The organism is Arthrobacter sp. Y3222053, assembly GCF_059092805.1.
Genome location: NZ_JBNHIA010000003.1, coordinates 617,604 through 673,847 on the forward strand (window position 1 = coordinate 617,604; position 56,244 = coordinate 673,847).

Consider the following 56,244-nt stretch of genomic DNA (forward strand, 5'->3'; position numbering starts at 1 on the left):
TGGCACCTTGACCATTTATATTGTGGATCGGTAAGGCAGATGACCCCGAAATTCCCCTCAGGTTAATCTGAATTAGGTAAGGTGCCACTAGATATCGAGTCACTAAACCGGCCCTTTCAATGTGAAAACTGCGTGGTAATGATACGGATGCTCACGCGGAGCTTTGGAAGCTTACACGTCTCTGGCAGGGGTCTCTTTCAACACGCCGACGGCTACCCCTGGGCTATCAGCAGAAGCTAACACTAAAGGGGCGGGATAGGCTCTGTTGCAAAAGACCAAGGTCGTAGCCGGTCTGCGCTCAGACGCTGTTCGCCTCGCAGCCGAGAGACACGGGTCTCGGCTTAGCGGGGGGAGCTTCTGGGGCCTTCACGGGCGCAGAGCGACCGGGCCCAGCATCTACCGAAGTGCAAGTTAGCGGCACTGTCACCGTGCGACAGCACTCGCCTCAACATAGATATCGGCAGGCATCGCCCGGTGCAGCTTCCACGTGATGGCAATCGGCCGAGACCCGGAATGCGACATGTAGTCCATCTCCCCCAGGCACGTGTACGGCATCGTCATTCCGTTCTCGTCCTTCTCCCGGGGACGGGTGAACAGCAGCACCCTCGTCCCGTTGCTGCGCTGGGTGAGGTACCGCCGGCCTGCGACGCTCTCGGGCGCCGTCGCGTTCTGTGATTCCCAATGAAAGACCTCAGGACTCATCGCGTAGTCCTTGTACATGATCGAGGCAGCCCGGTCCTTCGCATCCTTCTCCAGCGTCACGAAGAAGACATCAGTTTCAACCTCCGGACACCAGGCGACGCCCTCCCGGTGAGTCATCCGGCCGCCCAGCTCGAAGTACCCCAACGCAGCGAGCACTTCCTCACGGCGGTAGGTCGCATGGGAATATAGCGGGACCTGCTGCAGGCCGAGCCCGAGCCCGCGCGGCGCGTGCCGGGCGTTCTGAAGTCCCAGGGCAGCGAGCTGCCGGATCTCCGACGCGACCAACGAGTAGCCCCGCAAAACCTGCAGGCCGTCGTCGTAGGAGGCGTGTCCCCCACCATTGGGCCAGATGGCGAAAAACAGCATCCGGGCCATGATCTGCTCCCGCGGGCTGAGCTCTGCGTAGCGGCGCCCCTCAGGGGACACCAAGTCTGCATACGCTTCGGCCCGCTCCGGATCGTCGATGCACAGCATCGAGGTCATCCTGCGCAGCAGCGCCTCCTCGGTGTCACCGTGGGGCAGTGACGGTGAGAGCCCGACGTCGGGCCGGTAGCCGACGTCGATCAGCCCGGCTTCGCGGATCAGTGACGTCCACGAGTCCCCCGTCTTCCGGTACACGTGCGACAGGTCCCGGCCGGACTCACGAAGATAATCCTCCAGCGCCTGCTCGCCGTAGGAGCGAACCTCGGCGACCAATTGCTTCCTGTTCACCCTCAGCTGCTCGCGGATGTTGTCCAGAACAACCTTCTGCGCCACCCGGTCCAGCACGATCTGCGAGCCCGACGGCAGGAACGGGAAACCGTCCTCCACAGCCTTCTCCAGCGCTTTGCGGCGGAACCCGGTCAGGGCTCCGAGCTTGGCGTCGAACCGGAACTCTCGGCGCTGCTGGCCGATGTAGTCCAGCACCGTCAGAACCGCTTTGTCCTTCGCCCGACGGAGCCCTCGGCCCAGCTGCTGGATGAACACCGTCGCGCTCTGTGTGGGCCGGAGCAGCATGATTGTGTCGATCTCGGGCAGGTCCAGGCCTTCATTGAAGAGATCGACGGCGAAGAGGCAGTTCAGCTCCCGGCTGCGCAGCCGGCGCAGCGCTTCGGCCCGTTCGTCCTCGGGGGTATCACCGGAGACTGCCTGGGAAGCGATGCCCGCCCGGTTGAAGACCTCCGCCATGTATTCGGCGTGCTGGACCGACACGCAGAACCCCAGCGCACGCATGTCGCTGGTGGACGTGACCTTGTCTCTGAGTTCGGTGATGACCTTGGCTGCGCGGGCTTCGTTGCCGGTATACAGAGCGTCCAGCTGATTGATGTCGTAGGAGCCGCCGCGTTTCCATTCCACCTGGGTCAGGTCGACGTTGTCGGCCACGCCGAAGTAGTGGAAAGGTACCAGCAGGTCCGCGTCGAGGGCGTCCCAGAGCCGCAGTTCGCCGGCGACCCGGCCGTCGAAGAACTGGTCGGCGACGTTGACGCCGTCGCCGCGTTCCGGCGTCGCGGTCAGGCCGAGCAGTTCCGCCGGCTGCAACCGGTCGAGCAGGCGCCGGTAAATGGGCGCTTCGGCGTGGTGGAACTCGTCGATGACGACGACGTCGAAGTCGTGCGCGGCGAGCTGGTCGGCGTCGAGGGAGGACAGTGACTGGACGCTGGCGAAGACTTGCTTCCACTGTGCCGGTTTGTAGTGGCCGACCAGGAGCTCCCCAAAGGAGCCTCGCTGCATGACGTCGCGGTAGGTCTGCAGGGACTGTTTGAGGATCTCCTGCCGGTGGGCGACGAAGAGCAGGGACAGTTCCCGGCCCGCGGCTTCGCAGAGCCGCTTGTAGTCCAGGGCTGCGATGACAGTTTTGCCGGTGCCGGTAGCGGCGACCAGGAGGTTGCGATGCCGGTCATGGATGGTGCGTTCGGCTTCCAGGTTCTCCAGCATCTCCTGCTGGTGAAGGTACGGCCGGATTTCCAGGCCGGTGGCGCCGTCGGGCCTGGCCCTTTGCCGTCCGCCGTTGCGGAGCAAGGCGGCATCCAGCCGGTCGCCGTCGACGGCGGGGTCGTAGGGCTGGAAGGCCGGCTGCTGCCAATAGCTGTCGAAGGTGATGCCGAACTTTTGCAGCAGTTCCGGTGTGCCGACGGCGGAGAGTTTGACGTTCCACTCGAGGCCGTCCAGCATGGCCGGTGCGCTGAGGTTGGAGCTGCCGACGTAGGCGGTGTCGAACCCGGTGGCGCGATGGAACATCCAGGCTTTGGCGTGGAGCCGGGTGGCGTGGGTTTCGTAGTTGATCCGCACCTCGGCCCCGTACTTCACGACCAACTCGTCAATGGCGCGCCGTTCCGTGGCACCCATGTAGGTGCTCGTGATGACCCGGAGAGCAACGCCGCGCTCCCGCAGGTCCTCGAGAGCAGGTTCGAGGAGCCGGAGGCCGGTCCAGCGAATGAACGCACAGAGCAGGTCGACCCGGTCTGCTGACCCCATTTCTGCGCGGATCTCGGCTGCCAGGTTGGGGTCGTCCTTGCCGTTGGTCAGCAGTGCTGATTTGCGCAGCGGGGTGGTCGGCCGGCGCAGCTGACGCCGTTTGAGCGTGTCTGTGGGAAAAGCGGATAGGAGCTGGTGCGGACCGGGCTGAACGGTGTCCGCCGAGAGCTGTTGCAGGATGCTGTTGGTGAGAGAAACGCGGTCCTCGGGCTTCGCTTCGGCCAGTACTTCGCGGACTCGGTTTGCGACATGCTCCGCGAGCAGAGCCGGAGATTCGTCCTCGGAGACTGATTCGAACACTGTCTGCAGCGTCGGATGCAGGTCCAGCTGGTCCTGGAGTTGTTGAGTGTGCAGCGTTTCGTACAGGCCGTGGATCGGGCCGCCGTGTCCCCCAGGTTTGTTCACCCGTTCAGAGTACTGTTCCAGTGAAACCTTTTGACTAACTGTCCCTGACGCAGCCAATCGTGTCGAGTCTTGTCGAAACGCGTCCCTTTAGCTAGAACAGAACTGCAGCGCTGTGCGGGCTGGACTAGGAGATCGTGGTTCGCCTCGTGCGTGACCACTTTAGCCATGTTATTCCAGCCCAGCCTTGTTTCGCCACAGTCTATGTCCTTTTCCAGGGATAGGTTCCTGTCAAATGTCGACCGGCTTTGGGCTAACGTGGGCGCATGGGAAAAAGTGAACACAACCTCGGGGTTCTGCTACAGGAAATGGGATATCGGCCAACCCAAAAACCTGCCGCTGCCTCAGTGGCGCAGCTGAGTAGCGCTTCGAAAGCACTGTTCGACAGCCTCTTCGTGACTCTTGGTGGCGTCCGGGAACGAGTGCCCGCCCGTTGCGGTGCGTGGGACATTGCGCTTCAGGGGGGCTTGCTGATCGAGTTTGACGAGCAAGCGCACTTCAACCGATATCGTGCCGCGACTTTGGAGGGGCCTGCACCCGAGATGCCCTGGACGAAGGCATATCTCGGTTACTGTGCGGACTACGAATCCCGCTGCCAGAGCTACGGAGGTTTCTGGCAGAATCCTAGCTCGAGAGCAATGTTCGGCGGAGCGGACCCAAACGGGCTCCACGACCGGCACGGCTCGCCCCGCTGGAAGCAGCGCGCCCTCTACGATGCTCTTCGAGATTTGTGGGCTCAAGAGAGTCCCCACTGGCGCATGGTCCGCCTGTCGGTTTATGACGAAATCGAAGGAATCCTGCTGGGAGACATCGTGAGGAGTTTGCGGGCCCCGAACAAAGAGGCCCTTGGCGAACTCATCCAGTCCCGCACCGCTGATTAGCCGTTCTGGAGCGAGTCAAATCCGCAAGCAACCCGTCCGAACTCCCGCCCCTCCCTGGCTTGCCCTCCCTGGCTTGAAGGCATACTAAGGGGACGTGGCTGAACCCTCACCGCCGCCCGCATCAACCAATCCCTGGTCCGACCTAGCGACCCCGACACCAGGACGACGGCCGCCCTCTCTTCATTCAGGGATTACGGACGTTCTTCATCCCTCGAGAAGCAACATGGTCGACAACGACAAAGCGCTGCCGCAGGACGAAACTAAAGTCCGGGTCGTCCTCACCAAACTCGCCGGCCATGGGAAGGTCCTGGTCATCGTGGATCAGCCCGCGACGATAGGCGCGCTGCCCTTCGCGGTCGCTCAGGCCGCCCGAGCAGCGGTGGGGTATCTGCCCGGGTTGGCGATGCGCCGGATCGCGGACCTGCACCCGGGGCAGGCCAAACCGACGCCCGGGACGCGGCCATCATCGCCGAAGCCGCCCGGTCCATGCCGCATACGCTGCGGTCGGTGGAACTGGACGATAAAACCCTGGCCGAGCTCCGCACTCGAAGCGGATGGTGGTCCGGGAACGGAACGAGCCCTCCGCCAGGTCCGGGGCGGTGGACAGGTCCAGCTCGACGATCACCGCCACCTCCAACCGGATCCGCGGACTGCTCACCCAGATCCATCCCGCCCTGGATCGGGCACTGGGCCCGCACCTGGACTACCCGGCGGTGGCAGACCTGATCACCCGGTATCCAACCCCGCAGGCGTTGAAGACCGCCGGCCGCGGACACGTCAGAGCCCGGTTGAAGAAACACGCACCAAGGGCTGCCGATCGCCTCACCGAAGCTATTTTCAACGCACTCGGTGAACAGACGGTCGTGGTCGTGGGCACCGGCGCGGCCGGCATCGTGCTGCCCAAGCTTGCCGAGCAGCTCCTGGCGCTGCGCCGGCAACGAGACGAGATCGCCTCCCAGGTCGAAGCTCTCGTGGAGGCCCACCCTCTTCACGAGGTCCTGACCTCGATGCCCGGCATCGGCGTCAGGACCTGCGCACGAATCCTCACCGAAGTCACCGGCTAACACTTCGCCTCCGCCGCCCATTTGGCCTCCTACGCCGGAATCGCACCGCTCACCCGCCGCTCCGGAACCTCCATACGCGGCGAGCATCCGAGCTGGCGCGGCAACAACAAACTCAAACGAGCCCTGTTCCTCTCAGCCTTCACCGCCCTGCATCATCCACCGTCCAGGGCGTATTATGACCGCAAACGTGCGGAAGGTAAACGCCACAACCAAGCCATTATTGCCCTGGCCCGGCGCCGTTCTGATGTCCTGTTCGCCATGCTCCGCGATGGCACACTTTATGAAGACCCGGCACCTAAGAACCTGCCGTCGGCGGCTTGACGAAAACCATAGAGGCACCCCCTAATTCCTGGGGCTGCCCAAAGCTCGGACAGTTCCGTGACGCTGCGCCGCTCAGCCAGAGCAAGGACCACCAGTATGGACGCGCCAGGCATCTCGTCATCCAGCCCGGGCGCGGGCTGCACCATCCGCAGGTGCTTTCGCCGTATGGCAGAATCACGCTATGTCGTCAGTTCTTCGCTCGCCGTCCTATAAGTCAGCCAGTTTCAACTGCCCCCGCTGCTCCGCCCTTGCCGGCCAGGAATGGTTTGATCTGTATGGGAGAGGCGAGGGGGCGAGCTCGCAGCTCGAGGAATTGGCGGATGCTGTCAGTTTTTCTTGGGGATCTGGGCGACCTGGACAGCAGCCCACTTGGGCGGCCAGCCGGTGTTTCTCCTGTAATAATAATTCCATTTGGCTGGGTCAAAACCTCGTTTATCCGGACCCCACAGGAGAATCGAGCGGCCCCCTCACTGTCCCTCATGAGGACATGCCCGCTGACGCTGCGGAATTGTTCCGGGAAGCAGTGGCAGTGCTTCCTTTTTCACGTAGGGCCGCCGCTGCACTGTGCCGAGCATCCCTAGAGCGGCTTGTGAAATCCTTGGATCACGAGTGTCCCCCACGCACCCGGCTGGATGAGCGGCTGATTCGTCTGGAGACTCGAGTTTCGTCGCCCACCATGCAGCTGCTCAACGTTCTCCGGCACGTGGGTAACACTGCGCTTCATGGCAGTCAGGACGATGATGCGACGGCAACCATTTATGCGGACGAGGATAACGAAACGATCGCCGAGACCTTTTTTCTTGCGATCAACAACTTGGTTGATGAACTCATCACCCGTCCTCTCAGGACCGAAGCCCTGTATGGCACTCTGCCAGAGACTGTGCGGGAAGCCTATGAGGCGAAGCTGAAGAAGCAGGCGGGTGGAAACCGGTCGGCGCCCCACCTGCACCGCTCGTCATAGCTGCTCCCCAAAGAACGGGTTGGAAGGTTCTTACCGCCGGCAGAGTGGGCTGCCGTCTGTCTCGACGCCCGAAATAAGTCATAGATCCCTACGCGCAAACCTTCTTATGCGGACCGGTGGCTGAGGCCCAATTATCGATGTTTCGCATCCTCGGATGGAGGCCAGCACCGTTGCGCCAGTAGGCCAGCGCTCCAGCACGAACCTGAACACTTTCACAGGGCTGGGTCGCTTTAAGAACCTGAACGGGTCCGGCCAGGCATAGATGCCCTGGCCAGTGATGGGGTGTGATCGATGTTCTGCTTCCCCAGCTACGACTCGGCGGTCCTGGTCGCCGGTAGCCCTCGACGTGGAATTTGTCTGCCCGTCCTATTTCAGGGGGCCTGACCCTGAGAGGAATGGCCCGACCCTGTCCTCCCTCTTGTGGATGGGGCAGGACTGGAGGCTGGTTGCTCAGCAAGCCCAGGTTCCCTATCCTGAGAGCTCGATTCGTTCGGGGGATGGAAGACGTTGGCAGCTAATGCAGATTCTGACGTGGAGAAGTATGCCGAAATCTGCACTGTGGCCGTCACGCATGTAACCGCTGGCCGTGCCGGTAATGAAGCGGAGATTTCCGAGACGGTTCTACGCACCCTTAGGCGCATGGGTTATCAGGCTGACGTGGGCCCCATCAACGGCTTTGGGGCCGGGGCAGTTGGAGTGTCCGACGTACCGGTAGATGGCCTCATCACGCTAGTTCGTTGGGTGAGCCGATGGATCTCGGAACGTCTCGAGGCAAAGCGGCAGCGCGAACTCGACGCGCTGCTTCCCGAGTGCGTCGTCCAGTTAGTTCTGACTGCCAACGATGGCACCCCCTATGGGGAACCTAACCTCGCGGCAGGGCTCTTCGCCATACTGCCGACAGTTCTTGCCGACCTGCAGGCGGCGGACTACCGCCGACGGTACTCTTTCATGATCTACTCAAGCGCTCCTGAATACCTGCAAGTGACGATGAATCTAAGCGATGCCAACATGCGGAACAAGGACCTGCTCAAGATAACGAGGGCATGCATGAAGAAACCCAAGATGGCGCACGGCCCAACGGGAGCAACCCTGAACCTGTCGTTTGTTAAGAACCACTGGTGGCTGCCGAAGAAACTGAGAAGCGACGCCACTGCCGCCTATCCGGGCGAACCCTTGATCGGCCAGCGAAAGCATCGTCATCCCCAGGGCTAGTACAGCTTCGCCAGCCTACGCCCTCATGGCGTCCCGGCAGTGACTCCTCAACGCCTCTCGCTCCGGTCCATCTTCGGCCTCGCCTTGCTCTCCTTATTGAAGCGGTCCGTTCCTAGTGCGCCCGACTCCATGAGGACTGAGGATTTTTTGAATCCACCCACAAGTGAACTCGCCACCAGCCTTTCGCGTTTCCCCTTGTAGTGATACAGGATGGCTCCAACCAACGTGACCGTGTAGGAGCCTGCCAAGAGCGCGGCGGCTCCCATTAGTGTCGGGTCAGTGAGGAGTGCATCTCCCGCACCCCCGGGGATGAACCGCCTCACCACTGCAGCCAGGAAGACAATGGAAGCCCCGAAGATGAACCAATTTCTGCGTGCCCCAAGGCGGAGTACTCGAAGCGCAACGAGGTCCAATGTGAGAACTTTCTGCGCATACTTACGAATCGGGCTACCGGGGCTCGGCGGCGCGTGATCACCGACCTCCGTTCGGCTTAGTCCCAGCCAAGCGGACCGACGGCTCCGCTATGAACGCGCCACCCCGACTCCGCGCCCTCCAGCAACAACCGGCCGCCTACACCCGCGACCCATCGACCAGCACGTCCAGTGGAACCTCCACCGCCTCGCCGTTCAGCACCCGCGGATACGGCCGGCCGGTCAGTTCCGAGAGGGTGAGCCTGATCAGCGTGCCGTGAGCCACGGCGATGATCCGCTGGCCGGGATACTGCCCGGCCACAGTGCGCAGCGCGGCGAGCCCGCGCTGCGCCACGGCGTCCTCCGGCTCACCGATGCCAAGCGCGGCCGTCAGCTGCGGTTCCGTCGGGCCGTTCAGGTGCAGGCCTTCCGCCGTTCCATAATCCCGCTCCACCAACCCCGGGACGGTGCCTCCGGTCCTGAGTCCGGCCGTGTCCGCGATGATCTGGGCTGTCTGCACGGCACGCTGCAGCGGCGACGAGACCACCATGTCCCACGAAGCAGCCGCCAACAGCCGCCCTGCCGCACGTGCCTGGGCACGGCCCACGTCATTGAGCGGGTTGTCGGTGCGGCCCTGCAACCGCCGCTCCTGGTTCCAGTCCGTTTCGCCGTGCCGGACCAGGACCAGCCGTTCGGGCGGCCTCCCGTGCCCGATCATGCCGGCACCAGCTCGGGGTGGGAAGCAGCCGTGCCTGCGGTCTGTGACGCGAAGACGCGGGCGCGGAGCACCTCCGGCACCACGCGATCCCCCGGCCTGGGCGCCCATCCCGTGACATGTGCCCGCAGCGTCCTGCCCTCCCAGTGAACCGAAACATCAAACCCGTGCGGCCCGTAGAGCGAGGAGGTCACCACACCGGCCCGTGCCCGGCCTGAGCCGTCACCGATGTGCGGGTGCAGCACCAGGTCCAGCGGAGACACCGCGGCGGTCACGGCGAGCGCGGTGTGCCCCAGCCCATCGGGTCCCAGGCAGGGCCCGGCTTCGAGCCGCGCCACGGGGATGCTGAGTCCTTCCGCGATCTCAAAGCGCCCCTCTGCCCAGGTGCCCTCCAGCAGGACGGCATCGTTGACGAAGGACGCCACAAACGCCGACGCCGGGTGGCGCACCAGATCCTGTGGCGTGCCGACTTGTTCAATGCGCCCCGCGCGCAGGACAGCAACCCTGTCCGCCAGAGCCAGCGCCTCCGCCCGGTCATGGGTGACGTGCACCGAGGTCAGCCCCTGCTCGCTGGTCAGAGCTTTGAGGTCCAAACGCAGCCTCGCCCGCAGCGGCTCATCGAGCGAGGACAGTGCTTCGTCCAGCAGAAGGGCCTGCGGAGCGCCGGCAATCGCCCGGGCCAGGGCCACCCGCTGGCGCTGGCCTCCGGAAAGGGCCGCCGGTGCCCGGTCCCCCAGACCGTCCAGGCCGACCAGTCCCAGCACACTGCGCACCCGGACCTCCGCTTCTCTGCGGGCCACGCCCGCAAGCCGCAGCGGATATCCGACGTTCCGGGCCACGGACCAGTGCGGCCAGATCGCGTGGTCCTGGAAGACCATGCCCAGGTTCCGCTTCTCGGGCGGAATCCAGACCCCCGGTCCCGAGACCGGCTTGCCGCCGAGGCGAAGGGTGCCGGCCTCGGGTTGAACGAATCCGGCAATGCTGCGCAGCAGGGTGGTCTTCCCGGACCCCGAGGGGCCCAACAGGGCCAGGAACTCGCCGTCGTGCACGTCAAGGTCAACATCCGACAGGCCGACGTGGCCGTTGGCATAGACGTGGCGCAGGCCTTGCAGGCTGATTGAAGACATTACTTTCCCTTCTGGAGGCGGGTGCGCGCGGTGCGGCGGGCGCCCACGGCGGCGGTCGCGGAGAGGCCCGCGACGCCGACAATCGTGATCAGCAGCGCCAGGGCGGACGCCGAGTTGTAGTCTCCGGCCTGCTGGAGGTTGAAGATGACCACACCCAGGGTCTGGGATCCAGGCGCGACCAGGAGGATCGAGATGGTCAGTTCACGCACCGCGGTCAGCGCGACGACGACGGCGCCGCTCACCGCCGCGGGCACGCTCAGCCGCAGTGCCACGTCCCGCAATGTCCGCAGCGGACCGGCACCGGAGATGCGCGCTGCCTCGTCCAGGGACACCGGCACGGATTCCAGCGGCGCACGCACCGATTGGACCACCAGGGCCAGGAACGCCATCACGTACGCACCGAGGATCACCCACGGCGTGTTGAAGATCCCCAGCGCAGGAGCGACCAGCAGCCAGGCGACGGCCAGGACGAGTCCCGGCAGGGCCTGCGGCAGCATCGCAGTGACGTCCAGGGCGGCGTTGGAACGATGCCGGGTACGGGTCAGGAGCGCACCGACACACAGCCCCAGGACACCACAGGCTGCCGCTGCGCCGAGCGCGAGCATCACCGAGTTGGCGATCCCGGTGAGCGCTCCGCCGCTGGTCACGGCGCGGGTGATGTTCTCCAGCGTCAGGTTCTCCCAGGTCAGCGGAACACCGGGGGCGGGCAGCAGCGCCTGCTCGGTCAGTGCCATCAGCGGCAGGACACAGACGACGACGGCGGTCCACCACAGCAGCGCGGCCACGCCCCAGCGGGCGGCGCCCAGCTGCAGCGGCAGCGAAGGCGCTCCGGAGCCGCCGAGTTCGCTGCCGCCGGGCAGCCGACGCTGCAGCAGCACGGCGGCCAGACCCAGGACAAGCAGCACGACGCCGATCGCGGCCACGGCCGGCAGCGGATTGGTCACGGTGCCGGAGGCGAGGTAGCGGTACACCAGCGTGGTCAGCGTGGTGTACCGCTCCGGCAGCCCGATGAGCGCGGGAATCCCGAAGTCGGAAAGGTTGGCCACCAGCGTGAGCACGAACGCCGCGACCACGGCGGGACGCACCAGGGGCAGGGTCACCTGGCAGAAGGTGCGCAGGCCGCCCGCTCCGCTGATCCGGGCGGCTTCCTCCAGGCTGCCCGGGACCCGGCGCAGCGCTGCGCTGATCACCAGGTAGGCCAGCGGATAGGAGTGAACGGCGAGCAGGAAGACCACTCCCGTGCCGCCGAAAATGTCGAGCACCGGGTCCGCGGAGCCGGTCAGCGCCATCAGGGTCCGGTTCACGGTCCCGGCCGGAGCGAGCAGCGCCATCCAGGACATCGCGCCGATGAACGGCGGGATGAGGAACGGCAGCAGGAAGATCCAGCGCAGCACGGTCCGCCCCGGCAGATCGGTGCGGTCGAGAACCACGGCCAGCAGTGCACCGAAGGCGGTGGCCAGCACCGCTGATCCCGCCGCGGACGACAGCGAATTCCACGCTGCAGCCAGGACGTCGGGGTCCGTGAGCACCCCGGCGTTGGACGGCTGGGCACCACGGAACGCAATGACGCCGAGCGGGAGGAGCACCAGCAGGGCCAGCACCGCCCAGACCGCCAGCCGAAGCCAGTGCAGTCCGTCACCCCGGGGCCCCCTGCCGGCGGCGCCGAAGCGCGCCGCCGGCCGGACCCCAGCGCTGCCGGCGGCGCCGAAGCGCGCCGCCGGCCGGACCCCAGCGTTGCCGAGAGCGTTACTTGAGAAGCTCATTGAACTTCGCGACGGAACTGGCCTGCTTTTCGGCGATGGCCGCGAGGTCGGGATTCAGCAGTTCCAGATCGGCGAGGGCAGGGGCACCCGCGGGGACACCGGCGTCGTCGCGCACCGGAAGGTAGGACTGCGCCACCGCCAGTTCCTGGCCCTCCTTCGAGACCAGGAACTCCACGAACTCATGGGCGGCCTCCGGGTTCTTCGCATCGGTGAAGACGCCGGCGGGCTGGGAGACGTACGGCACGCCGTCGGTGGGGTAGGCAAGGCTGACGGGCGAGCCCTTATCCGCCAGTTCGCGGGCCACGTAGTCCACCACGATGCCGATGCCCGAGGTTCCTGCCGCGACGGCCTGGCCCACCGGGCCGTTGCTTTCCAGCACGGTCGGGTCATTGTTGACCAGGTCCGTCAGCCAAGTCTCGCCCAGGGCCGGGGTTTCGAGCCAGACGGCGGTATTGAAGGCAGCCGCACCGGACACGTCAGGGTTCGGCATGGCGATCATGCCCTTGTACTGCTCGTCGACCAGATCGGCCCAGGACTCGGGGGCGCTGTCCACCAGCGTGGTGTTGTAGGCGATGACCGTGGGAATGATGCGGGTGCCCACGTAGTAGCCCTCGGCGTCGACGACGTCAGGGTTCAGTTCACCGGTGTTGTCGATGTCCAGGACCTGCAGGTCCCCCTCAGCGGCGTACGCCTCGAAGGTGGGGACATCGGCAGCGAGGATCACGTCGGCCTGGATGCCTCCTGTCTCCTTCTCGGTGGCGATCCGGGTCTTCAGCTCCCCCGTGCCGGCGCGGAACACTTCCACGCTGACGTCCGGGTTAACTTCGTTGTAGGCGGCGACCAGCTCGTCGATCTTGGCCTGCGGCTCGGAGGTGTACACCGTGAGGCTGCCGCCGGCTCCTGCGGGGGTGCCGGAAGGTGAGGCGTCCGAAGCGCTGTCGGCGCCGTCGGCACCCCCGCCGCAGGCGGTCAGCAGAGCCACGGCAGCAAGGGCGAGGGCGGGGTACTTATAGCGGTGCAGCAATGGATTCTCCTTGGGAAACCGGCAGCAACGGCTGCGGCCGGCGGACATGACCCGGCACCCGTTCGGGAACCGGAAGGGGATGGGTGGAAGGGAGGGTGGCCGTGGCGGCGAGGTTCCCGCCGTGGACAACGGGCTTCGTGAACACCGGGGCCCCGGAGGTCTGCAGCGGCACGGGGACGGCGCTGAAGCCGTCTGCCTCCAGCCGGATCACCGAGAACCAGCTGCGGTCCAGGCCCTGGACGGTCTCCGGCGCGGCAAGGAGATCCTGGGCGTAGGACACCGCCGGGCCGGCCCAGACCGGCACCCCGCCCAACCGTCCCGAGACCACGTGATGGTAGTGCCCGCACAGGATGGCCCGGACGTCCGTGCCGGCCACCACCCCTGCGAGTTCCGCTGGCCGGGCGAGGCCCCGCCCGGCCAGCTGCGGAAGCAGCGAACTGACGGGAGGATGGTGCAGGGCCAGCAGCGTGCCGTCCGGGGCGGGCCGTCGGAGGACGGAACGGAGCCAATCCAGCTGCCCTTCGGTGAGCCGGCCCGCGGGGCGTCCGGGGTCGTCCGAATCCAGCGTGATCACGCGCAGCCCGCCGACGATGTGCACGTCGTTGCCGGGGCCGGGGCCGGTGGCGGTCCGCGATCCCGTGAAGGCTTTCGCCTCCCATGCCGGAGCGCCGGGGACGTCATGGTTGCCGGGCAGCACGATGACCGGGCAGGCCAGCGTCCGGGCTGCCCGGGCGAAGAGCCGGGCGGCGTCCGCGTAGATGTCCGTGCCGGAATCGGCGATGTCACCGGTGACCACGACGGCGTCGGGCCGGTAGCGGGCTGCGGCCTCCAGAGCCTGCGCTGTGCGTGCCCAGGTGTCCAGGGACCCGAAGAGCAGTTCACCGGGCGGGCGCAGATGGGTGTCCGTGAGGTGGATCAGGGTGTACCCGCGTGCGTTCATGCTGCGGGAGCCCCGGATCCACGCAGGGAGGTCCGGGCGTGGTCCAGCAGGTCCTGGCCCAACCCGTGCTTCCGCAGGTAGGCGGCGGCCCCCGTCTCGCCGCCGAAGGATTCCTCCGCCAGAACCGTCAGGACATGGTCCAGGACCGCGGGCGGGCTGGAGAGATGCAGCCGCACGGCAGCGGCCTTTTCCACCGGATCGGCGATGCGGGCGTCCAGACGCCGGAGCACAGCCTGGCGGAAGGACGCGGGGAGGGCTGCTTCCGTTCGGGAGTAGTCCTCCACAATGGCGCGGCGGGAGGCGCCGGCAGCGGCGAGCGTCAGCGCGATAACCAGCCCGGTGCGGTCTTTGCCGGCAGCGCAGTGCACCAGGACCCCGCCGTTAAGGCTCCGGATCGTCTCGCCGACGGCGTTGGTCACTTCCTGCGCGCAGTTCTGCAGCAGGTGCCGGTAGACGGCCTCGATGGGTTCGGAGACCGGGATCTCTCCCCGGTAGAGAGGCAGGTTCACCACCCGGGTGCCGGCCGGAACAACGTCGGGAGCAGCCGCACGCTCCACCGGTTCGCGCAGGTCAACCACCGTGGCGATCCGGGCCGCGGCGAGTTCCGCGAGATCGGCAGCTTTCAGCTCGTTCAGGGCCCCGGAGCGGAAAAGAACTCCCCTGCGCAGTCCCGGAGTTCCGGTTTCAACTGCCGCATCACGGAAATTGAACAATCCGCTGACGGAAGGTGGAACGTGTGCAGAGGACGGCAAGCTGGAAGTCGACGTGGTATTCAAGGGAACCTCGGGTTAGTGCTCGGTGGGGGCCCTCCGAGTTAATGCAGCCGAGGTGAATCAGCGGTAAACATTTCCTTGCACCCGGGCCAACCATTCGCAAACAGTTTGACCCGGCGGTTGCCTTTAGACCCCAGCACCCGCGGCCAGCATCCGGTCCACGCTCTCCACCGACAGTGCATGGTGGATCGCCAGCATGGACGCCCCCAGCATCCCGGCGTCCAGCCCGGACGCGGACTGCACGATCCGCAGGTGCTGGGTGGCCAGCGGCATGGTCCGCGAGTACACCACCTCCCGCACCCCGGCAATGAAGTGCTCACCGGTCAGCGCCATCGATCCGCCGATCACGATCACCGCCGGATTCATCATGCTCAGGCAGGCGGAGAGCACCTCACCGACGTCGCGGCCGGCCTGCCGCACCGCATGCACGGCCTGCTGGTCCCCGCTGTTCACCAATGCCACCACGTCCCGGCCGTCCCGGGCGTCCAAGCCCGACTCGCGCAGCTTCGCGGCCACCGCCGGGCCGGAGGCCAGCGCCTCCAGGCAGCCGTAGTTCCCGCACCGGCAGAGCATGTCCTCCCCGCGCGGCACCCGGATGTGCCCAATGTCCCCGGCCACCCCGTCCGCGCCGCGCAGCAGCTCCCCGTTGCAGATGATCCCGGCGCCGATGCCGGTGGCCACCTTCACGAAGATCAGGTTTTCCACGTCCGGCCACGCCGCCTCGCGCTCCCCCACCGACATCACGTTCACGTCGTTGTCCACCAGCACCGGCGCGCCCAGCTTCTCCCCCAGGTAGCCGGGTACGTCGAAGCCGTGCCAGCCGGGCATGATCGGCGGATTGATCGGCCGGCCGGTGCTGTGCTCCACCGGCCCCGGCACCCCGACGCCGACCGCCAGCAGGTCCCGCGTCGAGCGGCCTGCCTGCTCCAGCAGTTCGGCGGCGAGCTCGGCCACGGTGTCCAGCACCGCCTCGGGGCCGTTGCTCACCGGCAGGTCCCGCAGCGCATCGGCCAGGCAGCCGCCGGCCAGGTCGGTCAGCCCCACCCGCAGGTGCGAGGCGCCGATGTCCACGCCGAGCACCACCTGCGCCCCGGTGCTCATCGCGAACCGCGACGACGGCCGGCCGCCGGTGGACACGGCGTCCTCCACCGGCGCCACCAGGCCCAGGCCCATCAGCGCGTCCAGGCGCAGCGCGATCGTGGACCGCGCCACCCCCATCAGGTCCGCCAGCTCACTGCGGGTACGCGGCTGCCCGTCGCGCAGCAGCTGGAACAGTTCACTGGCGCCGGCGTAGGCAGGCGCCGTCTTCCTTATATCGACCACTGGGCAATTGAAGCACAGGAATCGGCGTTACTTCGCAGGTCAACGGCCAATTGGCCGGCACCGCCGGCCATCCCGGCCCGGCCCCCGAACGCCGCCCCGCCACCCAAATCGGCCCCCATCCCGACGCCGCCCGGGCGCCTCACAACGCGCCCTTGCGCCGGCCGGTGCCGCGCACCGCGAACCGCTGCTGCAGCAGCACCGCGACCACGATGATCGCGCCCTTGGCCACCTGCTGCACCGAGGTATCCAGGTTGTTCTGCGTGAACACGTTGGTGAGGATACTGAACAGCAGCACGCCCAGCACGGTGCCCACGATCGTGCCGCGCCCGCCGATCAGCAGCGTGCCGCCGACGACGACGGCGGCGATCGCGTCCAGCTCAAACAGCAGCCCGTGGGTGGAGGTCCCGGCGGTGGTGCGGCCCATCATCATCACCCCGGCGATGCCGACGGTGATGCCGGAGAGGATGTACAGCCAGACGATGTGCCGTTTGACCTTGATGCCGGCCAGCCGGGCCGCCTCCAGGTTCCCGCCGATCGCCACCGTGCGGCGGCCGAAGGTGGTGCGGTTGAGCAGGAACCAGCCGGCCGCGGCCACCAGCGCGAAGATCCAGATCAGCAGCGGCACGCCCAGGAAGTTCGAGCGCATCACCGACAAAAAGTCCCGCTCGATGACAATCTGCGTGCGCCGCCCGGAGATCAGCTCTGCGGCGCCGCGGGCGGCCACCAGCATGGCCAGGGTGGCGATGAACGCCACCACGTTGCCGTAGGCGATGATCACCCCGTTGATCAGCCCGGCGAAGATCCCGACGGCGAGCGCCACCGCCACCATCAGCAGCCAGCTGGTCTCCCCGGCGGTCCGCTGCACGGCGGTCAGCGACGCCACCACGGTGGTCAGGCCCATCACCGAGCCGACGGACAGGTCGATCCCGCCGGCGGTGATCACGAAGGTCATGCCCACGCAGATCACCCCGATGATCGAGGCGTAGCGCAGGATGGTCAGCGCGTTCTCCACGTTCAGGAACCGGTCCCCGCTGGTCAACGCGCCCACCACGCACAGCACCAGCAGGGCGATCACCAGCCCGAGGTTGCGCCCGGCGGAGCCGCTGAGCACGCTGCGCAGCGGGTTCGGGCGGGCGGGCGCGGCGGCGGCGCCGCCGGCCGGGGGCGGCTGGACCGCCGTCGTCTTGGACTCACTCACTGCGCGTTTCCTTTCAGCACCAGGTCAAGCACGGTGTGCTCATCCATGTCGGTTGCGTTGCCGGTGGCGAGCACCCGGCCGGCGTCGAGCACCAGCACCCGGTCCGCCAGCCCGAGCACCTCCTCCAGTTCGCTGGAGACCACCACCACGGCCACCCCGTTGGCGGCCAGCGCCCGGATCAGCCCGTAGATTTCGGTCTTGGCGCCGACGTCGACGCCGCGGGTCGGCTCATCGAGCAGCAGCACCCGGGTGCCGTGGATCAGCCAGCGGGCCAGCAGCACCTTCTGCTGATTGCCGCCGGAGAGGGTGCGGGCAGGCCGCTCCGGATCCGCCGGATGCAGCTGCACGGCCTCCGCCTGGGTCCGGGTGGCCTCCTTTTCGCGGCGTTCGTTGAGCAGGCCGCGGCGGGCGAAGCGTTCAAAGGTGGACAGCGTCGCGTTGCGGTAGATCGGCTCCTCCAGCAGCAGGCCCTGGCTCTTGCGCTCCTCCGGGGACAGGCCCAGGCCGACGTCGATCGCCGCGGGCACCGAGCCCGGGCGCAGCGTCTTGCCGAGCACCTTCACCGTGCCGGCGGTGGAGCGGCGCGCCCCGTAGATGGTCTCCAGGATCTCCGAGCGCCCGGAGCCCACCAGCCCGGCCAGCCCGAAGATCTCCCCCGGCCGCACGGAGAAGCTCACGTCGCGGAAGACCCCGGCCAGCGCCAGGCCCTCGACCTCCAGCGCCGGCTCCGCGTCCGCGTCCGCCGGCGCGCGGGGCGGAAACACGTTGACCGCGTCGCGGCCGGTCATCAGCCGGACCAGGTCCGCCCGGCTGGTGGCCGCCACCGGCAGCGAGGAGGCGGTGCTGTAGCCGTCCTTGATCACCGAGATGCGGCTGCCGATCTGCCGGATCTCCTCCAGCCGGTGCGAGATGTACACGATCGCGATGCCCTGCGCGGTGAGTTCGCGGATCACCCGGAACAGGTTCTCCACCTCCCCGGTGTCCAGGATGGCGCTCGGCTCGTCCATGATGATCAGCTTCGCGTTGCGGGACAGCGCCCGGGCCATGGACACGATCTGCTTGCCGGCCGCGGACAGCGAGCCGACCTCCGTGGCCGGGGACAGATCGGTGTGGCCCAGCCGGGCCAGCAGCTCCCGGGCCCGACGGCGGGTATCGCGCACCCGCAGCACCCCGGCCCGGGCGTCCTCGTGGCCGAGGAAGATGTTCTCCGCGACGGTCAGCCCGTCCACCACGTCCAGCTCCTGGTACATGGTGGCGATGCCCAGCTCCAGCGCCGCCGTCGGGCGCGGCAGCTGCACCGGCTCGCCCTGCCAGCGGATCTCGCCGCCGTCGGGCTGGTGCACCCCGGAGAGGGCCTTGATGAGCGTGGACTTGCCGGCCCCGTTCTGCCCGAGCACGCAGTGCACCTCGCCGCGCAGCACCTGCAGGTCCACCCCGCGCAGGGCGGGCACCCCGGCGAAGCTCTTGGTCAGGTTCCGGACTTCCAGCAGCGGTTCCGGCCGGGCTGCGGCGGCGGCCGGGGCCTCGTGGGATGCGGTCATGCGACGGAGCATACACACTTATGTCGATTGTCAGTAGTATGTTGGCGCTTTATCGCCGGACTTCTGTTACTGTGAAGCCTGTCACGATGAGGTGCGGGGCGGAACCCAGGTTCCTGCGGGCCTCAGCGGGCACCGCAGCGCCCCATCAACAGAGGAGAAAGCCATGCACGCAGCACGCATGTCGGGCCGGAGGCAGCTGGTCACCACCGCGGCGTTTCTCGCCGTCGGCGGACTGGTCCTCACCGGATGTTCCAGCGGCGAGGACACCAGCACGGAACCGACCAACAACTCAGTCGAAGGCAACCAGGCCGAGGGCGACGCCGTCGTCATCGGCTTCTCCGGCCCGGCCGCCGACCACGGCTGGCTCGGCGCCATCAACTCCGCCGCCCTGGCCGAGGCGGAAAAGTACCCGGACATCGACCTGCGCGTCGCCGAAGGCACCAATGACGCGAACCTGCAGATCAGCCAGGTGGAGCAGTTCATCAACGACGACGTCGACGCGATCGTCCTGCTGCCCACCGACGGCGCGGCACTCACCGACGTCGCGACCCGCGCCATGGACGCCGGCATCCCGGTGATCAACGTGGACCGCGAGTTCTCCTCCCCGTTCGCCGCGCGCACCACGGTGCTCGGCGACAACTACGGGATGGGTGTCAGCGCCGGCACCTACATCTGCGAACAGGTCGGCGACGATCCCGACGCCGTGGTCGCCGAGATCGCCGGCATCGACTCGTTGCCGCTCACCCAGGACCGCAGCCAGGGCTTCGAGGACGCCCTGGCGGACTGCGGGCTGGAAGTCAGCAACCGGGTGGCCGCGGACTTCACCGTCCAGGGCGGGGAGGCCGCGGCGTCGCAGCTGCTCTCCGCTGCCCCGGAGATCGACGCGCTGTGGAACCACGACGACGACCAGGGCATCGGTGTGCTCGCCGCGATCGACGCCGCCGGCCGGGACGAGTTCATCATGGTCGGCGGCGCCGGCTCGGCGAACGCGATGCGGGAGATCCAGGCCGGGGACTCGGTCATGCAGGCCACGATCATCTACCCGCACACCCAGGCCGCCGACGGCATCCGGCTGGCCCGGCTGATCGCCCAGGACAAGGCGATGAGCGACCTGGTGGAGATCGAGGTGCCCAACCGGGTGGTGCTCAACGCCCCGGTGGTCACCAGCGAGAACGTGGACCAGTACCTGCCCACCGCGTTCGAGTCCTGACCGGCGCCCGACGTCGGCGCGCCGCCCGCCCGGGCGGGGCGCCGGCGTCGGGCACCTGCTCCCCCGATTTCAACCGAAGGGAAACACGATGGAAGCCGAGAAGCCGCTGCGGGTGGCCATGGTGGGGCACGGGTTCATGGGCGCCGCCCATTCCCAGGCGTGGCGGGTGGCGCCGCGGTTCTTCGACCTGCCGCTGCGCCCCGAGATGACGCTGCTGGCCGGCCGGGATGCGGACCGCACCGTCGCCGCCGCGCGGAAGTGGGGCTGGGCGGAGTCCACCGCCGACTGGCGGGAGGCGGTCACGCGGGAGGACATCGACGTGGTCGACATTGTCACCCCCGGCGCCTCGCACGCCGAGATCGCGGTCGCGGCGCTGGACGCCGGCAAGCACGTGCTGTGCGAAAAGCCGCTGGCCAACACCGTGGAGGAAGCCCGCGCGATGGCCGACGCCGCCGCGCGGGCCGGGGCGCGCGGGGTGCGGGCGATGGTCGGCTTCACCTACCGGCGGCTGCCCGCCACCACCCACGCGCGGAACCTGGTGGCCGCGGGCGGCGTCGGCACCGTCCGGCAGGTGCGGGCGGTGTACCTGCAGGACTGGCTGGTGGACGCCGACGCGCCGCTGACCTGGCGGCTGCAGCAGGAACAGGCCGGCTCCGGAGTGCTCGGGGACCTCGGCGCGCACATCATCGACCTGGCCCAGTACATCACTGGCCGGCAGCTGACCGAGGTCAGCGGCACCCTGGAGACCCTGGTCGCTGAGCGGCCGGTGCCCGACGCCGCCGCCGGAGCCGTCGGCCTGGGTGCCGGCGGTGCGGGGTCCGGGCGCGGGCCGGTGACGGTGGACGACGTCGCGCTGTTCACCGGCCGGTTCGAGGACGGGGTGCTCGGCTCCTTCGAGGCCACCCGGATGGCCACCGGACGGAAGAACGGGCTGCGGCTGGAGGTCTCCGGCAGCCGCGGGGCGCTCAGCTTCGACCTGGAGGACCTGAACTTCCTGGACTACTACGACTACACCGCCCCGGCCGGGCAGCAGGGCTTCACCCGGATCATGGTCACCGAGCCGGAGCACCCGTATCTGTCCGCCTGGTGGCCGGCCGGGCACTCGCTGGGCTACGAGCACGGCTTCGTGCACCAGGCCAAGGACTTCGTGGAGGCGGTGGCCGACGGCGGGCAGCCCGCGCCGTCGTTCGCCGACGGCCTGCAGGTCCAGCAGGTGCTGGACGCCGTGACCCGCAGCTCCGCCGACTCCAGCGTCTGGACCCCGGTGAAGTAACCGCGAGCGCACGCCGCGGCGCCGGCGTCGCCCGCCCGCCGTCGCGCACGTCAGCACCATCTGTTTATCCGATCGTCTGAAGGAGCCAGCCATGACCCGTCCAGTCACCCTGTTCACCGGCCAGTGGGCCGACCTGCCGTTCGAGGAGGTCGCCCGGCTGGCCTCCGGCTGGGGCTACGACGGCCTGGAGATCGCCTGCTGGGGCGACCACCTGGATCCGTGGCAGTGGGAGGACGAAGCCTACGTCCAGGGCCGCCGCGACATCCTGGAGAAGTACAACCTGAAGGTGTACGCCATCTCCAACCACCTGAAGGGCCAGGCGGTCTGCGACGACCCGATCGACCAGCGGCACCGGGACATCCTGCCGAACGTGGTCTGGGGCGACGGCGACCCGGAAGGGGTGCGGCAGCGCGCCGCGGAGGAGATGAAGCACACCGCCCGGATGGCCGCCGCACTCGGCGTGAAGACGGTCGTCGGGTTCACCGGCTCCTCCATCTGGAAGTACGTGGCGATGTTCCCGCCGGTGGGCGCGGACGCCGTCGAGGCCGGCTACCAGGACTTCGCGGACCGCTGGAACCCGATCCTGGACGTGTTCGACGAGGTGGGCGTCCGGTTCGCGCACGAGGTGCATCCGTCCGAGATCGCCTACGACTACTGGACCACGGTCCGGGCGCTGGAGGCGATCGGGCACCGGCCGGCGTTCGGGCTGAACTGGGATCCGAGCCACTTCGTCTGGCAGGACCTGGACCCGGTGAGCTTCCTGTGGGACTTCAAGGACCGGATCTACCACGTGGACTGCAAGGACACGAAGAAGCGGATGTCCAACGGGCGCAACGGCCGGCTCGGCTCGCACCTGCCGTGGGCGGACCCGCGGCGCGGCTGGGACTTCGTCTCCACCGGGCACGGGGACGTGCCGTGGGAGGACGCGTTCCGGATGCTCAACACCATCGGCTACGACGGGCCGATCTCGGTGGAGTGGGAGGACGCCGGGATGGACAGGCTGGTCGGGGCTCCCGAGGCGCTGGCGTTTGTCCGATCGCTGGCGATGGATCCGCCGGCGGCGGCGTTCGACGCCGCGTTCTCCTCGCGGTAGGGGGTCTGGCTGGCGCCATGGATAGTGCACCGCCTCGGGTACCGGGGCGGTGCACTCGTTCAGCTAAGTGATTAGCGGCCCAGCAGCTTCTGCCAACGACTGCGCTTTGGGGTTTTCGTGCCCTCACGGGTCTTGGCGTCCGCCTTGGCGATGATGCGCTCTGCATTTTCCAGAATCTGCTTTTGGGTTCGCGAGTTGGCGACGACGGTCTGCCCGGTGGACTTCAGCTCGACTCGGTAGGAACCGCCGCTCGGTGCGCGGAGTGTGTATGGACCACCGCCCGCGTTGCGCGGCGACCCGTTGCCGGCAGCTGGCGTTCCCCGCGACATGGATCGGTTCGCGGCACTAGCGGTGCCCTGCTGATGATTCACTGGAGCCTCCTTCGCCGGTCTCATTCTCTCCCATCGGCGGGGTTTCGCCTATGGGCATCCCCTCCTCATCAACCTGGCTATCGGCTGTTTCGGCCGCCTGCTGGGCTATCGCTTTGACCGTCTCGTCACGAACGGCTGCGGCCATCACCTTCAACAGCGCTTGGTCAGCGTCCGTTGCCCATTCCGAATCCTGCATTTCGGCAACGGCGGCCATACCCGTGGCGCGTGTCTGCTCGTCGTCGGACAGCGAGGCGTCAATGGCCCACTGCACGCGGTTCCACCAGGCATTGCGATTGTCGGCATCCCGCTTTTGTTTCACGGTCCCGCGGTATGCCACAAACGCCACTATGGCTGCGACCAGTGTCCCCAAAGGGGCGATCTTGGCCAGATCGACCAAGGTCTCCCACACCCAGTCCCCAATATCCTCTGTGTCCACCTTCGGCCTTTTCAGTTCTGATCGTTGTTGCAGCCTTGCAGCAGTCACCCTGTATCGGTGATGAACCTAACGAACCTGTGCAGCTGAATGTGGGTTGACTCGCCGGGGAGGAAGAGTGGTGGCGCTCCAACACGCACATTCCGTGTGCAGGACACCCCTCCCCGCGTTCCCCTACCGCCTGCCCTCGGCCGGCCGATGGTATTTCCGGACCATTCGATAGTTGGGAAACACATGCACCACACCTTTGGAGCAGCGCCCTCCTCTGCACCCGATCACGGGCAGCAGACCAGCGCAGCTCAGCAGCCAGGGCCTTCCGTTGCAGGAGCCCGCCGATGATCACCCGGAAGGTGCTGCTCTCGGCGGCAGCCGCCGTCGCCGTTACCGCCTCCACCGTCGTCTTCGCCACTGCTGCCAATGCCGACAAGGGCGAAGTCATCCGCGTCATCGACGGCGACACGCTGGTCGTGGACTTCGACGACCAGGAACTGACCGTCCGCCTGCTGAACGTGGACACCCCGGAGACCAAGGATCCGGACAAGCCCGTCGAGTGCCTGGGGCCGGAGGCCACCGCCTTCCTGGAGGAGGCCCTGCCGCCCGGCAGCAAGGTGAAGCTGGAGTTCGACGTCGAGCGCGAGGACCGCTACGGCCGCACCCTGGCTGCCGTGTACGACGGCGAGGACCGGCTGATCAACGCCGAAATCGCCCGCCGGGGCCTCGGGGTCCCAGTGACATACGGCGAGAACCGCAAGTTCCGCCCCGAAGTGGACGCCGCCTATGCGGACGCGGAGGCCAACGGGGCCGGGTTCTTCGGCGCCGAGACGGAGTGCACGGTGCCCGCCATGGTGGCTGCCCTCGAAGAGGCGGCGGCACAGGCCGCGGCCGAAGAAACGGGTACGACGGCGGCCTCCGCCGCTACCGCCGCAGCGGCAGCCTTGGCGCTCGTCAAGGTGGTCGACGAGGCATACGACGCCGTCGAAAAGGGCGCCAAGGCCGGGAAGAGCATGATCTGGACGGCGCTGTCCGAAGCCGAACACATGGCCCTCATGACCCGGGCGGCCGCCGCCCGGGACGGGGCCCATGCCCGGCACGACAGCCTGACCGCGCTGCAGGCGGAGCGGAAGGCCGCGGAGGACGAAGCGGCACGCGTCGCGGCGGAGGCCAAGGCGGAAGAGGAGCGGAAGGCCGCTCAGGCCGAGGCGGACCGGATTGCCGCCGAGCAGGCCGAGGCCGCCCGCGTGGCTGCTGCGGAGGCTGAACGCGCTGCCGCGGCCCATGCCGCCGCTCACGCGGCGGCGCAGGCCGAGGCCAACCGGCAGGCCCAGCAGCAACAGCAATACGCTCCCCCGCCGCCGGCCCAGGACAGCAACCCCTACCCGGGCTACACCGGGCCCCGCTGCTACGCGCCCGGCGGCAAGACCTGGCGTCCCTGCTGAGCCAAATCGGGGTGGTCCACGGCCTCTGGAAATGGCCGAATCATAGAACACTAAGGCTGCTTAGTACATTTTGCATTCGGCCGTCACTGTGTCCTAGTTTGGATCTTGCAGTTGTCAGAAAGAAGACGAAACCGAAGGAGGAGTTATGGCTGACCAGAACAATCCCGGACAGTTCGGAAACCGCAACGACACTGAAGAGCAGGCTTCGAAGGGCGGTCAGGCCAGCACCGGCAGCTTCGGCAGTGGAAACTCTGCCGACGCCAGTGAGGCCGGCCGCAAGGGCGCGGAAGCGCAGCCCACTGAGGCCAAGGCTCGAGGCGGGGAAAACAGCCACAACGGCTAGTACCCGCTAAATGGAAGGGGAAGGAGCATCAGCTCCTTCCCCTTCCGCCGTTAACCGGGCCAAACAGAATTTCTTTGGCTGCAAATGTGTCGAAAATGTCGCCGCAGCCGTGACGTTTTACCGGGCGGTACGCCGCCGGCTGAACCCGAACGCCACCGCTGCGAGCAGCACCAGGCCCTTGATGATCTGCTGCCAGGCCGCGTCCACGGACAGGATCGACAGGCCCTGGTTCAGCACGCCCATCACCAGACCGCCGATCACGGCCCCGATCACGGTGCCGACACCGCCCTGCACCGACGCGCCGCCGATGAACACCGCGGCGATCGCGTCCAGCTCGAAGCCGCCGCCGGCCGAGGCCACCGCACCTCCGGCCCGGGCGGTGCTGACCACCGCGGCCAGTCCGGCCAGGAAGCCCATGTTCACAAAGACGAAGAAGTTCACCCAGCGGGTCTTCACCCCGGACATCATCGCCGCGTTGAGGTTGCCGCCCATCGCGTAGATGTGCCGGCCGAACACGGTCCGGTTCAGCAGGAACGAGTAGGTGAGCACCAGGACCGCGAGGATGATCAGGATGATCGGGGTGCCCCGGTTGTAGGCCAGCAGGTAGCAGAGGTACATGATCGCGGCCACGGCCACGGCGTGCTTGAACACGAACGACCCGGTGCGTTCCCGGGGCAGGTCCAGCCGGCGCAGGTTCGCGCGGGTCCGCAGCCCCTGGGCGACCAGGGCCACGGAGGCCAGTGCCCCGATGCCCAGCGTGATCAGGTCCGGGGTGCCGGTGGAGGGCAGTGTGCCGGAGCCGATGGCGACATACGGCCGGGGCAGCCCGGAAATGGTGCCGCCGGTGAGCAACACCAGCGCCACGCCGCGGAAGATCAGCATCCCCGCCAGGGTGACGATGAACGCCGGTATCCCCACGAACGCCACCCAGAAGCCCTGCCAGGCGCCGATCGCGGCGCCCACGGCCAGGGACAGGGCCACGGCCGCCCACCAGGGCAGCCCCCAATCGTTCATGGACAGCGCCGCGATCGCTCCCACTGTCGCCACGATCGAGCCGACGGACAGGTCGATGTGCCCGGCGATGATCACCATGACCATGCCGATCGCCAGGATCAGCACGTACGCGTTCTGCTGGATGAGGTTGCTGACGTTGCCCGGATACAGCAGCCGCCCCTCGGTGAGGATCTGGAAGAGCAGCACGATGACGACCAGCGCCGCGAGGATGCCGTACTGGCGCACGTCGATCCGCAGCCGCCGTCGGGAGCTGCCTCCCGGCTGCGGCGGCAGCGGCGCCTTCGCCTGTTCTGGGGTGGTGGTGGTCACGGTGCCTGTACTCCTTCGGTGCGGGCGGCGGTCATGTGGCGCATCAGTTCCTCCTGCGTCGCGTCGGCCCGGTCCACCTCGGCGGTGAGCCGGCCTTCGGCGATGGTGTAGATGCGGTCGCACAGCCCGATCAGTTCGGGCAGCTCGCTGGAAATGACGATCACGGCTTTGCCCTGCTCGGCCATTTCGTTGATGATTCCGTAGATTTCGTATTTGGCGCCGACGTCGATCCCGCGGGTGGGCTCATCGAGGATCAGCACGTCCGGGCCGGAGTAGATCCACTTGCTGAGCACCACCTTCTGCTGGTTGCCGCCGGAGAGGTTGCCGACCAGCGAGGTGACGCTGGGGGTGCGGATGTTCATCCGCTGCCGGTACTCATCGGCGACAGCGTATTCGCGGTTCCGGTCGATGACGCCCAGCCGGGCGAGCTTGCCCAGCGCCGCCGCGGAGATGTTCACGGTGATGCTGCCGATCAGGTTCAGCCCGTACCGTTTACGGTCCTCGCTGACGTAGGCCAGCCCGTTGCGGATCGCCTCGTCCACGGACCGGGTGGAGATCTCCGCCCCGTCCTTGTAGACCTTCCCGGAAATGCCGGTGCCCCAGGAGCGGCCGAAGATACTCATCGCCAGCTCGGTGCGCCCGGCGCCCATCAGCCCGGCGAAGCCGACGATCTCGCCGGCGCGGACGGTGAACGACGCGCGGTCCACCACCACCCGCTCGGTGTCGATCGGATGGTGCACCGTCCAGTCCTCGACCCGCAGCTTCTCCGCCCCGATGTGCGGTTCCCGGGGCGGGAACTGGCTGTCCAGGGGCCGGCCGACCATGGCGCGGATGATCCGGGTCTCGATTTCGTCGGTGTCCGCCACCGGGAAGGATTCGATGGTCCGCCCGTCGCGGATCACCGTGACGGTGTCGGCGATGGCCCGGATTTCTTTCAGCTTGTGGGAGATCACGATGGAGGTGATGCCGGCGTCGCGCAGCTGGTCGATCAGGCCGAGCAGGTGCGCGGAGTCGTCGTCGTTCAGGGCCGCGGTGGGCTCGTCGAGGATCAGCAGCTTCACTTCCTTGGAGAGCGCCTTGGCGATCTCCACCAGCTGCTGCTTGCCGACGCCGAGCTCGAGGATCTTCGTGGCGGGGTTTTCGTCCAGGCCCACCCGCCTGAGCAGCTTCGCCGCCTCCAGGTTGGTCTTGTTCCAGTCGATCACCCCGCCGCGGGAGACCTCGTTGCCGAGGAAGATGTTCTCCGCGATGGACAGGTACGGGCTCAGCGCCAGTTCCTGGTGGATGATCACGATCCCGTCGCGTTCGCTGTCGTTGATCGAACCGTAGCTGACCGGGGCGCCGTCGAGGGTGATGGTGCCGGTGAAGCTGCCGTGCGGGTAGACGCCGCTGAGCACCTTCATCAGGGTGGACTTCCCGGCGCCGTTCTCGCCGCAGATCGCGTGCACCTCGCCGCGTTCCACGGAGACCGAGACGCCGTCGAGCGCCTTGACCCCGTGGAACTCCTTCACGATGCCGTCCATGTGCAGGATGACGTCATTCATGTGGTTCTCGCTTCAGTAAAAGGGGCGGCGGCGGGCGCGGCGCCGGTTCCGGTGCCGCGCCCGCTGCCTGTCCGGGATCAGAGGCCGACGTCGGAGGCGTCGACGAATCCGGATTCCACCAGAACCGGCTCCACCTGGTCCTTGGTGACCACCTGCGGCTCGAGGATGTACGTCGGAACCACCTTGACCTCGTTGTCGTAGGTCTCGGTGTCGTTGACGTCCACCTCCTCGCCGGCCACGATCTGGCTGATCATGGTGTCCACCTGGGCGCCCAGCTCGCGGGTGTCCTTCCAGACGGTCATCGACTGGCGGTCATCGAGCATGGCCTTGATGGCGGCGACGTCGCCGTCCTGGCCGGTGATCAGCGGCCAGTCGGTGCCGGGCTGGTAGCCGGCGGCCTCCAGCGAGGCCTCGATCCCCAAGGCCAGGGAATCGTTCGGTGAGAGCACGACGTCGACCTTCTCGCCGCCGGTGTAGAAGGACTGCAGCCGGTTGTCCATCTCGGCCTGCGCGTCCGCCGACTTCCAGCCGAGGATGCCGATGGAGGCCCAGTCCTCGCTGGTCGCCGGGGCCTTGCCGGAGGGAACCACCAGCTGGCCGCTTTCAACGTACGGCTGCAGCACGTCCCAGGCGCCGCCGAAGAAGAAGGCGGCGTTGTTGTCGTCGGGGCTGCCGGCGAAGGGCTCCAGGTTGTAGGGGCCCTCGCCGTCGGCCAGTCCGAGCTGCTCCTCGATGAACTGGCCCTGCAGCTGCCCCACGAGGTAGTTGTCGAAGGTGGCGTAGTAGTCCACGGCCTCGGTGCCGTTGATCAGCCGGTCGTAGGCAATGATGGTGCGGCCCTGCTCCTTGGCGTCTTCGAGGACGGGGCCGAGGGTCTCGCCGTCGATCGCGGCGACCACGAGGATCTGCGCCCCGCCGGCCACCTGGTTCTGGATCTGGCTGATCTGCTGGTCGGTCTTGTCATCGGCGTACTGCAGGTCGACCGTGCAGTCGCGGGCTTCAAGCTTTTCCTTCAGGCCCTCGCCGTCGTTGATCCAGCGCTCCAGGCTGCGGGTGGGCATGGAGATGCCGACGCTGCATTCGACGCCGCCCTCGCCCTCACTTGAGGTGGTTCCGGCCGGGGCGCAGGCTGCCAGTCCCGCGGCGAGGCCGAGGCCCAGGAAGAGAGCCGAAACATTCTTCAATCTGGTCATGCTGAAACCTTCGAAAAGGACCCGGCCGGCGCGGCGAAGCGGCATGGAAAAGCTCGGGATACGCCCTTGTTTCCCGGTCGGCTGGATCGTACGGATACAACGCTGTAACGCCCTGCCGGCGACCCCACCGCCGGCAATATGTGGGCCGACACAACTTATCCCCGAAGTGGCGTGCCTCACAAGAGGGTTATTGGTAGTTACCGAATCGCAATCTCTCCACGTTGAAGCCTCCGGCACTGCTGGTTGGCTTTCCAGCAGGTCTTCTGACTGGCCGCCCTACGGCCACCGTCGAGGAGTTCCAATGGCCCCCTTGACCGAGGCTCAGGGCGGGCCTACGTTGTATTCAACCGATCGGTTGAACAACAAATCTGTTGACCAAGACCGGCACGGAAAGCAGGGCGGCGAGGCATGGAATCGGGCGAACTGCTGGACAGGGCGTTCCTCGCCCTGGCCGACCCCGTCCGCCGCAGCATCATCGCCCGGCTCTCCCGCGGGCCGGCCACGGTCAATGAACTGGCGGAACCCTTCGCGATGTCCAAGCAGGCCGTCTCGAAGCACATCCAGGTGCTGGAGCAGGCGCAGCTCGTCACCCGTACGCGGGAGGCGCAGCGCCGGCCGGTGCACCTGAACCCCGCACGGCTGGAGGCGCTCACCGCCTGGATCGGCCAGTACCGGCTGGTCCGCGAGGAGCAGTTCCGCGGCCTCGACGCCGTGCTCTCCAATCAGGCCGCGGCAGGCGGCCCGCAGGCAAAGGATCCATCATGACCAACGCACTGCAGCTCACCGTCCCCGAGGGACTGCCCTTCATCGATTTCAGCCGGGAGGTCGACTACCCGGTGGCCCAGGTCTTCCGCGCCTACGCCGATCCGGACCTGCTGGTCCAGTGGCTCGGCCCGCGCGGCATGAAGATGGAAATGGACCACTACGACTTCCGCAGCGGCGGCACCTACCGCTACATCCACACCGGGCCCGACGGCGTTCCCTACGTCTTCTCCGGCATGTTCCACACCGTGCGCGAGAACGAATTCGCGGTGCAGACCTTCGAGTTCTCCGGCTACCCGGACGTGGTGAGCATCGAGTTCATGACCCTGGAGGAGCTGCCCGGCGGCCGGACCCGGATCAGCGCGCACTCCGTCTACCCGACCATGGAGGCCCGGGACGGCATGGCTGCCTCCGGCATGGAGTCCGGCGTCGCCGAGGGCTTCGACCGGATGGAGGAGCTGCTCGCCCAACTGCAGCCCGACGCCCTGCAGGGCAGAGGCACCTGACCTGCCTGGCGCCGTCGGGCCCCCGGCGGCGTCGGGCCCCTGGTTCTGCTGCCGGTTCGGGAACGGGCTGCCACTGCGTACCGGCAGCGCTGTCCCGAACCGGCAGCGGAAGACCCCGGCCGGCGGGTGCTCAGGGAGCCGGAGGTGCCTGACGGGCGTACCCGGTAGCCTGCTCGAACGCATGCGCCACCTGCAGCAGCTCAAAGTCCTCGCCGTGGTTCATCACCATCTGCATGCCCACCGGCAGCCCGGCGGAGCTGAAGCCGGCCGGCATCGAGATGGCCGGGAGCCCCGTGGCGGAGATGACGCAGGCCGAGCGCATCCAGTCCAGATAGGTCTCCAGCGCCGTGTCGTTGATCCGCTCCGGCCAGCGCCAGGAGGCGTCGAACGGCAGCACCTGCGCGGTCGGGGCGAGCAGCACGTCGTAGCGGCCGAAGAACTCCTGCACCGCCAGGTGCAGCCGGGTACGCGCGGCGGCGGTATCCGCCACGTCCTGCCCGGTGAGGGCCAGGCCCTGCTCCACGTTCCAGCGCACCTCGGGCTTGATCGCCTCGCCGTGCTCGGCCACCAGCGCTCCCAGCGAACCGACGAAGTCCAGCGCCCGGACGGTGCGGAACACCCGGTCCGCCTCGGAGAGGTCCGGGCAGGCCCGTTCCACATGCGCGCCGAGGTCCTCGAAGACCGCCAGCCGGGCCTCGAGGACGGCCAGCACTTCGGGTTCCACCGGGATGCCCAGCCCGAAGTCCGGGGTCCACGCGACCCGCAGTCCGCGCAGGTCCCGGTCCAGGGAGCCGGCGAAGACCTCCGGTGCCAGTGAAGGTCCCGGCGGCCGACGGCGGTCCGGCCCGGCCATGGCGGTCAGCATCAGGGCGACGTCGGCGACGGCGCGGGCCATCGGGCCGCTGGTGGCCAGCCAGCTGTGCGCGTCCGACGCCGGCCAGGTCGGCACCGTGCCGGTCGAGGGCCGGAAGCCGACCACGTTGCAGAACGAGGCCGGGATCCGCAGTGAGCCGCCCATGTCGGAGCCGTCGCTGACGGACTGGATCCGGGCGGCGAGCGCGGCGGCCGCTCCCCCGCTGCTGCCGCCGGCGCTGCGGTCCGGCGCATACGGGTTGGTGGTGGTGCCAAAAAGCTCGTTGAAGGTGTGCGAGCCGGCGGCGAACTCGGGCACGTTGGACTTGCCCGTGGTCACCACCCCGGCGGCCTTCAGCCGGGCAATCACCAAGTCATCGGCGTCGGGCACGAAGTCGCGCAGCAGCGGCGAGCCCTGGGTGGTGCGCATGCCCGCCGTGTTGTGGGTGTCCTTGTGGGTCATGGGCAGCCCGTGCAGGGGCGGCAGGTCCTCCCCGTCCGACGCCGCGGTCCGCTCGTCGGCGGCCTTGGCGAGCGTGCGGGCACCCTCGGCATCCAGGGTGACCACGGCGTTGATGGCGGGGTTGACCGCGTCAATCTGTTCCAGGTGCGCCTCAAGCGCTTCGCGGGCGGAGAGCTCGCGGGTGCGGATGGCGGCGGTGAGCTCGACGGCGGACATCGCCTGGATCGCGGCGGTGGACGGGGAGAGGGCCATGGCTCAGCCCTCCTGTCCGCTGCCGGTGCCGGTGCGGCCCAGGATCGCGGCCAGCGCGGCGGTCAGCCCGGTGCCGAGGGTGGGCTCCAGCTCGGGAGCGAACTCCGGCGAGTGGTTGCCGGCCACGGCCTCGCCGGCCTCCAGCCGCGCCGCCGCGGTGGAGCCGAACATCCAGTACACCGACGGCACGCCGATGGCCTCGGCCAGCAGGCCGAAGTCTTCGCTGCCCATCACCGGCGGCACCTCGCGCACGGCCTCCTCGCCCAAGGCGCCGCGCAGGGCGGTGAGCACCTCAGCCGCGGCGGCGGGCTCGTTGTAGCAGCGCGGGAAGCTGGAGATCTCCTCGATCACCGGCTCCGGGGCGCCGGAGGCGGCGGCTTCGGCGGCGATGATGCGCCGCAGCGCGCCAAGCACCTGCTCGCGGACGGCCGGTTCGAAGCTGCGCACGTTGAGCGTGAACTCGGCGCTGCCGGGAATGATGTTCTCCTTCAGCCCGCCGTGGAAGGTGCCCACGGTGATGACCGCGGACTCGCGGGCCGGCACCTCGCGGCCGAGGATGGTCTGGATCCGCACGATCATGTGCGCGCCCAGGACGATCGGGTCAATGGACTTCTCCGGCTGCGAGCCGTGGGCCTGCCGGCCCAGGACGGTCACCCGCCAGGAGTCCGCCATGGCCATGGCCGTGCCGCTGCTGATTTCGATGCCGCCGGCCACCCCGGGCCAGACGTGCTGGCCGTAGATCACCTCGGGCTTCGGTGCTCGGTCCCACAGCCCGTCCGCCACCATGGCCTTCGCGCCGGCCGCGGTTTCCTCACCGGGCTGGAAGATGAACACCACGGTGCCGGCCCAGGCATCGGTGTTGCGGGCCAGCAGCTCCGCCGCGGCCAGGGCCACCGACATGTGCGTATCGTGTCCGCAGCCGTGCATGACCGGCACCGCGGTGCCGTCCTCCAGGGTGCCGGTGGCGGTGCTGGCGTACTCCAGGCCGGTGTTCTCGCCGATCGGCAGCCCGTCGGTGTCGGCGCGGAAGCCGACCACGGGCCCGTCGCCGTTGCGCAGGATGCCGACGACGCCGGTGCCGCCGCTGCCGAACGCCTCCAGTCCCAGCTCCAACAGGCGGGCCTGCAGGAACGCGGCGGTTTCGGTCTCCTGCATGGACAGCTCGGGATGGGCGTGCAGGTGGCGGTAGGTCTCGTGCAGCTTCTGCCGGTCGGCGTCGCTGTAACCCAGGGAATCCAGCAGGGCGGTGGTGTGCAGGGCGGTGGTGCTCATGGAAATCAGCCTTTCGGTTGCGGGCGGGGCCCGGAGGTCGGGGTGGGATGCCGGCCGCGCCGTCGCGGCCGGCGTCGGGTCAGTTGACCAGTTCGGCCTTGCCGGCGGCGGCGTTGCGGTCGCGGACGAACCAGGCCAGGACGGCGGTGACGATCACGGTGATGCCGGTGGCCAGCTTGGCCAGGGCCGGAACCAGCGGAACCAGGACGAAGACCACCAGCAGGGCCACGGCGACGGCGACCAGGGTGATGCGCGGCTGCTTGGCGGAGACGACCAGCTGGACCACGACGGCGCCGATGATGGCCGGGAAGATGTAGATCCGGGTCACCTCCATCACCTCCAGCGGAATCAGGCTGAGCAGCCAGGTGCCGAGCAGGCCGACGAAGATGAGCATGGACAGCACGTGCACCATGGCCGCGCCGCAGATGGCCATCAGGGCGGAGAAGTCCGCCTTCTTGGTGCCGGACTTCGCGCCGATGGTGGCCTGGGCGACCATCGCGGCGGGCAGCAGCTTGTTGGCCAGGTTGCCGATCATGAAGGCCTGGTACATGGTGGCCGGGCCCAGCACCGGGTAGTAGGTGATCGGTTCGACGAACCAGAGCACGAAGAACGAGGCGCCGACGGCCAGCGCCGCGGTGAGCACCATGCCTCCGGTGACGCCGAGGTCGGCAAAGAAGACAAGGTAGGCGGGCCCGGCCAGGGAGAGCAGCAGCGCCGCAATCATGGTCAGCTGGCCCCAGCGGGAGGTGGTCCGGTCGAATTCGGCGAGTGCGGATGCCTGCGCGCCCGCGGCGGTGGTGGACATAAGCCGTTCTCCTTCGAAAAGTGGGGGGTTAGGCGCCGGCGGTGTGGGCGAGGTAGGCGATGGCGAGGCCGAGGACGATGGAGATGCCCAGGCCCCATTCACGCAGCCAGGGTGCCTGCAGCCGCTTGGCCAGGAACAGGCAGATGCCCATCACGGCGGCGGACGCGGCGACGGTCAGCACGTGCACGCTGGACTTGGGCAGTTCGGCGACGCCGAGGCTGGCGAACGCGCCGAGCAGCGCGGCGGTGGGGATGATCGCCATCAGGCCAGGGTTGACCTGGCGCAGCTTGGTGTCGCCGCGCTTGAGCAGCGGCGTGAAAATCAGGCAGCAGATCATCCACATGGCGCCGGAGAGGCTCATGGCGGTGAACGCCACGGCGTACACGGTCTGGGTGTAGTCCGCCCCGCCGAGTTCGGCGCCCATGGTGCCGGCGGCAATGGAGGCCGACGCCGTTTCGGTGGCGGCGGAGCCGACCAGCCCGATCCGGGTCAGCACCGCGGGGGTGCCGAACAGGGACAGCAGCGCAATGCTGACCAGCACCACCGCCAGCGACGGTCCGGTGGCCGCCACGGCGCCGGCCCGGAACGAGGCGCGCAGCTCGGACTTGGAGATCTCCGCCGCCGGGCCGGCCTTGGCGGCCGCCTTCATATAGATCAGGCTCTGGATGATGACGACGGCGAACACCGCCAGGGCGAAGACCCACAGGATGGGGGTGTTCGCCACGGCGAGGATGTCGGTGGAACTGCCGTCACGGACTGGAACAGGGCTCATGGGGGTGCTCCTTGCGGCTTGGGGGGGATCAGGAAGTCACTGGGCAAACTCGTGGCTGTCCAGGCGCAGCAGGGTCTCGGCCAGCACCTGGACGCCGGTGGTGATCTGGGCAGTGGGGGTGAACTCCTCGGGGCAGTGGCTGCGGCCGCCGGCGGAGGGCACGAAGATCATGCCCATCGGGGCGAGCCGGGCCATGTGCACGGCGTCGTGGGTGGCGCCGCTGGGAATGGGGGCCCACTCGATGCCGACGGCGTCGGCGGCCTGGGCGGCGAGGTCCTGTACGCCGGCCGCGGCGCGGACCACCTGGTTGTCGGTGGACCAGCGCAGGTCCGCTTCGACGCCGAAGCCGGCGGCGCGGGCGGCGATTTCACCGGCCAGGCGGGCCCGGGTGCCGGCCAGCCAAGACTCGTCCACGCTGCGCACTTCGCCGTAGAGCCGCACCAGCGACGGCACCACGTTTGGCGCCGGCGAGGTGTTCTCCAACCGGGTGACGGTGGCGACGCCGTGCTCCGGCGCGCCGCATCCCTCGGCCCGGACGGCCAGCACGGCCTCCGCGGCGGCGACCATGGCGTCCCGCCGGTCGTCCATGGGCCGGGTGCCGGCGTGGTCCGGGGAGCCGGTGAAGCTGGCCACCAGGCGTTCGATGCCGGTGATCGCGGTGACGATGCCGATCGGCGTTCCGCGCTCCTCCAGGACCGGGCCCTGCTCGATGTGCAGTTCGACGTAGGCGTGCGGCCGGCGGGTTCCGGTCCAGGGCGCGGCGGCCAGCAGGGCCGCGGGATCGAGGCCGAAGTCCTCGTAGGCGGCGGCCAGGGTGCGGCCCCGGTAGTCGGTGCGGGCCAGGTCCGCCGCGGTGAGCTCGCCGGCCAGCGCCCGGCTGCCCAGGCAGCTGAGTCCGAAGGGGTTCGATTCCTCGCCCAGGAAGTCCACCACCAGCAGGTCCCGCTGCAGCCAGATGCCGCGTTCGGCCAGCACCTGCACCGCGGCCAGCGCGCCGAGGACGCCGACGACGCCGTCGAACCGGCCGCCGCCGTCCACCGTGTCGGTGTGGGACCCGGTGACCAGCGGCGGTGCCGCGGGGCTCGTGCCGGGCAGCCGGCCGATCAGATTGCCGGCGGCGTCCTGATGCACCTCGAGGCCCGCACTGCGCATCCGCGCGGCGGTCCAGGCCCGGGAGGCACGGTAGGGCTCGCTGAAGACCTCCCGGGTCCAGCCGGGGCGGTCCTCGCTGCGGAAGCCGGAGAGCTCGGCAAGGGCCGTATCCAGCCAGCCGTCGAGCCCGGTGAGCGCCGTTTCCTGCATGCGGCTCCTTCGGTCGGCACGAAATGCAATCGATTGCACAGGCGGTTGAAAAATGTCCCGGCCGAAGGCGGCGGTTGCGTTTCGGGCCGGGCGTGCTGACAGACTCACACGCCTTCGCCGATGCGTCCAGAGTTTTTTCGGAATTCGCCGAATATTTCCCGGCGCCTGTTGCCGAATGTAAATTCTTTTGATCAATGGGATTAACCGGCCGTTTCCGGGGCCCGCAGCGCTTACACTGGCGTCCGTTCCGGCGATCCGCCGGCGTCCACCAGCTACGGAAGGCTCCGCACATCAATCCTTCACGCGGCCGGGCTGCCCGCGGCCCCAGCCTCGACGACGTCGCCCGGCTGGCGGGCGTGCATCCTTCCACGGCCTCCCGTTCCCTCGCCGAGGAGCCGGTGCGGATCAGCGCGGCCACCGTGGCACGGGTACGTGAGGCGGCGAAGACCCTCGGCTACCGCCGCGACGCCTCGGCGGCGGCGCTGCGGACCGGCAGCTCCCGGCTGGTCGGCGTGCTGGTGCACCGGCTCACCGACCTGGCGCTCGCGACCATGTACGCCGGCGCAGACGCCGCCGCTGCGGAGGCCGGCTACAACACCGTGGTCGCCAACGGGCTCGACGATCCGCAGGTCCGCCGGGACCGGCTTGATGCACTGCTGGCCCGGCGGATTGACGGCGTCATCCTGGCGGACGCCCGCTCCGACGACACGCTCGCCGACCATCTGGCGGCGCTCGGCGTCCCCTATGTCCTGGCCATGCGCACCCTGCCCGGGCACCTGAGCGTCGGCACGGACGACGTCGAGGGCGGCCGGCTCGCCGCCGAGCATCTGCTCGCCCTGGGCCACCGCCGGGTGGCGGTGGCCGCCGGTGATCCGCTGGCCAGTACCGGACGGGACCGCACCGCAGGCTTCCGGCAGGCCTTCGCCGACGCGGGACACCCGGTGCCCGACGACGCGGTGGCGGCCACCGGCTTCGGGGTGGCGGCCGGCCACGCCGCCGGAAACCGGCTCGCCGCGCTGGATCCGGCGCCGTCGGCGGTCTTTGCGGTGGACGACCTCACCGCCGTGGGCGTGATCGGGGCGCTCCGCGACGCCGGGCGGACCGTGGGCTCCGACGTCGCGCTGGTGGGCTACAACGACGTCGAGCTGGCCGCGGACCTGCCCGTGGGCCTGACCTCCGTGCGCTCGGACCGGGACCGGATGGGCCGGCTGGCATTCGGCCTGCTGCTGGAGCGCATTGCCGGCCGGGACGTCGCCTCGGTCCGACTGCCGCCCGACCTGGTGCCGCGCGCCTCGACACTGGGGGTTCCCCCGCCCGCCTAGGGCGGGAGCCGCCGACACCGCGGCGCCCGCCGCCTGAGCCGCGCCCCGCCGCCGGTCTGCAAGTCATCCCGTTCAGGGATGCAGCACGATACTGCCCCGCACCTGGCCGGACTCCAGCCGCCGCATGGCCGCGGCGACGTCGGCCAGCGGATACCTGCTGTCGATGTACGGAACGATGTCGCCCGCCTCGATGAGGGCGGTGACGCGCTCCAAATCCGCGGCGTTTTCCCGGCACATCAGTCCGACCAGCCGACGTCCGCCGAACAGGGACAGGACCGCGCCGGCCGCCTGCCGCTCGAAAAACCCGCCGGTGAGCCTGCCGCCTTCCTCCCCGCCGACCAGCACAGCCGTGCCGCGGGGCGCGAGTGCCCGGCGCAGCCGCGCCGGAGACGGGCTGCCGGCGACATCGATGATCGCGTCATACCGCGGCCCGCCCGCGGCGAAATCCTCCAGGGCGTAGTCCAAGGTCGCGGCGGCGCCGAGGGACCGCACGAACCCGGCCTTGGCGGCACTGCACGCCCCGGTGACCTCGGCGCCGGCCGTCCGGGCCATCTGCACGGCGAAGCTGCCGACCCCGCCGGCCGCACCCAGCACCAGGACCTTCGGTCCGGCAGTTCCCCGCCCGGCGCCACCCTTTCCCGCACTGGCCTTTCCGGCACTGGCCCTTCCGGCGCTGTCGGCGGATATCCCCGCGGCGTCGAGGGCCTGCAAGGCGGTCAGCCCGGACACCGGAACCACCGCCGCGTGCTCGACGTCCAGCCCGGCCGGCCTGGCGGCCAGCTTGTCCTCGCGGGCACAGGCGAAGGAAGCGAAGGAGCCCCGACCGATGCCGTACACCTCATCCCCGGGCCGGAACCGGGAGACGCCGGGGCCGACGGCGACCACGGTGCCGGCGAGGTTGTGGCCCATGACCGGCTGCCGGGGCCGGCGCAGTCCGACGCCGGTGCGCAGCAGATAGGGGGTGCCTGTCATCATGTGCCAGGCACCGCGGGCCAGGCCGGCCGCGCGGACCTGCACCATGACCTCCCCCGCGCCGGGCCGGGGCACCGGGTGCTCAGCCAGCTCCAGGACCTCGGGGCCGCCGTAGCCGTGCTGCACCAGGGCCGGAGCCGTCGAGGGCAGGGCGGTGCCGGGCATTTGACCGGCAGCGGCGGGGCGGGCGCCGGGATCACGAGCGAACGCATGGTCAGCGAGCCGAGCCCGCCGGCGTCGGCCAGGCGGGCGGCATGCTGCAGCACCCGTTCGCGGGTCAGCACCATGCGCTGGCGGTGCAGCCAATGTCGCTCTATCGCCACTCTGGGCGTACTGCGCCGGGCCGGGTTCTCCCTCGCCGCCGCCGGGCACGCCTACGCCCTGCTGGACAGCTACATCTACGGCTTCGCCCTGCAGGAGGCCGGACTGCCCGTCGGCACCCCGGACGCCGATCCGGAGGTGGTCGAGGCGATGGCGCGTTCGTTCTCTCCGGAGGAGCTGCCCTACCTCGCCGAGATCGCGATGGACCACGCCCTGCAGCCGGGCTACAGCTTCGGCGCCGAGTTCGACGTCGGTCTGGGCATCATCCTGGACGGCCTGACCGCCCTCCTGGATCCGGACAGCTAGGCAAGAAAGCGACGGATTGTTGAACAATCCGCCGTGATCCCGCACACTTGGAGAACCCTGTTCCCCGAGGCACGAAGGACCCGCCATGCCGATCATTGACCTGAACAGCGACGTCGGCGAATCGTTCGGCAGCTGGGAGATGGGCGACGACGCCGCCGTCTTCGAGTCCGTCTCCTCCGCCAACGTCGCCTGCGGCTTCCACGCCGGCGACCCCTCCACCATCGCCCAGACCTGCCGCGACGCCGTCGCCGCCGGCGTCACCATCGGCGCGCACGTGGGCTACCGGGACCTGGCCGGCTTCGGCCGGCGCTTCCTGGACTGCTCCCCCACCGAACTGGCCGACGACATCCTCTACCAGCTCGGCGCCCTGCAGGCCCTGGCCCAGCGCGCCGGCGCGGACATTGAATACGTCAAGCCGCATGGCGCGCTGTACAACACGATCGTGCACCACGAGCACCACGCGCAGGCCGTGGTGGACGCCATCCGCGCCTTCAACAAGGAGCTGCCGGTACTGCTGCTGCCCGGCGCCGTCGCCCTGGACAAGGCCGCCGACGCCGGGCTGCGCGGCGTGGCCGAGGCGTTCGCGGACCGCAACTACAACCCGGACGGCACCCTGGTCTCCCGCCGCGAGGCCGACGCCGTCATCCACGACGCCGACAAGGTCACCGAGAACATGATCCGGCTGGCCACCGAGGGCACCATCATCGCCGTCGACGGCACCGAGATTCCGATGCAGGCCGAGTCCATCTGCGTGCACGGCGACACCCCCGGCGCCGTCGCCATGGCCCGGGCCGTCCGCACCGGCCTGGAGAACGCCGGCGTCAGCATCCAGAGCTTCGTGTGAGCGGCGCCGACACCCGGCCCGGAACCATCCTCGGGATCCGGCCCGCCGGCACCCGCGCGCTGCTGGTCGAGCTTGGCTCGCTGGCCGACGTCGTTGCCCTCCACAGCCAGCTCAAGGCCCATCCGCTGCCCGGCCAGGTGGACGCCTTGGCCGCTGCGAACACCGTGCTGGTGCGCTTCGGCAGCCGCCGCGACACGGTCGCCGCCGCGCCCCTGCTCCGGACGCTGGACTTCACCCACGGCGACGCCGGCGAGGCCCGCACGGTCACCATCGAGACCGTGTACGACGGCGCGGACCTGGCCGAGGTCGCCCGGCTCACCGGCCTCTCCGAGGACGCGGTGGTCAACGCCCACACCGGCACCGCCTGGACCGGCGGCTTCGGCGGCTTCGCCCCCGGCTTCACCTACCTCACCGGCGGCGACCCGGCGCTGAACGTGCCCCGCCGCTCCAACCCCCGCACCGCCGTTCCGCCCGGCGCCGTGGCCCTGGCCGGGGACTACTCCGCGGTCTATCCGCGCGAATCCCCCGGCGGCTGGCAGCTGATCGGCCGCACCAACGCCGCCATGTGGGACCTGAACCGTGAGTCCCCGGCCCTGGTCCGCCCCGGTGACAAGGTGCAGTTCACCGCCGTCCGCGAGCAGCTCACGACGTCGGGCCCCGCCGCCGCGGCACCCGCGTCAAGCGAGGAACCGACTGAAGCGCCGGATGCCGCCCCCGCGCCCGATGTCGCCGTCGACGCCGCAGCTGCCGGCCCCGGCGACTTCACCGGCGGCTGGCTGGAGGTCACCGCGCCCGGCCTGCAGTCCCTGGTCCAGGACCTCGGGCGGTCCGGCTACGCCGACCTGGGCGTCTCCGCCGCCGGCGCCGCCGACCCGCGCGCGGCCCGGCAGGCCAACCGGCTGGTCGGCAATCCAGCCGACGCCGCCGTCGTCGAGAACCTCTTCGGCGGCCTGGAGCTCACCGCCCACGGGGACACGGTGCTGGCCCTGACCGGCGCCGAGCTGCCCGCCGCCGTCGTCTCCCCCGCCGGGGACCGGGACCGCCCGGCCCCGCACGCCGCCCCGTTCGCCCTGCTCGACGGGGAGACCCTGACCCTGGGCACCCCGTTCCGCGGCGTGCGCGCCTACCTCGCCGTCCGCGGCGGGCTGGCCGTGGACGCGGTGCTGGGCAGCCGCAGCACCGATTCCATGAGCGGCATCGGCCCCGCGCCGCTGGCCGCCGGCACCCGGCTGCCGGTCGGCCCGGCGCCCGCGGGCCTGCACGTCGGCGACGCCGAACCGCCCGTGCTGGCTCCTGCCGGCAGCCCCGGCAGCCTGGGCGAGGGCACGACGCCGGCCCTGCTGCGGATCACCGCCGGGCCCCGCCAGGACTGGTTCGGCGCCGACGCCGCCGCGGCGCTGGCCGCGCAGACCTGGCTCACCACCAGCGAATCGAACCGGATCGGCGTCCGGCTGGCGCTGGACCCGGAGGACCCGGACGCCGCCCCGCTGGCCCGCCGCCGCGAGGGCGAGCTGCCCAGCGAGGGTGTGGTGGCCGGCTCGCTGCAGGTCCCGCCGTCGGGCCTGCCGGTGCTGTTCCTGGCCGACCACCCGGTGACCGGCGGCTATCCGGTGATCGCCGTCGTTGTCCCCGAGGACCTGCCGGTCGCGGCGCAGCTGCCGCCCGGGCACGCCCTCCGCTTCGTATTTGTCGACCCCGATACGCTCGCCCCGTTCACCGCGGAGCAGGCGGCCGGGCTGTTTCCGGAAGGAACCGCATGAGCACCCCCATGAGCAAGGTCCTGATCGCCAACCGCGGCGAGATCGCGGTCCGCGTGGCCCGCGCCTGCGCCGACGCGGGCATCGCCTCCGCCGCCGTGTACTCGGACCCCGACGCCGACGCGCTGCACGTGCGGATCGCGGATGAGGCCTACCCGCTCGGCGGGGCCTCAGGCGCGGACACCTACCTCAACATCGAGAAGCTGATCGACGCCGCCCGGCGCGCCGGCGCGGACGCAGTGCACCCCGGGTACGGGTTCCTGTCCGAAAACGCGGACTTCGCGCAGGCGGTGCTCGACGCCGGACTGACCTGGATCGGCCCGTCCCCGCAGGCCATCCGGGACCTGGGCAACAAGGTCACCGCCCGGGAAATCGCCGTCCGCGCCGGGGCGCCGCTGGTGCCCGGCACCGAGGGCCCGGCCGAAAGCGCCGAACAGGTCCGTGCGTTCGCCGAGGAGCACGGGCTGCCGGTGGCGATCAAGGCAGCCTTCGGCGGCGGCGGGCGCGGCATGAAGATCGCCCGCCGGCTGGAGGACGTCGAGGACGCCTTTGAGTCCGCGGTCCGCGAGGCGGTGGCCGCGTTCGGCCGCGGCGAGTGCTTCGCCGAACGCTTCCTCGATCGGCCCCGGCACGTGGAGGCCCAGGTGCTGGCCGACACGCACGGCAACGTCGTCGTCGTCGGCACCCGCGACTGCTCGCTGCAGCGCCGCAACCAGAAGCTGGTCGAGGAGGCGCCGGCCCCGTTCCTCACCGATGAGCAGCGCGCCACCATCCACGCATCCGCCAAGGCCATCTGCCGCGAGGCCGGCTACACCGGCGCCGGCACGGTCGAGTACCTGGTCTCCCCCGACGGGCTGATCAGCTTCCTGGAGGTCAACACCCGGCTGCAGGTGGAGCACCCGGTCACCGAGGAGACCGCCGGCGTTGACCTGGTCCGCGAACAGTTCCGCATCGCCGACGGGCTGCCGCTGTCCTTCACCTCCGATCCCGAACCGCATGGGCATGCCTTTGAGTTCCGGCTCAACGCCGAGGATCCGGCGCGCGGGTTCCTGCCCGGTCCCGGCCCGGTGGAGGCCTTCGAGCCGCCCACCGGCCCCGGCATCCGGATGGACTCCGGGGTGCGCTCCGGTTCGGTGGTGCCCAGCGAATACGACTCGCTGATGGCCAAGCTGATCGTCTGGGGCGAGGACCGCCCGCAGGCCCTGCGCCGCGCGAAGGCGGCCCTGGATGAGCTGGTGATCCGCGGCGTGCCCACCGTGGTGCCGTTCCATCAGGCCGTGGTCCGCTCCGACGCGTTCACCCGCGACGGCGAGCTCGGGGTGTACACCACCTGGATCGAATCCGAGTTCGCCGAGCCGCTGGCCGCCTCCCCGCACATTGCCGCCGCCGCCAACGGCACCGCCCGCGAAACCATCACCGTGGACATTGACGGCCGCGCCGTCGCCGTCGGGCTGCCCGCCGCCCTGCTGAACGCGCTGCGCTCCGGCGGCGGTGCCGCGGGCGCTCCCGCCGGGGCGGCTGCCGGAACCGCGGACGAGGCGGTGCTGGCGTCCCCGATGGCCGGGAACCTGGTCAAGTGGGTGGCCGACGACGGCGCGCAGCTGGTCGAGGGCGATCCGGTTGCCGTGTTGGAGGCGATGAAGATGGAGACCACCGTCCGCGCCCACCGGGCCGGGAAGTTCGCCCGCAGCGGCCTGGAACCGGGTACCGCCGTCGGCCGCGGCGAAGCCCTCGGGGAGATCGGCTGACCGGGTTCCGTCACACGGACCGGCGGTGCGCCGCCGGTCCGCTCCGGGCAGCTAAATTGGGTGGATGCTCGTGAACCTGGGGGACGACGCCGCGCAGCGGGACGCACACGCGAACACCACGGTGTGGGTGGCCGAGGTGCTGCGCAGCCGTATCGCCGCCGGGGAGCTGCTGCCCGGCACCAAGCTGTCCGAACAGCAGCTGGCCGCGTCCCTGCAGGTCTCCCGCAACACGCTGCGGGAGGCGTTCACCGTGCTCGCCGGCGAGGCCATGGTGACCCGGTATCCGAACCGCGGCGTGTTCGTGGCCTCCCCCGGCGCCGACGCGGTGCGGCGGATCTACCAGGTGCGCCGGCTGCTGGAGCCGGCGGCGGTGCTGTGGGGCCCGGAGCTGGACCTGGACCGGCTGGACGCCGTGATCGCCGACGCGCGGGACGCGAAGTCCCGCGGCGCGGTGGCGGAGATGGCCGCCGCCAACCAGGCCTTCCATGAGGCCGTGGTGGCAATGTCCGACAGCGGCCGGCTGCAGCAGATGATGTCCCTGGTGCTGGCCGAAATGCGCCTCGTCTTTCACGCCATGAGCAGCGAACCGGACTTCCACACCCACTATGTGGAGCAGAACGCCAAGCTGGTGGAGCTGCTCCGCGCCGGAAAGCGGAAGAAAGCCGCCGACGTGCTGCGCGGCTACCTGGACGCCGCGGAGGCCGAGCTGCTGGGCCATCTGGAGACGGACGGGCGGTAGGCGGCGGCGCAGCCTCCGGCAGGCACGCTGCCGGCCCTGGTGTGGGCGTGCTGCCGGCTCCTGCTGTGGGCGTCCGGCGAGGCGGCCGGTACCATCGGCGCACGTCCACCCCCGCCAGGAAAGGAACAGCCATGGGCTTCGTCCAGGTCGGCACCGAGAACAGCACCCCGATCCACCTCTACTACGAGGACCACGGCAGCGGTCAGCCGGTGGTCCTGATCCACGGCTACCCGCTCAACGGCCACAGCTGGGAGCGCCAGGCGCGCGAACTGCTGGGCGCCGGCTACCGCGTCATCACCTACGACCGCCGCGGCTTCGGCTCCTCCAGCAAGGTCGGCAGCGGCTACGACTACGACACCTTCGCGGCGGACCTGAACACGGTGCTGGAGACCCTGGACCTGCGGGACGTCATCCTCGTGGGCTTCTCCATGGGCACCGGGGAGCTGGCCCGCTACGTCTCCCGCTACGGCGCCGACCGGGTCGCCAAGCTCGCCTTCCTCGCCTCACTGGAACCGTTCCTCGTCGCCCGGGACGACAATCCCGACGGCGTGCCGCAGGAGGTCTTTGACGGCATCGCCGCCCAGGCGCGGGAAGACCGCTACGCCTGGTTCACCAACTTCTTCTCCGACTTCTACAACCTGGACGAGACCCTCGGCTCCCGGATCAGCCAGGAGGCCGTGACGGCCAGCTGGAACACCGCCAGCATCAGCGCCCCGGTCGCGGCGTACGCCGTCGTGCCCGCCTGGATCGAAGACTTCCGCACCGACATCGAGGCGGTGCGCGCCAGCGGCAGGCCCGCACTGATCCTGCACGGCACGGCGGACAACATCCTGCCCATCGATGCCACCGCCCGCCGGTTCCGGCAGGCTCTGCCGGAGGCGGAGTACGTCGAGGTCGACGGCGCCCCGCACGGCTTGCTCTGGACGCACGCCGACGAGGTGAACAAGGCGCTGCTGGCGTTCGTGGCTAAATAGGGGAGCACGGAGCCGACCATGCCGGCCCCTCTCCGTGCCGCCGTCTGCCGGCACGGCGGGGGCCGGGGCAGGACCGGCGCGTAACCGCTACGGCACCAGGTAGGAGCTGTCCCGGGCGTCGGTGATGAGCATGTGCCCGGGCGCGTGACCGATGGCCAGGGAGGGCTTGGACTCCATCACCGCAGCCTGCGGGGTCACGCCGCAGGCCCAGAACACCGGCACGTGGCCCTCGGCAATCTCCACCGGGTCCCCGAAGTCCGGCCGGAACAGATCCGCGATCCCGAGCTCGGACGGGTTGCCCACGTGCACCGGAGCCCCGTGCACCGCCGGATAGCGGGAGGTGATCCGCACGGCGTCGGCCACCTGGGAGGCGGGCACCGGGCGCATGGAAACCACCAGCGGACCCGCCATCTCCCCGGCCGGTTCGCAACGCACCGAGGTGCGGTACATCGGCACGTTGGTGCCCTGGTCGATGTGCGCGATCCGGATGCCACCCTCCTGCAGCGCCGCCTCGAAGGTAAAGCTGCAGCCGACAATGAAGGTCACCAGGTCATCGCGCCAGTACTCCGTGATATCGGTCGGATCGGCGACCTTCTCCCCGTTTTCGTAGACCGTATAGCGGGGCACGTCGGTGCGAATGTCGCCGCCGGCCAGCAGCGGGCCGCTGGTCTCGCCGGCGTCGAGCACGCCCAGGATGGGGCAGGACTTGGGATTCCGCTGGGCGAAGAGCAGGACGTCGAACGCCTGCGCCTTGGGCACGATAATCAGGTTCGCCTGCGCGTACCCGGCGGACCAGCCCGCCGTCGGCGTCACCAGCCCGTCCCGGAACAGGGCCCGGGCCTCGGCCGGGGACAAGGCCGCCGGGTCGGCCGGGGACGGTGTCGCCCGCTCGACGGCGGACTGCGCGGTAGGGGTTGTCATCCGTTGGTCCTTTCAGTGTGCGGGCGGGGTGTGTGACGCCGATGTCGGACCGGCGCCGCACGCCCCAACGCATCTTTCGTACAGCTAATGTCGTAAAACCGTTCCGCAACCGACATCTGCTGTACAAAAGATGCCCGGGCCGGCCACCGAAGGACATCTGCTGTACAAAAGATGCCCGGACGGCCGCCGAAGGACACCTGCTGTACAAAAGATGCCCAACTGGGAGCGCCGAAGGCCGCCGTCGACGTCGGACCGTTACTGCCAGAGCGCGGCGAGGCCGGAGAGCGAGTTCCAGCCGAGGAACAGGGTCAGCGCCCAGGACAGCACGCCGATGATCAGCAGCCACTTGGGGTACTCGTAGCCCTGCAGCAGGTCCCGGCGGCGCCAGGCGGCCCAGAGCAGGATGCCGAAGCCCAGCGGCAGGATCAGCCCGTTGAACGCGCCGGCGAAGACCAGCAGGGTCTGCGGAGCCTGGCCCAGCAGCAGGTACACCACGGTGCAGAAGGCGATGAACGCCACGGTGATCAGGCTGCGGGTGCGGTCCTTGGTGGCCGGCGTCGTAATGAAGGAAACCGAGGTGTAGGCCGCGCCGATCACCGAGGTCAGGGCCGCGGCCCAGAATACGATGCCGAACATCCGCAGCCCGATTTCGCCGGCGGCGTGCCGGAAGGCGTCCGCAGCGAGGTTGTCGCCGGCCAGGGTGACACCGCCGGCGACAACGCCCAGGATGGCCAGGAACAGCAGCATGCGCATCACGCCGGTGACGATGATGCCCAGCAGCGAGACCTTGGTGATGTCCTTGACGTGGCCGGGGCCGGTGGTGCCGGAGTCCAGCAGCCGGTGCGCGCCGGCGTAGGTGATGTAGCCGCCCACCGTGCCGCCGATCAGGGTGGTGATGGTCAGGAAGTCCACCTGCTCGGGCAGCACAGTGTTCTTCAGCGCCTCGCCCACCGGCGGGGCGGCGGAGATGGCCACGTAGATCATCAGCAGGATCATGACCGCGCCGAGCGCCACGACGATCCGGTCCAGGGCCAGGCCGGCCTTCTTGGACAGGAAGATGAAGATGGCGACGGCGGCGGAGATCGCCCCGCCGACCTTGGTGTCCATGCCCAGCATGGCGTTCATGCCCAGGCCGGTGCCGGCGATGTTGCCGATGTTGAACACCAGGCCGCCGAGGAAGACCAGCCCGGCCAGCACCCAGCCGGCGCCGGGCAGCACCTTGTTGCCGAGGGTCTGGGCGCGCAGGCCGGAGACGCCGATGATGCGCCAGACGTTCATCTGGACGGCGATGTCCACCAGGATCGAGACCAGGATGGCGAAGGCGAAGGCCGCGCCGAGCTGGACGGTGAAGACCGTGGTCTGGGTGATGAAGCCGGGCCCGATGGCGCTGGTGGCCATGAGGAACATGGCCCCGAGCAGGGCCGTGCGCTTGGCGTTGGGCCGGACCTTCACTTTCGTCGGCGTGCTGTCCATGCGGTGATTCCGATCGCTGGGAGATGTGGGGGGCGCCACAGGGGCTTCCAGCAGTCTAAGGGTTGTTGAACAATCCACGCCTGTTTTTGTTGAACAATCCACCGATTCTTTACACGCTTTTTACATGCGTCACTGCCACAGGGTGCTCAGCCCGGCCAGGGAGTTCCAGCCGAGGTAAAGCGTGAGCAGCCACGCCAGCACCCCCGCGGCCAGCAGCCACTTCGGATACCGGTAGCCCTCGAGCAGGTCCCGGCGCCGCCACGCCACCCAGAGCAGGATCGCGAAGCCCAGCGGCAGGATTAGGCCGTTGAACGCACCCGCGAACACCAGCAGGGTCTGCGGGGGCTGCCCGGCGAGCAGGTAGGCGGCGGCACAGACGGCAATGAATGCCACGGTCAGCAGGTTGCGGACCCGGGCGCTGGTGGTCAGGGAGGTGACGAAGGAGACCGAGGTGTAGGACGCGCCGATCACTGAGGTCAGCGCCGCGGCCCAGAAGACGACGCCGAACATCCGGATGCCGATCTCCCCGGCGGCGACGCCGAACGCTTCGGCGGCGAGGTTGCCGCTGGTGAGCACCGCTCCCCCGGCCACCACCCCGAGCACGGCCAGGAACAGCAGCGCCCGCATCACTCCGGTGACGATCACCCCGAGCAGCGCCGCGCGGGTGATCGGGCGGATGTTGCCGATGCCCGAGTTGCCGGCGTCGACCATCCGGTGCGCGCCCGCGTAGGTGATGTAGCCGCCCACGGTGCCGCCGATCAGGGTGGTGATCGCCAGGAAGTCCACCTGATCCGGCAGCACGGTGTTCTTCAGCGCCTCGCCCACCGGCGGAGCGGCCACGATGGCCACGTACAGCATGAGCAGGATCATCACCGCGCCCAGGATCACCACGATCCGGTCCAGGGCCAGGCCGGCGCGTTTGGAGAGGAAGATCAGGATCGCCAGGACCGCGGAAACAGCGGCACCGATCCGGGTGTCCAGGCCCAGCATGGCGTTCAGGCCCAGCCCGGTGCCGGCCACGTTGCCGACGTTGAACACCAGCCCGCCGACGAACACCAGCGCGGCCAGCACCCACCCGGCGCCGGGCAGCACCTTGTTGGCCAGCACCTGGGCGCGCAGCCCGGAGACGCCGATGACCCGCCACACGTTCAGCTGCACGGCGATATCCACCAGGATCGAGACCAGGATCGCGAACGCGAACGCGGCCCCCAGCTGCACGGTGAACACGGTCGTCTGGGTGATGAAGCCGGGCCCGATGGCGCTGGTGGCCATGAGGAACATGGCCCCGAGGATGGCCGCCCGTTTGGTGTCCGGCTCCCGGCGGGGTTTGCGCTGTGCAGGGGTTTTCTCGTCCATGGCCCGGTCCGTTCGATGGGGTCCGGTGCTGCCTGTCGCGGAAAGTGTACGGCGGCGGTTCCGCCCTCGGGAAGCCGACCGCCGCCCCCGCGCTCACCGGAGCCTCGGAGCGTCAGCCCCGAACGGCCCGGCTTCGGTCCGGCACCCGACCGTAACCGGGTTCGCCCGCCCAGCCCGGCTGCCGGCGTCCGGGCAGGACGACGGCGCGCGGCCGGCTGCGCCTGGCGGCTCCGCGCACGGCGTCGACCGCCTCCCGGATGCCGACCCGCAGGGCCGGCCCGTGCCCGGGCAGCAACAGCGACGCGTCCAGCCGCGCCAGGGTGAGCAGCGCAGCCTCCACCCCCGCGCCGTCGTGGTGGAACATGCCATGGAGCAGCTGCGGCCCGGTGCGGGTGCTGGTCCGGTGGCCGGTCACGAGCGCGTCGCCGGTGATCAGGGCGTGCGCCGCCGGCAGGTAGAAGGCGGTGTGCCCGGGCGTATGCCCAGGGGTGGGCACGGCGGCGGGGCTGCCGGGCAGCTCGGCGAGCTGCTCATCCGTCCAGGCCGCCGCGTCCGGGACCTCCACCTTGGCGAGCCCGCCCGCACCGAGCACCTGCACGCTCCACGCCAGCACCCGCGGCCGCCAGGAATGGGCCAGCACCTGCAGCGCGGGCACCTGCGCTTGCTCCTGGCCGCGGAGCAGGGCCAGTTCGCCGGGGCTGGCCAGCACGGGAGTGCCGTAGGCCGCGGCGAAGAAGGCGGCCGCGCCCGTATGGTCCACGTGGGCGTGGGTGACCAGCACCGCCGCGGCTGCTCCCGGGTCCAGTCCGGCCTCGCGGATCGAGGCCAGGACCAGGGTCCGGTCCCCCGGATATCCGCCGTCCACCAGCGTGAACTCCCGGCCGCGGCGCAGGATGAGCCAGTTCGACGCCGGCCCCTCCACGAACAGCACGTCCCGGGCCGGCTCGCTGAGGGTATACCCTTCAGTGCGCTTCATTGCTGCCTCCTGCCCGATTCACAGCAGAGCGTGCCACCCATGCCGCCGCGCGTCAACGGGCCCGACACTGCCAATTTCCTCCGGGCGGCGGGCAGCCGGCACGGATCGGGTCAGGCACTGCCGGCCACCAGCAGCGCCACGATCGGCGCCACCCAGAGCAGGAAGGTCAGCAGGAACAGCAGCGCCCCGGTGCGTGGTGCGCCCATCCGCGCGCCGGCAATCAGGCAGGTGCCGCCAAGCGCCAGCCCGGCCAGCCAGCCGGGGCCGAGCCAGAGCGCGGCGCCGGACCATCCGCCGTCGACCTCCAGCGCCAGCCGCACCAGGGTCCAGGCGGGCAGCGCGCTCAGCAGGTAGAACAGTGCACCGATTCCCACGGCGAGGCCGCCGGCCCAGCCCAGCCGCTGCGCCGGTTTCGCCGGTCCCGTGTCCGCCGCCATGGCCCCCCTTGCCCTCACAGATCAAGACAGCCGGTCCCCGACGTTGCGGGGACGGGCCCGGTGCCGCGGAAGCGGCGCGTCCTCCTCACCCTACAAGCCGGGGCGGGTCAGCGTCCGGTGGGCAGGGTGAGGATTTCGGCGCCGTCCTCGGTGATCGCGATGGTGTGCTCGGTGTGCGCGGTGCGGCACCCGGTGGCGCTGCGCAGCGTCCACCCGTCGGCGTCCATGGCCAGTTCCGCGGTGTCCGCCATGATCCAGGGTTCGAGCGCCAGCATGAGCCCGGGTACCAGCTTGTAGCCGCGGCCGGGCCGGCCGGTGTTCGGGACGTGCGGATCCTGGTGCATGGTGGATCCGATGCCGTGGCCGCCGAACTCGGTGTTGACCGGGAACCCGGCCTCCCTGAGCACGGCGCCGATGGCGTACGAGATGTCGCCGATCTTCGCGCCGGGGCGGGCGGCGGCGATGCCGGCGGCCAGGGCGCGCTCGGTGGCGCGGATCATCGCCACGCTCTGCGGGGGTTTGGCCGCCCCCACGATGAAGCTGATGGCGGCGTCGGCGGCCACGCCGTCCTTGATGACCGCCAGGTCGAGGGTGAGCAGGTCACCGTCGGCGAGGGCGTAGTCGTGCGGCAGGCCGTGCAGCACGGCGTCGTTGACGGCGGTGCAGATATAGTGGCCGAACGGGCCGCGGCCGAACGAGGGCTCATAGTCGACGTAGCAGGACTGCGCGCCGGCCTCCTCGATCATGCTGCGGGTCCACTGATCGATCTCCAGCAGGTTGGTGCCCACCCGGGCCCGCCGCTTCATCTCCTGCAGGATGTCGGCGACAAGGGCGCCGGTGACTTTCGCCCGCTCCAGTTCGCTCGAACTCATGATCTCGATCATTCAGCGCCTCCTGCGCAGCCGGTAACCATCCCCGGTCATCGTATCGCCGCCGGTCCGTCCCGCCGGGCCCGGGCCGCACTTCCATCAGCCTGCCGGCTAAGTCGACCTGCGCCGCCGCTACGCGCCCGGCCCCTCGCGCATCTTCTGCGCGATGAGTTCTCCGATCAGCACCGCCGTGGCGGCCGGGCCCCGGGAGGGCGCCGTCGGCAGGATCGAGGTGTCCGCGACCCGCAGCGCACGGATCCCGTGCACGCGTCCCGCCGGGTCGACGACGGCGCCCGGGTCCGCGGCCGGGCCCATCGGCGCCGTGCCGCACATGTGCAGGGCCGTGCCCAGGTGCGAGCACATCCAGGCGTCCAGCAGCCTGTCGTCGGCCAGTACCGCCGGGCCGGGTTCGCTGATCCCCCGACTGAGCGGGCGGAAGGCGCGCGACCCGAGGATGGCCGCCGCCGTGCGCACTCCCGCCCGGAGCCGAGCCAGGTCCTCCCTGTCGGAGAGGTAGTGGTAGTCCAGCGTCGGCTGCACCGTGGGATCGGCCGAGGCAAGCCGCAGCACACCCCGGGAGGAGCTTTGCTGCAGGGCCACGAGGAATTCCAGGTCGTCCTGGTGCCGCCAGTCGCTCAGCAGCCGCCGCAGCGGAACTCCGCGCAGGGCGCGCATAGTACGGACCGGATGGAACAGCCCCTCCCGCAGCCCGAGCGACAGCGCCCCTGCGGAGCCGGAGAGCAGGTAGCCCGTCGGCTTGAGCATGGGCAGGATTTCCAGGTCGGCGGCCTCCGCGCCTTCTGCTCCGGAGCTGAAGTTGAGGCAGCTTTCCATGATCCGCGGCAGGGCCAGGGTGACGACGCCGGCCCGGGGCCGCCAACGCACCGAGACCTCGGGATGGTCGGAGAAGGCCCTGCCGACGCCGGGCCGCTCCGCCCGCACCCGAATCCCGTGTGCTTCCAGCTGGTCCCGGGGGCCGATGCCGGAGAGCAGCAGCAGGTGGGCCGAGCCGATGGCGCCGGCGCACAGCACGACTTCCCGGGCCCGGACCTCGCTGATCCGGCCGTTTCGCTCGATCTCCACGCCGACGGCGCGCACCCCCTCAAAGAGCACGCGCCGCACCGCGGTGTTCCCCTGAACAGCCAGGTTGGGCTGTTTCCGGCTGCCGTCCAGGTAGGCCAGCGCAGTGTTCCAGCGGACGCCGTCCTGCACGTTCATGGGGACCGGCCCCACCCCGGGCGGGCCCTCGGAGTTCTTGTCCGGTTCAGTCCCGAACCCCAGCTCGGTTGCTGCCCGGTGGAAGGCGCGGGTAATCCGGTGGGTCTGCAGGGGCCGGCCCACGGGGACCGGACCGGCTGAGCCGTGCCCGGGGAGGTGGCCGAGCTGGGCGTCCGCCTCCATCCGCGCATAGATGCGTCGGGCCTCCTCATAGGACCAGGCCGGCCCGCCGACCGCCGCCCAACGGGCGAAATCCGTGCGCGCGGCCCGGATGAAGTAGCCGCCGTTGAGCGCCGTCGACCCGCCGAGGATCCTGCCTCGGGCAATTACGTAGGGCAGCTCGGCGGTGAGCCGGCCGGCGTAGGACCAGTTGTGTGCGTAGCCGGGCATGGCGCCCTGCACGGTTCCGCCGTCGAGCAGTTCCGCAGGGTACCCGTCCCGGTTCCCCGGAGCGGGCCCGGCTTCGAGCAGCAGGACCCTGCGGCCCGGGTCTTCACTGAGCCGCGCGGCCAGGGGCACTCCGCTGCCTCCGGCCCCCACCACTACGACGTCGTACGGCTCGGCCATGTCCTCCCCCTTGAGTTTCGGAACAGCGGCTGGGAGTCCGGCGTGTGCCGGTCCAGCACGCCCTCCACCAGCTGCAGCGACCGGAGCAGCAGCTCGGTCAGGTCCGCGTCCTCATCCTGCAGCCACTGTTCGTATGCGGCAAGGCACAGTCCCAGCAGCGCCCAGGCGGTGGCCTGCGGCTTCAGGCTTCCGGGGGCTTCGCCCAGCCGCCGGGCAACGTAGTCAGCGACCACCTGCCGCCAGGCGGAGTACCGAAGCGTGGAATGCGCCAGCAGGGTCGGCACGTTCAGCAGCAGCTGCATGCGCTGACGGTGGTATCCCACCTCGTCCGGCGGAAGCCGGTTGAATTCCAGGACGGCGCTGCACAGCGCCGGACCGAGCGGCATGTCCTCCGGCAAGCCCCGCAGGTAGGTGCGCATCCTCTCCAGCAGCGCCTCGAAATCGCCCCAGGGCAGGTCGTTCTTGGATTCGAAGTACCGGAAGAAGGTCCGCCGCCCGATTCCGGCGGCTGCGGCAATCTGGTCCACCGTCACGTCATCGAACCCGTGCGCGTGGAACAGGGACAGCGCCACATGGCTGATCTCGTCCTTGGTCGTGACCGGTTTCCGCCCGGTTCGGGGCCGTCCGCCGACCGCCGCTGCTGTGTCCAAAAAATCCCCTCTTCCCAATGGCACCCGGTGCCGTTACCCTCCTGCGCACCACAGAGTATCGCCATCGTCGCCGGTTTCTGACAGCAAGGAGCACCCGCAATGGACGCCATGATCCCTGCCTCCGACAGCACCTCCCCCGACCATTCCACGGACCCCGACGCCGGGCAGGAGCTGCTGGTGGAGGAAGTCTCCATTGACGGCATGTGCGGCGTCTACTGAGGCCGGGGACATGCAGACCACGTTTGACCTCGACGCACCCTGGCGGATCCATCCCCAGGTGGCCGTCCGCCCCGAGCCTTTCGGTGCTCTGCTCTACCATTTCGGCACCCGAAGGCTGTCCTTCCTGAAGGACCTTCGGCTGCTGGCAGTGGTCAAGGGCCTGGCCGCAGAGCCCTCCGCCCGGTCCGCCTGTGCCGCCGCCGGAATCGGGGCCGAAGACCTGCCCCGATACGGACAGGCCCTGGGCATGCTGGCCTCGTCCGCCATGGTGGTCCAGAGGCGGGCATCATGACCGTCCTGCCGTCACCCACCCGGCGCCCGCAGACCCTGGTGGACCTGTTCGAGTCGGGGCTGGACGCTCCGATCTGCCTGACCTGGGAACTGACCTACGCCTGCAACCTCTCCTGCGTGCACTGCCTGTCCAGTTCGGGGCGGCGCGATCCCCGCGAGCTGAGCACCGATGAGTGCAAGGCCATCATTGATGAGCTGGAACGGATGCAGGTCTTCTACGTGAACATCGGCGGTGGGGAGCCCACCGTGCGGCCGGACTTCTGGGAGCTGGTGGACTACGCCACCGCCCACCGGGTAGGCGTGAAGTTCTCCACCAACGGGGTCAAGATCACCCCGGAGGTGGCGCAGCGGCTGGCGGCCAGCGACTACGTTGACGTGCAGATCTCGCTCGACGGCGCCACCGCCGAGGTGAACGACCAGGTCCGTGGACCGGGTTCCTTCGACACCGCGCTGCGGGCCATGCAGAACCTGGCGGACGCCGGCTTCACCGGCTTCAAGATCTCCGTGGTCTGCACCCGGCAGAACATCCCCCAGCTGGACCGGTTCAAGGAGATCGCAGATCAGTACTCCGCGCAGCTGCGCCTGACCCGGCTGCGGCCCTCCGGCCGCGGCGCCGACGTCTGGGATGACCTGCACCCGACCGCCGCCCAGCAGCGCGAGCTCTACGACTGGCTGGTCCTGCACGGAGACAACGTGCTCACCGGTGACTCCTTCTTCCACCTCTCCGCCTATGGGAATGCCCTGCCCGGGCTGAACATGTGCGGTGCGGGCCGGGTGGTGTGCCTCATCGATCCGGTGGGGGACGTCTATGCCTGTCCGTTCGCCATCCACGAGCAGTTCCTGGCCGGCAACACCCGCTCGCCGGGCGGTTTCACCGAGGTGTGGCGCAACTCGGAGCTATTTCGGGAGCTGCGCAGCCCGCAGACCGGCGGCGCCTGCGCCTCCTGCACCTTTTACGACTCCTGCCGGGGCGGGTGCATGGCTGCCAAGTTCTTTATCGGCCTGCCGCTGGACGGCCCGGACCCCGAGTGCGTCCGCGGCCTCGGGGCCGAGGCTCTCGAGGCCCGCACGCCCGGCCGCTCGCCGCGCTCCGACGTCGACCACTCCCACCGCACGTCCCCGCCGCGTCCACGGTCCAAACCGGTGCCCGTCACCATTGCCCTGCGCCGGCCGGAGCGTCCGCCGGTCAGCGCGTGCGCCGAGGATCCGCTGGCAGGCTTCTCGGCCACTTCCGACCCGGCTGCCGGGTGCGGCTGCGGCTCCGGTGGCTGCGGCACCCCGCTCTGATCAGTTCCTACCCGTCGCCCGGCTGACGGGCGCCAAGCACCGGCCCGCTGCCATAGGCCGGCATCCGAAAGAACACCGCACGAAAACAGCATCACCCAGAGACAAGGAAAAGAGGTGCACGCGATGGGGCGTGTAGAAGGAAAAGTCGCATTCATCACCGGAGCTGCCCGCGGGCAGGGCCGCAGCCACGCCCTCCGGCTGGCCCAGGAAGGCGCAGACATCATCGCCGTCGACATCTGCAGCCAGATGGACACCGTGCCCTACGATATGGCGACTGCCGCTGATCTGCAGCAGACCGTCAAGGAAGTGGAGGCCTTGGACCGACGGATCGTGGCTGTCGAAGCCGACGTCCGCGACTACGGTGCCTTGAAGTCAGCCGTGGACGAAGGGGTAGCCCAGCTCGGTCGGCTCGACATCGTCAGCGCCAACGCGGGGATATTCTCCATTGGCAGGCTCGAAGAGCTCAGTGAGGAAAGCTGGCAGGACATGATGGACGTCAATCTCACTGGCGTCTGGCATACGACGAAAGCCGCCATCCCGCATCTGAAGGCCGGAGGAAACGGCGGCTCGATCGTCCTGACAAGTTCCGCCGCCGGCCTCAAGGCTTCGGAGAATGTCGGCCATTATGTTGCCGCAAAGCACGCCGTGGTGGGGCTGATGCGCACGTTGGCCCTGGAACTGGCTCCGGACATGATCCGGGTGAACTCGATCCATCCCACAACGGTGGCGACGGACATGATCCTCAACGATGCCGCCTATCGCCTGTTCCGCCCGGATCTGGAGAACCCTGCCCGGGCCGATGCCGCCGAGGCTTTCGCGACCATCAATGCCTTGCCGGTCAACTGGGTGGAAGCACGCGATATCAGCAACGCACTCTTGTTCCTGGCATCTGATGAGGCGCGCTACATCACGGGTGTCCCCCTTCCGGTGGACGCCGGAGTCCTCCTCAAATGACAAACGCTCAGTTGGAAAGGAGCACGT

51 protein-coding genes and 1 pseudogene are annotated in these 56,244 nt (G+C 69.2%); 22 read left to right on the forward strand and 30 right to left on the reverse strand.

The genetic code is table 11. The features are described from left to right. Positions 1–423: 423 nt before the first annotated feature. Positions 424–3,561, reverse strand: a complete 3,138-nt coding sequence (locus tag AC5RUW_RS10905; protein ID WP_494160718.1) for a DEAD/DEAH box helicase — start codon at positions 3,559–3,561, stop codon at positions 424–426. A 263-nt stretch (positions 3,562–3,824) separates the two neighbouring features. On the opposite strand from AC5RUW_RS10905, the gene AC5RUW_RS10910 reads away from it, so the two are divergent. From AC5RUW_RS10910 to AC5RUW_RS10925, 4 genes and pseudogenes are all read left to right on the forward strand, one after another. Next, positions 3,825–4,439, forward strand: coding sequence for a DUF7255 family protein (locus AC5RUW_RS10910; protein ID WP_494160719.1), 615 nt, complete (start codon positions 3,825–3,827; stop codon positions 4,437–4,439). A gap of 235 nt (positions 4,440–4,674) precedes the next feature. Beyond that, positions 4,675–5,824, forward strand: a pseudogene (locus tag AC5RUW_RS10915) (IS110 family RNA-guided transposase); the annotation flags it as partial. Positions 5,825–6,311: 487 nt separating this feature from the next. Beyond that, on the forward strand, positions 6,312–6,785 hold the full coding sequence (locus tag AC5RUW_RS10920) for a DUF4145 domain-containing protein (protein WP_494160720.1): 474 nt from the start codon (positions 6,312–6,314) through the stop codon (positions 6,783–6,785). A gap of 531 nt (positions 6,786–7,316) precedes the next feature. Then, positions 7,317–7,997: a hypothetical protein gene (locus tag AC5RUW_RS10925; protein ID WP_494160721.1), complete on the forward strand. Its 681-nt coding sequence runs from the start codon at positions 7,317–7,319 to the stop codon at positions 7,995–7,997. Between the two features lie 47 nt (positions 7,998–8,044). Here AC5RUW_RS10925 and AC5RUW_RS10930 read toward each other — a convergent pair whose 3' ends face one another. From AC5RUW_RS10930 to AC5RUW_RS10975, 10 genes are all read right to left on the reverse strand, one after another. Further along, positions 8,045–8,410, reverse strand: coding sequence for a hypothetical protein (locus AC5RUW_RS10930; RefSeq protein WP_494160722.1), 366 nt, complete (start codon positions 8,408–8,410; stop codon positions 8,045–8,047). A gap of 157 nt (positions 8,411–8,567) precedes the next feature. Beyond that, on the reverse strand, positions 8,568–9,125 hold the full coding sequence (locus tag AC5RUW_RS10935; protein ID WP_494160723.1) for a histidine phosphatase family protein: 558 nt from the start codon (positions 9,123–9,125) through the stop codon (positions 8,568–8,570). Next, a complete protein-coding gene (locus AC5RUW_RS10940; RefSeq protein WP_494160724.1) occupies positions 9,122–10,249 on the reverse strand; it encodes an ABC transporter ATP-binding protein in 1,128 nt (375 codons plus the stop codon). Before AC5RUW_RS10940 ends, AC5RUW_RS10935 begins: the two co-directional genes overlap by 4 nt. Then, positions 10,249–12,012: an ABC transporter permease gene (locus AC5RUW_RS10945; protein WP_494160725.1), complete on the reverse strand. Its 1,764-nt coding sequence runs from the start codon at positions 12,010–12,012 to the stop codon at positions 10,249–10,251. Before AC5RUW_RS10945 ends, AC5RUW_RS10940 begins: the two co-directional genes overlap by 1 nt. Next, positions 11,996–13,036: an ABC transporter substrate-binding protein gene (locus AC5RUW_RS10950; protein ID WP_494160726.1), complete on the reverse strand. Its 1,041-nt coding sequence runs from the start codon at positions 13,034–13,036 to the stop codon at positions 11,996–11,998. Before AC5RUW_RS10950 ends, AC5RUW_RS10945 begins: the two co-directional genes overlap by 17 nt. Further along, a complete protein-coding gene (locus AC5RUW_RS10955; RefSeq protein WP_494160727.1) occupies positions 13,020–13,976 on the reverse strand; it encodes a metallophosphoesterase in 957 nt (318 codons plus the stop codon). The genes AC5RUW_RS10950 and AC5RUW_RS10955 overlap by 17 nt, the downstream gene beginning before the upstream one ends. After that, positions 13,973–14,689 carry a tyrosine-protein phosphatase gene (locus AC5RUW_RS10960; protein ID WP_494160728.1) on the reverse strand — a complete coding sequence of 239 codons (717 nt, stop codon included), beginning with the start codon at positions 14,687–14,689 and terminating at the stop codon, positions 13,973–13,975. Before AC5RUW_RS10960 ends, AC5RUW_RS10955 begins: the two co-directional genes overlap by 4 nt. Positions 14,690–14,875: 186 nt before the next feature. Next, positions 14,876–16,072 (reverse strand): ROK family transcriptional regulator, encoded by a 1,197-nt coding sequence (locus AC5RUW_RS10965; protein WP_494160729.1) that lies wholly within the window; start codon positions 16,070–16,072, stop codon positions 14,876–14,878. A 139-nt stretch (positions 16,073–16,211) separates the two neighbouring features. Continuing rightward, complete coding sequence (locus tag AC5RUW_RS10970) at positions 16,212–17,270, reverse strand: ABC transporter permease (RefSeq protein WP_494160730.1); 1,059 nt, start codon at positions 17,268–17,270, stop codon at positions 16,212–16,214. Further along, entirely contained in the window at positions 17,267–18,742 is a 1,476-nt protein-coding gene (locus tag AC5RUW_RS10975) for a sugar ABC transporter ATP-binding protein (protein WP_494160811.1), read from the reverse strand. Before AC5RUW_RS10975 ends, AC5RUW_RS10970 begins: the two co-directional genes overlap by 4 nt. 232 nt (positions 18,743–18,974) lie before the next feature. On the opposite strand from AC5RUW_RS10975, the gene AC5RUW_RS10980 reads away from it, so the two are divergent. The 3 genes from AC5RUW_RS10980 to AC5RUW_RS10990 all read left to right on the forward strand — a co-directional run bounded on the left by AC5RUW_RS10980 (position 18,975) and on the right by AC5RUW_RS10990 (position 22,387). Then, positions 18,975–20,021: a substrate-binding domain-containing protein gene (locus tag AC5RUW_RS10980; protein ID WP_494160731.1), complete on the forward strand. Its 1,047-nt coding sequence runs from the start codon at positions 18,975–18,977 to the stop codon at positions 20,019–20,021. Between the two features lie 118 nt (positions 20,022–20,139). Then, a complete protein-coding gene (locus AC5RUW_RS10985) occupies positions 20,140–21,294 on the forward strand; it encodes a Gfo/Idh/MocA family protein (RefSeq protein WP_494160812.1) in 1,155 nt (384 codons plus the stop codon). Between the two features lie 91 nt (positions 21,295–21,385). Then, entirely contained in the window at positions 21,386–22,387 is a 1,002-nt protein-coding gene (locus tag AC5RUW_RS10990; protein WP_494160732.1) for a sugar phosphate isomerase/epimerase family protein, read from the forward strand. 71 nt (positions 22,388–22,458) lie between these two features. On the opposite strand, the gene AC5RUW_RS10995 is transcribed toward AC5RUW_RS10990, so the two are convergent. Both AC5RUW_RS10995 and AC5RUW_RS11000 read right to left on the reverse strand, forming a co-directional pair. Next, entirely contained in the window at positions 22,459–22,758 is a 300-nt protein-coding gene (locus AC5RUW_RS10995) for a hypothetical protein (protein ID WP_494160733.1), read from the reverse strand. Then, complete coding sequence (locus AC5RUW_RS11000) at positions 22,733–23,194, reverse strand: hypothetical protein (protein ID WP_494160734.1); 462 nt, start codon at positions 23,192–23,194, stop codon at positions 22,733–22,735. The genes AC5RUW_RS10995 and AC5RUW_RS11000 overlap by 26 nt, the downstream gene beginning before the upstream one ends. A 332-nt stretch (positions 23,195–23,526) precedes the next feature. Here AC5RUW_RS11000 and AC5RUW_RS11005 point away from each other — a divergent pair, with 332 nt between their 5' ends. Together AC5RUW_RS11005 and AC5RUW_RS11010 are read left to right on the forward strand one after the other, a co-directional pair. Then, a complete protein-coding gene (locus AC5RUW_RS11005; protein ID WP_494160735.1) occupies positions 23,527–24,627 on the forward strand; it encodes a thermonuclease family protein in 1,101 nt (366 codons plus the stop codon). A 145-nt stretch (positions 24,628–24,772) separates the two neighbouring features. Continuing rightward, complete coding sequence (locus AC5RUW_RS11010; protein WP_494160736.1) at positions 24,773–24,970, forward strand: stress protein; 198 nt, start codon at positions 24,773–24,775, stop codon at positions 24,968–24,970. A 117-nt stretch (positions 24,971–25,087) separates the two neighbouring features. Here AC5RUW_RS11010 and mmsB read toward each other — a convergent pair whose 3' ends face one another. From mmsB to AC5RUW_RS11025, 3 genes are all read right to left on the reverse strand, one after another. Further along, positions 25,088–26,293, reverse strand: a complete 1,206-nt coding sequence (mmsB, locus tag AC5RUW_RS11015) for a multiple monosaccharide ABC transporter permease (RefSeq protein WP_494160737.1) — start codon at positions 26,291–26,293, stop codon at positions 25,088–25,090. After that, positions 26,290–27,837 (reverse strand): multiple monosaccharide ABC transporter ATP-binding protein, encoded by a 1,548-nt coding sequence (gene mmsA / locus AC5RUW_RS11020; RefSeq protein ID WP_494160738.1) that lies wholly within the window; start codon positions 27,835–27,837, stop codon positions 26,290–26,292. Before mmsA ends, mmsB begins: the two co-directional genes overlap by 4 nt. A 77-nt stretch (positions 27,838–27,914) precedes the next feature. After that, the gene (locus tag AC5RUW_RS11025; protein ID WP_494160739.1) at positions 27,915–29,030 is read right to left on the reverse strand and encodes a substrate-binding domain-containing protein; all 1,116 of its coding nucleotides are present in this window, start codon (positions 29,028–29,030) and stop codon (positions 27,915–27,917) included. A gap of 408 nt (positions 29,031–29,438) precedes the next feature. Here AC5RUW_RS11025 and AC5RUW_RS11030 point away from each other — a divergent pair, with 408 nt between their 5' ends. Together AC5RUW_RS11030 and AC5RUW_RS11035 are read left to right on the forward strand one after the other, a co-directional pair. Then, entirely contained in the window at positions 29,439–29,795 is a 357-nt protein-coding gene (locus AC5RUW_RS11030) for an ArsR/SmtB family transcription factor (protein ID WP_494160740.1), read from the forward strand. Further along, complete coding sequence (locus tag AC5RUW_RS11035; RefSeq protein ID WP_494160741.1) at positions 29,792–30,298, forward strand: SRPBCC family protein; 507 nt, start codon at positions 29,792–29,794, stop codon at positions 30,296–30,298. The genes AC5RUW_RS11030 and AC5RUW_RS11035 overlap by 4 nt, the downstream gene beginning before the upstream one ends. 130 nt (positions 30,299–30,428) lie before the next feature. Here AC5RUW_RS11035 and AC5RUW_RS11040 read toward each other — a convergent pair whose 3' ends face one another. The 5 genes from AC5RUW_RS11040 to AC5RUW_RS11060 all read right to left on the reverse strand — a co-directional run bounded on the left by AC5RUW_RS11040 (position 30,429) and on the right by AC5RUW_RS11060 (position 36,016). Continuing rightward, positions 30,429–31,865 (reverse strand): amidase, encoded by a 1,437-nt coding sequence (locus AC5RUW_RS11040; protein ID WP_494160742.1) that lies wholly within the window; start codon positions 31,863–31,865, stop codon positions 30,429–30,431. Between the two features lie 3 nt (positions 31,866–31,868). Continuing rightward, positions 31,869–33,137, reverse strand: coding sequence for an amidohydrolase (locus tag AC5RUW_RS11045; RefSeq protein WP_494160743.1), 1,269 nt, complete (start codon positions 33,135–33,137; stop codon positions 31,869–31,871). Between the two features lie 79 nt (positions 33,138–33,216). Further along, on the reverse strand, positions 33,217–33,942 hold the full coding sequence (locus tag AC5RUW_RS11050; protein WP_494008010.1) for a hypothetical protein: 726 nt from the start codon (positions 33,940–33,942) through the stop codon (positions 33,217–33,219). Between the two features lie 28 nt (positions 33,943–33,970). After that, positions 33,971–34,714, reverse strand: a complete 744-nt coding sequence (locus AC5RUW_RS11055) for a DUF5058 family protein (protein WP_494160744.1) — start codon at positions 34,712–34,714, stop codon at positions 33,971–33,973. Positions 34,715–34,750: 36 nt separating this feature from the next. After that, positions 34,751–36,016, reverse strand: a complete 1,266-nt coding sequence (locus AC5RUW_RS11060) for a M20 family metallo-hydrolase (protein WP_494160745.1) — start codon at positions 36,014–36,016, stop codon at positions 34,751–34,753. A 290-nt stretch (positions 36,017–36,306) separates the two neighbouring features. On the opposite strand from AC5RUW_RS11060, the gene AC5RUW_RS11065 reads away from it, so the two are divergent. Continuing rightward, complete coding sequence (locus AC5RUW_RS11065) at positions 36,307–37,338, forward strand: LacI family DNA-binding transcriptional regulator (RefSeq protein ID WP_494160813.1); 1,032 nt, start codon at positions 36,307–36,309, stop codon at positions 37,336–37,338. Positions 37,339–37,410: 72 nt separating this feature from the next. Here the strand turns inward: AC5RUW_RS11065 and AC5RUW_RS11070 are convergent, their stop codons facing one another. After that, complete coding sequence (locus AC5RUW_RS11070) at positions 37,411–38,475, reverse strand: NAD(P)-dependent alcohol dehydrogenase (protein WP_494160746.1); 1,065 nt, start codon at positions 38,473–38,475, stop codon at positions 37,411–37,413. A gap of 45 nt (positions 38,476–38,520) precedes the next feature. On the opposite strand from AC5RUW_RS11070, the gene AC5RUW_RS11075 reads away from it, so the two are divergent. The 6 genes from AC5RUW_RS11075 to AC5RUW_RS11100 all read left to right on the forward strand — a co-directional run bounded on the left by AC5RUW_RS11075 (position 38,521) and on the right by AC5RUW_RS11100 (position 44,999). Then, entirely contained in the window at positions 38,521–38,937 is a 417-nt protein-coding gene (locus AC5RUW_RS11075) for a TetR/AcrR family transcriptional regulator C-terminal domain-containing protein (protein WP_494160747.1), read from the forward strand. An 85-nt stretch (positions 38,938–39,022) separates the two neighbouring features. After that, the gene (locus AC5RUW_RS11080; RefSeq protein WP_494160748.1) at positions 39,023–39,781 is read left to right on the forward strand and encodes a LamB/YcsF family protein; all 759 of its coding nucleotides are present in this window, start codon (positions 39,023–39,025) and stop codon (positions 39,779–39,781) included. Beyond that, positions 39,778–41,541, forward strand: a complete 1,764-nt coding sequence (locus AC5RUW_RS11085) for a 5-oxoprolinase subunit B/C family protein (protein WP_494160749.1) — start codon at positions 39,778–39,780, stop codon at positions 41,539–41,541. Before AC5RUW_RS11080 ends, AC5RUW_RS11085 begins: the two co-directional genes overlap by 4 nt. A gap of 8 nt (positions 41,542–41,549) precedes the next feature. Then, positions 41,550–43,286 carry an acetyl/propionyl/methylcrotonyl-CoA carboxylase subunit alpha gene (locus AC5RUW_RS11090; RefSeq protein ID WP_494160814.1) on the forward strand — a complete coding sequence of 579 codons (1,737 nt, stop codon included), beginning with the start codon at positions 41,550–41,552 and terminating at the stop codon, positions 43,284–43,286. 64 nt (positions 43,287–43,350) lie between these two features. Then, positions 43,351–44,025 (forward strand): GntR family transcriptional regulator, encoded by a 675-nt coding sequence (locus AC5RUW_RS11095; RefSeq protein WP_494160750.1) that lies wholly within the window; start codon positions 43,351–43,353, stop codon positions 44,023–44,025. 131 nt (positions 44,026–44,156) lie between these two features. Next, positions 44,157–44,999, forward strand: a complete 843-nt coding sequence (locus tag AC5RUW_RS11100; protein WP_494160751.1) for an alpha/beta fold hydrolase — start codon at positions 44,157–44,159, stop codon at positions 44,997–44,999. A gap of 87 nt (positions 45,000–45,086) precedes the next feature. Here the strand turns inward: AC5RUW_RS11100 and AC5RUW_RS11105 are convergent, their stop codons facing one another. The 8 genes from AC5RUW_RS11105 to mftR form a co-directional block, all read right to left on the reverse strand. After that, positions 45,087–45,920, reverse strand: a complete 834-nt coding sequence (locus AC5RUW_RS11105) for a putative hydro-lyase (protein WP_494160752.1) — start codon at positions 45,918–45,920, stop codon at positions 45,087–45,089. A gap of 255 nt (positions 45,921–46,175) precedes the next feature. After that, a complete protein-coding gene (locus AC5RUW_RS11110) occupies positions 46,176–47,393 on the reverse strand; it encodes an NRAMP family divalent metal transporter (RefSeq protein WP_494160753.1) in 1,218 nt (405 codons plus the stop codon). 129 nt (positions 47,394–47,522) lie between these two features. Beyond that, entirely contained in the window at positions 47,523–48,749 is a 1,227-nt protein-coding gene (locus AC5RUW_RS11115) for an NRAMP family divalent metal transporter (protein ID WP_494160754.1), read from the reverse strand. 112 nt (positions 48,750–48,861) lie between these two features. Next, complete coding sequence (locus tag AC5RUW_RS11120) at positions 48,862–49,725, reverse strand: MBL fold metallo-hydrolase (protein ID WP_494160755.1); 864 nt, start codon at positions 49,723–49,725, stop codon at positions 48,862–48,864. Between the two features lie 110 nt (positions 49,726–49,835). Then, positions 49,836–50,162, reverse strand: a complete 327-nt coding sequence (locus AC5RUW_RS11125) for a hypothetical protein (RefSeq protein ID WP_494160756.1) — start codon at positions 50,160–50,162, stop codon at positions 49,836–49,838. A gap of 107 nt (positions 50,163–50,269) precedes the next feature. Then, positions 50,270–51,046, reverse strand: coding sequence for a type I methionyl aminopeptidase (gene map / locus AC5RUW_RS11130; RefSeq protein WP_494160757.1), 777 nt, complete (start codon positions 51,044–51,046; stop codon positions 50,270–50,272). 117 nt (positions 51,047–51,163) lie between these two features. Beyond that, entirely contained in the window at positions 51,164–52,816 is a 1,653-nt protein-coding gene (locus tag AC5RUW_RS11135) for a GMC family oxidoreductase (RefSeq protein WP_494160758.1), read from the reverse strand. Continuing rightward, on the reverse strand, positions 52,792–53,466 hold the full coding sequence (gene mftR, locus AC5RUW_RS11140; RefSeq protein WP_494160759.1) for a mycofactocin system transcriptional regulator MftR: 675 nt from the start codon (positions 53,464–53,466) through the stop codon (positions 52,792–52,794). Before mftR ends, AC5RUW_RS11135 begins: the two co-directional genes overlap by 25 nt. A 99-nt stretch (positions 53,467–53,565) precedes the next feature. Here mftR and mftA point away from each other — a divergent pair, with 99 nt between their 5' ends. From mftA to AC5RUW_RS11160, 4 genes are all read left to right on the forward strand, one after another. Continuing rightward, entirely contained in the window at positions 53,566–53,685 is a 120-nt protein-coding gene (gene mftA, locus AC5RUW_RS11145; protein WP_494008038.1) for a mycofactocin precursor MftA, read from the forward strand. Between the two features lie 10 nt (positions 53,686–53,695). Next, a complete protein-coding gene (gene mftB / locus AC5RUW_RS11150; protein WP_494160760.1) occupies positions 53,696–53,977 on the forward strand; it encodes a mycofactocin biosynthesis chaperone MftB in 282 nt (93 codons plus the stop codon). Beyond that, positions 53,974–55,263, forward strand: coding sequence for a mycofactocin radical SAM maturase (mftC, locus tag AC5RUW_RS11155; RefSeq protein ID WP_494160761.1), 1,290 nt, complete (start codon positions 53,974–53,976; stop codon positions 55,261–55,263). The genes mftB and mftC overlap by 4 nt, the downstream gene beginning before the upstream one ends. Before the next feature lie 123 nt (positions 55,264–55,386). Further along, on the forward strand, positions 55,387–56,217 hold the full coding sequence (locus tag AC5RUW_RS11160; protein WP_494160762.1) for a mycofactocin-coupled SDR family oxidoreductase: 831 nt from the start codon (positions 55,387–55,389) through the stop codon (positions 56,215–56,217). Positions 56,218–56,244 lie beyond the last annotated feature (27 nt).

What these genes read in the sequence shown, in the direction of transcription:
- AC5RUW_RS10985 (WP_494160812.1), top strand. Translation starts at nt 20,140, where the DNA reads ATGGTGGGGCACGGGTTCATGGGCGCCGCCCATTCCCAGGCGTGGCGG.
- AC5RUW_RS11025 (WP_494160739.1), bottom strand. Translation starts at nt 29,030, where the DNA reads ATGACCAGATTGAAGAATGTTTCGGCTCTCTTCCTGGGCCTCGGCCTC.
- AC5RUW_RS11125 (WP_494160756.1), bottom strand. Translation starts at nt 50,162, where the DNA reads ATGGCGGCGGACACGGGACCGGCGAAACCGGCGCAGCGGCTGGGCTGG.
- AC5RUW_RS11115 (WP_494160754.1), bottom strand. Translation starts at nt 48,749, where the DNA reads ATGGACGAGAAAACCCCTGCACAGCGCAAACCCCGCCGGGAGCCGGAC.
- AC5RUW_RS11090 (WP_494160814.1), top strand. Translation starts at nt 41,550, where the DNA reads ATGAGCAAGGTCCTGATCGCCAACCGCGGCGAGATCGCGGTCCGCGTG.
- AC5RUW_RS11100 (WP_494160751.1), top strand. Translation starts at nt 44,157, where the DNA reads ATGGGCTTCGTCCAGGTCGGCACCGAGAACAGCACCCCGATCCACCTC.
- AC5RUW_RS11095 (WP_494160750.1), top strand. Translation starts at nt 43,351, where the DNA reads ATGCTCGTGAACCTGGGGGACGACGCCGCGCAGCGGGACGCACACGCG.
- AC5RUW_RS11050 (WP_494008010.1), bottom strand. Translation starts at nt 33,942, where the DNA reads ATGTCCACCACCGCCGCGGGCGCGCAGGCATCCGCACTCGCCGAATTC.
- AC5RUW_RS11045 (WP_494160743.1), bottom strand. Translation starts at nt 33,137, where the DNA reads ATGAGCACCACCGCCCTGCACACCACCGCCCTGCTGGATTCCCTGGGT.
- AC5RUW_RS10910 (WP_494160719.1), top strand. Translation starts at nt 3,825, where the DNA reads ATGGGAAAAAGTGAACACAACCTCGGGGTTCTGCTACAGGAAATGGGA.
- AC5RUW_RS11160 (WP_494160762.1), top strand. Translation starts at nt 55,387, where the DNA reads ATGGGGCGTGTAGAAGGAAAAGTCGCATTCATCACCGGAGCTGCCCGC.
- mftB (WP_494160760.1), top strand. Translation starts at nt 53,696, where the DNA reads ATGCAGACCACGTTTGACCTCGACGCACCCTGGCGGATCCATCCCCAG.
- AC5RUW_RS11060 (WP_494160745.1), bottom strand. Translation starts at nt 36,016, where the DNA reads ATGCAGGAAACGGCGCTCACCGGGCTCGACGGCTGGCTGGATACGGCC.
- AC5RUW_RS11010 (WP_494160736.1), top strand. Translation starts at nt 24,773, where the DNA reads ATGGCTGACCAGAACAATCCCGGACAGTTCGGAAACCGCAACGACACT.
- AC5RUW_RS10955 (WP_494160727.1), bottom strand. Translation starts at nt 13,976, where the DNA reads ATGAACGCACGCGGGTACACCCTGATCCACCTCACGGACACCCATCTG.
- AC5RUW_RS11030 (WP_494160740.1), top strand. Translation starts at nt 29,439, where the DNA reads ATGGAATCGGGCGAACTGCTGGACAGGGCGTTCCTCGCCCTGGCCGAC.
- AC5RUW_RS11005 (WP_494160735.1), top strand. Translation starts at nt 23,527, where the DNA reads ATGATCACCCGGAAGGTGCTGCTCTCGGCGGCAGCCGCCGTCGCCGTT.
- mmsA (WP_494160738.1), bottom strand. Translation starts at nt 27,837, where the DNA reads ATGAATGACGTCATCCTGCACATGGACGGCATCGTGAAGGAGTTCCAC.
- AC5RUW_RS10920 (WP_494160720.1), top strand. Translation starts at nt 6,312, where the DNA reads ATGCCCGCTGACGCTGCGGAATTGTTCCGGGAAGCAGTGGCAGTGCTT.
- AC5RUW_RS11110 (WP_494160753.1), bottom strand. Translation starts at nt 47,393, where the DNA reads ATGGACAGCACGCCGACGAAAGTGAAGGTCCGGCCCAACGCCAAGCGC.
- AC5RUW_RS11105 (WP_494160752.1), bottom strand. Translation starts at nt 45,920, where the DNA reads ATGACAACCCCTACCGCGCAGTCCGCCGTCGAGCGGGCGACACCGTCC.
- mftC (WP_494160761.1), top strand. Translation starts at nt 53,974, where the DNA reads ATGACCGTCCTGCCGTCACCCACCCGGCGCCCGCAGACCCTGGTGGAC.
- AC5RUW_RS10945 (WP_494160725.1), bottom strand. Translation starts at nt 12,012, where the DNA reads ATGAGCTTCTCAAGTAACGCTCTCGGCAACGCTGGGGTCCGGCCGGCG.
- AC5RUW_RS11040 (WP_494160742.1), bottom strand. Translation starts at nt 31,865, where the DNA reads ATGGCCCTCTCCCCGTCCACCGCCGCGATCCAGGCGATGTCCGCCGTC.
- AC5RUW_RS11120 (WP_494160755.1), bottom strand. Translation starts at nt 49,725, where the DNA reads ATGAAGCGCACTGAAGGGTATACCCTCAGCGAGCCGGCCCGGGACGTG.
- AC5RUW_RS11035 (WP_494160741.1), top strand. Translation starts at nt 29,792, where the DNA reads ATGACCAACGCACTGCAGCTCACCGTCCCCGAGGGACTGCCCTTCATC.
- map (WP_494160757.1), bottom strand. Translation starts at nt 51,046, where the DNA reads ATGATCGAGATCATGAGTTCGAGCGAACTGGAGCGGGCGAAAGTCACC.
- AC5RUW_RS11055 (WP_494160744.1), bottom strand. Translation starts at nt 34,714, where the DNA reads ATGAGCCCTGTTCCAGTCCGTGACGGCAGTTCCACCGACATCCTCGCC.
- AC5RUW_RS11075 (WP_494160747.1), top strand. Translation starts at nt 38,521, where the DNA reads ATGGTCAGCGAGCCGAGCCCGCCGGCGTCGGCCAGGCGGGCGGCATGC.
- mftA (WP_494008038.1), top strand. Translation starts at nt 53,566, where the DNA reads ATGGACGCCATGATCCCTGCCTCCGACAGCACCTCCCCCGACCATTCC.
- AC5RUW_RS10980 (WP_494160731.1), top strand. Translation starts at nt 18,975, where the DNA reads ATGCACGCAGCACGCATGTCGGGCCGGAGGCAGCTGGTCACCACCGCG.
- AC5RUW_RS10940 (WP_494160724.1), bottom strand. Translation starts at nt 10,249, where the DNA reads ATGTCTTCAATCAGCCTGCAAGGCCTGCGCCACGTCTATGCCAACGGC.
- AC5RUW_RS11135 (WP_494160758.1), bottom strand. Translation starts at nt 52,816, where the DNA reads ATGGCCGAGCCGTACGACGTCGTAGTGGTGGGGGCCGGAGGCAGCGGA.
- AC5RUW_RS10990 (WP_494160732.1), top strand. Translation starts at nt 21,386, where the DNA reads ATGACCCGTCCAGTCACCCTGTTCACCGGCCAGTGGGCCGACCTGCCG.
- AC5RUW_RS10935 (WP_494160723.1), bottom strand. Translation starts at nt 9,125, where the DNA reads ATGATCGGGCACGGGAGGCCGCCCGAACGGCTGGTCCTGGTCCGGCAC.
- AC5RUW_RS11080 (WP_494160748.1), top strand. Translation starts at nt 39,023, where the DNA reads ATGCCGATCATTGACCTGAACAGCGACGTCGGCGAATCGTTCGGCAGC.
- AC5RUW_RS11070 (WP_494160746.1), bottom strand. Translation starts at nt 38,475, where the DNA reads ATGCCCGGCACCGCCCTGCCCTCGACGGCTCCGGCCCTGGTGCAGCAC.